Annotated in this window: 54 protein-coding genes (2 of these 54 cut by a window edge); 31 read left to right on the top strand and 23 right to left on the bottom strand. The window is 74.0% G+C overall.

Annotated features, from left to right (window positions below; genetic code table 11):
- Window positions 1-1,001, bottom strand: partial view of a pyridoxal phosphate-dependent aminotransferase gene (locus AB0E83_RS03160; protein WP_362105018.1) — the 5' portion only. It extends 211 nt beyond the left edge of the window; only the first 1,001 of its 1,212 coding nucleotides appear in the window; it begins with the start codon at window positions 999-1,001; the stop codon falls past the left edge of the window.
- Between the two features lie 99 nt (window positions 1,002-1,100).
- On the opposite strand from AB0E83_RS03160, the gene AB0E83_RS03155 reads away from it, so the two are divergent.
- Window positions 1,101-1,553, top strand: coding sequence for a hypothetical protein (locus AB0E83_RS03155; RefSeq protein ID WP_362105015.1), 453 nt, complete (start codon window positions 1,101-1,103; stop codon window positions 1,551-1,553).
- 104 nt (window positions 1,554-1,657) lie between these two features.
- The gene (mptB, locus tag AB0E83_RS03150) at window positions 1,658-3,067 is read left to right on the top strand and encodes a polyprenol phosphomannose-dependent alpha 1,6 mannosyltransferase MptB (protein ID WP_362105012.1); all 1,410 of its coding nucleotides are present in this window, start codon (window positions 1,658-1,660) and stop codon (window positions 3,065-3,067) included.
- Here the strand turns inward: mptB and AB0E83_RS03145 are convergent.
- Together AB0E83_RS03145 and AB0E83_RS03140 are read right to left on the bottom strand one after the other, a co-directional pair.
- On the bottom strand, window positions 3,064-4,671 hold the full coding sequence (locus AB0E83_RS03145; protein WP_362105009.1) for a D-aminoacylase: 1,608 nt from the start codon (window positions 4,669-4,671) through the stop codon (window positions 3,064-3,066). The genes mptB and AB0E83_RS03145 overlap by 4 nt on opposite strands.
- Window positions 4,672-4,684: 13 nt before the next feature.
- Window positions 4,685-5,965, bottom strand: coding sequence for an alanine racemase (locus AB0E83_RS03140; protein WP_362105006.1), 1,281 nt, complete (start codon window positions 5,963-5,965; stop codon window positions 4,685-4,687).
- A gap of 141 nt (window positions 5,966-6,106) precedes the next feature.
- Here AB0E83_RS03140 and AB0E83_RS03135 point away from each other — a divergent pair, with 141 nt between their 5' ends.
- The 4 genes from AB0E83_RS03135 to AB0E83_RS03120 are packed head-to-tail and all read left to right on the top strand — an operon-like array spanning window position 6,107 to window position 8,874.
- Entirely contained in the window at window positions 6,107-7,165 is a 1,059-nt protein-coding gene (locus tag AB0E83_RS03135) for a sugar kinase (RefSeq protein ID WP_362105003.1), read from the top strand.
- A complete protein-coding gene (locus tag AB0E83_RS03130; protein WP_362105000.1) occupies window positions 7,162-7,938 on the top strand; it encodes an IclR family transcriptional regulator in 777 nt (258 codons plus the stop codon). The genes AB0E83_RS03135 and AB0E83_RS03130 overlap by 4 nt, the downstream gene beginning before the upstream one ends.
- Window positions 7,931-8,341 carry a RidA family protein gene (locus tag AB0E83_RS03125; protein WP_362104997.1) on the top strand — a complete coding sequence of 137 codons (411 nt, stop codon included), beginning with the start codon at window positions 7,931-7,933 and terminating at the stop codon, window positions 8,339-8,341. The genes AB0E83_RS03130 and AB0E83_RS03125 overlap by 8 nt, the downstream gene beginning before the upstream one ends.
- 44 nt (window positions 8,342-8,385) lie before the next feature.
- Window positions 8,386-8,874 (top strand): hypothetical protein, encoded by a 489-nt coding sequence (locus AB0E83_RS03120; RefSeq protein WP_362104994.1) that lies wholly within the window; start codon window positions 8,386-8,388, stop codon window positions 8,872-8,874.
- Between the two features lie 7 nt (window positions 8,875-8,881).
- Here AB0E83_RS03120 and AB0E83_RS03115 read toward each other — a convergent pair whose 3' ends face one another.
- Both AB0E83_RS03115 and AB0E83_RS03110 read right to left on the bottom strand, forming a co-directional pair.
- Window positions 8,882-10,225: a M14 family metallopeptidase gene (locus AB0E83_RS03115; RefSeq protein WP_362104991.1), complete on the bottom strand. Its 1,344-nt coding sequence runs from the start codon at window positions 10,223-10,225 to the stop codon at window positions 8,882-8,884.
- Between the two features lie 197 nt (window positions 10,226-10,422).
- Entirely contained in the window at window positions 10,423-12,150 is a 1,728-nt protein-coding gene (locus AB0E83_RS03110; protein ID WP_362104988.1) for a glycosyl hydrolase family 18 protein, read from the bottom strand.
- 350 nt (window positions 12,151-12,500) lie between these two features.
- Between AB0E83_RS03110 and AB0E83_RS03105 the strand changes: the two genes are divergently transcribed.
- From AB0E83_RS03105 to AB0E83_RS03050, 12 genes are all read left to right on the top strand, one after another.
- Window positions 12,501-13,358, top strand: coding sequence for a hypothetical protein (locus AB0E83_RS03105; protein ID WP_362104985.1), 858 nt, complete (start codon window positions 12,501-12,503; stop codon window positions 13,356-13,358).
- Window positions 13,359-13,389: 31 nt separating this feature from the next.
- Window positions 13,390-14,103 (top strand): Flp pilus assembly protein CpaB, encoded by a 714-nt coding sequence (gene cpaB, locus AB0E83_RS03100; protein WP_362104982.1) that lies wholly within the window; start codon window positions 13,390-13,392, stop codon window positions 14,101-14,103.
- Between the two features lie 9 nt (window positions 14,104-14,112).
- Complete coding sequence (locus AB0E83_RS03095) at window positions 14,113-15,372, top strand: P-loop NTPase (protein WP_362104979.1); 1,260 nt, start codon at window positions 14,113-14,115, stop codon at window positions 15,370-15,372.
- Between the two features lie 3 nt (window positions 15,373-15,375).
- Window positions 15,376-15,744, top strand: a complete 369-nt coding sequence (locus tag AB0E83_RS03090; RefSeq protein WP_362104976.1) for a TadE/TadG family type IV pilus assembly protein — start codon at window positions 15,376-15,378, stop codon at window positions 15,742-15,744.
- Window positions 15,741-16,202: a TadE/TadG family type IV pilus assembly protein gene (locus tag AB0E83_RS03085; RefSeq protein ID WP_362104973.1), complete on the top strand. Its 462-nt coding sequence runs from the start codon at window positions 15,741-15,743 to the stop codon at window positions 16,200-16,202. Before AB0E83_RS03090 ends, AB0E83_RS03085 begins: the two co-directional genes overlap by 4 nt.
- On the top strand, window positions 16,199-17,554 hold the full coding sequence (locus AB0E83_RS03080; RefSeq protein WP_362104970.1) for a CpaF family protein: 1,356 nt from the start codon (window positions 16,199-16,201) through the stop codon (window positions 17,552-17,554). The genes AB0E83_RS03085 and AB0E83_RS03080 overlap by 4 nt, the downstream gene beginning before the upstream one ends.
- 86 nt (window positions 17,555-17,640) lie before the next feature.
- Window positions 17,641-18,582 carry a type II secretion system F family protein gene (locus AB0E83_RS03075; protein ID WP_362104966.1) on the top strand — a complete coding sequence of 314 codons (942 nt, stop codon included), beginning with the start codon at window positions 17,641-17,643 and terminating at the stop codon, window positions 18,580-18,582.
- Window positions 18,583-18,600: 18 nt separating this feature from the next.
- A complete protein-coding gene (locus AB0E83_RS03070; protein ID WP_362105105.1) occupies window positions 18,601-19,488 on the top strand; it encodes a DUF5936 domain-containing protein in 888 nt (295 codons plus the stop codon).
- Between the two features lie 303 nt (window positions 19,489-19,791).
- Entirely contained in the window at window positions 19,792-20,001 is a 210-nt protein-coding gene (locus AB0E83_RS03065; protein WP_362104963.1) for a Flp family type IVb pilin, read from the top strand.
- Between the two features lie 281 nt (window positions 20,002-20,282).
- Window positions 20,283-20,669: a hypothetical protein gene (locus AB0E83_RS03060; RefSeq protein WP_362104960.1), complete on the top strand. Its 387-nt coding sequence runs from the start codon at window positions 20,283-20,285 to the stop codon at window positions 20,667-20,669.
- A 14-nt stretch (window positions 20,670-20,683) separates the two neighbouring features.
- Window positions 20,684-21,256, top strand: coding sequence for a hypothetical protein (locus AB0E83_RS03055; protein WP_362104957.1), 573 nt, complete (start codon window positions 20,684-20,686; stop codon window positions 21,254-21,256).
- Between the two features lie 9 nt (window positions 21,257-21,265).
- Window positions 21,266-21,904 (top strand): OmpA family protein, encoded by a 639-nt coding sequence (locus tag AB0E83_RS03050; protein ID WP_362104955.1) that lies wholly within the window; start codon window positions 21,266-21,268, stop codon window positions 21,902-21,904.
- A 112-nt stretch (window positions 21,905-22,016) separates the two neighbouring features.
- Here the strand turns inward: AB0E83_RS03050 and AB0E83_RS03045 are convergent, their stop codons facing one another.
- The 5 genes from AB0E83_RS03045 to AB0E83_RS03025 form a co-directional block, all read right to left on the bottom strand.
- A complete protein-coding gene (locus AB0E83_RS03045) occupies window positions 22,017-22,838 on the bottom strand; it encodes a hypothetical protein (protein ID WP_362104952.1) in 822 nt (273 codons plus the stop codon).
- 230 nt (window positions 22,839-23,068) lie between these two features.
- Entirely contained in the window at window positions 23,069-25,492 is a 2,424-nt protein-coding gene (locus tag AB0E83_RS03040; RefSeq protein WP_362104949.1) for a tetratricopeptide repeat protein, read from the bottom strand.
- 4 nt (window positions 25,493-25,496) lie between these two features.
- Window positions 25,497-25,976: a hypothetical protein gene (locus AB0E83_RS03035; RefSeq protein WP_362104947.1), complete on the bottom strand. Its 480-nt coding sequence runs from the start codon at window positions 25,974-25,976 to the stop codon at window positions 25,497-25,499.
- Window positions 25,977-26,110: 134 nt separating this feature from the next.
- The gene (locus tag AB0E83_RS03030; RefSeq protein WP_362104944.1) at window positions 26,111-26,929 is read right to left on the bottom strand and encodes an isocitrate lyase/phosphoenolpyruvate mutase family protein; all 819 of its coding nucleotides are present in this window, start codon (window positions 26,927-26,929) and stop codon (window positions 26,111-26,113) included.
- 100 nt (window positions 26,930-27,029) lie between these two features.
- Window positions 27,030-27,278 carry a GntR family transcriptional regulator gene (locus AB0E83_RS03025; RefSeq protein WP_362104941.1) on the bottom strand — a complete coding sequence of 83 codons (249 nt, stop codon included), beginning with the start codon at window positions 27,276-27,278 and terminating at the stop codon, window positions 27,030-27,032.
- Window positions 27,279-27,424: 146 nt separating this feature from the next.
- Between AB0E83_RS03025 and AB0E83_RS03020 the strand changes: the two genes are divergently transcribed.
- Entirely contained in the window at window positions 27,425-27,643 is a 219-nt protein-coding gene (locus tag AB0E83_RS03020; protein WP_362104938.1) for a hypothetical protein, read from the top strand.
- 51 nt (window positions 27,644-27,694) lie between these two features.
- Window positions 27,695-28,291, top strand: coding sequence for a hypothetical protein (locus tag AB0E83_RS03015; protein WP_362104935.1), 597 nt, complete (start codon window positions 27,695-27,697; stop codon window positions 28,289-28,291).
- 9 nt (window positions 28,292-28,300) lie between these two features.
- Here the strand turns inward: AB0E83_RS03015 and AB0E83_RS03010 are convergent, their stop codons facing one another.
- From AB0E83_RS03010 to AB0E83_RS02995, 4 genes are all read right to left on the bottom strand, one after another.
- Window positions 28,301-30,565, bottom strand: a complete 2,265-nt coding sequence (locus AB0E83_RS03010; protein ID WP_362104932.1) for an AAA family ATPase — start codon at window positions 30,563-30,565, stop codon at window positions 28,301-28,303.
- 4 nt (window positions 30,566-30,569) lie between these two features.
- Window positions 30,570-30,968 carry a hypothetical protein gene (locus AB0E83_RS03005; RefSeq protein ID WP_362104929.1) on the bottom strand — a complete coding sequence of 133 codons (399 nt, stop codon included), beginning with the start codon at window positions 30,966-30,968 and terminating at the stop codon, window positions 30,570-30,572.
- Window positions 30,969-31,017: 49 nt separating this feature from the next.
- Window positions 31,018-31,749, bottom strand: a complete 732-nt coding sequence (locus tag AB0E83_RS03000) for a hypothetical protein (RefSeq protein WP_362104926.1) — start codon at window positions 31,747-31,749, stop codon at window positions 31,018-31,020.
- A 526-nt stretch (window positions 31,750-32,275) separates the two neighbouring features.
- Window positions 32,276-33,145, bottom strand: coding sequence for a hypothetical protein (locus AB0E83_RS02995; RefSeq protein WP_362104923.1), 870 nt, complete (start codon window positions 33,143-33,145; stop codon window positions 32,276-32,278).
- Between the two features lie 226 nt (window positions 33,146-33,371).
- On the opposite strand from AB0E83_RS02995, the gene AB0E83_RS02990 reads away from it, so the two are divergent.
- From AB0E83_RS02990 to AB0E83_RS02980, 3 genes are all read left to right on the top strand, one after another.
- Window positions 33,372-33,785 carry a hypothetical protein gene (locus AB0E83_RS02990; protein WP_362104920.1) on the top strand — a complete coding sequence of 138 codons (414 nt, stop codon included), beginning with the start codon at window positions 33,372-33,374 and terminating at the stop codon, window positions 33,783-33,785.
- Between the two features lie 166 nt (window positions 33,786-33,951).
- Window positions 33,952-35,034 carry a hypothetical protein gene (locus AB0E83_RS02985; protein ID WP_362104917.1) on the top strand — a complete coding sequence of 361 codons (1,083 nt, stop codon included), beginning with the start codon at window positions 33,952-33,954 and terminating at the stop codon, window positions 35,032-35,034.
- 50 nt (window positions 35,035-35,084) lie between these two features.
- A complete protein-coding gene (locus AB0E83_RS02980) occupies window positions 35,085-36,320 on the top strand; it encodes a hypothetical protein (protein WP_362104914.1) in 1,236 nt (411 codons plus the stop codon).
- On the opposite strand, the gene AB0E83_RS02975 is transcribed toward AB0E83_RS02980, so the two are convergent.
- A complete protein-coding gene (locus AB0E83_RS02975) occupies window positions 36,292-36,687 on the bottom strand; it encodes a DUF192 domain-containing protein (RefSeq protein ID WP_362104911.1) in 396 nt (131 codons plus the stop codon). The two genes, AB0E83_RS02980 and AB0E83_RS02975, sit on opposite strands and share 29 nt — an antisense overlap.
- Before the next feature lie 29 nt (window positions 36,688-36,716).
- Between AB0E83_RS02975 and AB0E83_RS02970 the strand changes: the two genes are divergently transcribed.
- Window positions 36,717-37,454, top strand: a complete 738-nt coding sequence (locus AB0E83_RS02970) for an A24 family peptidase (RefSeq protein ID WP_362104909.1) — start codon at window positions 36,717-36,719, stop codon at window positions 37,452-37,454.
- A 407-nt stretch (window positions 37,455-37,861) separates the two neighbouring features.
- Here AB0E83_RS02970 and mgrA read toward each other — a convergent pair whose 3' ends face one another.
- Window positions 37,862-38,899, bottom strand: a complete 1,038-nt coding sequence (gene mgrA / locus AB0E83_RS02965; protein ID WP_362104906.1) for an L-glyceraldehyde 3-phosphate reductase — start codon at window positions 38,897-38,899, stop codon at window positions 37,862-37,864.
- Window positions 38,900-39,028: 129 nt separating this feature from the next.
- Here mgrA and AB0E83_RS02960 point away from each other — a divergent pair, with 129 nt between their 5' ends.
- The 5 genes from AB0E83_RS02960 (at window position 39,029) to AB0E83_RS02940 (ending at window position 44,715) form a co-directional block, all read left to right on the top strand.
- On the top strand, window positions 39,029-39,790 hold the full coding sequence (locus AB0E83_RS02960) for an isoprenyl transferase (protein WP_362104903.1): 762 nt from the start codon (window positions 39,029-39,031) through the stop codon (window positions 39,788-39,790).
- 308 nt (window positions 39,791-40,098) lie between these two features.
- Entirely contained in the window at window positions 40,099-41,424 is a 1,326-nt protein-coding gene (locus AB0E83_RS02955; RefSeq protein ID WP_362104900.1) for a PhoH family protein, read from the top strand.
- 393 nt (window positions 41,425-41,817) lie between these two features.
- Window positions 41,818-42,546, top strand: a complete 729-nt coding sequence (locus AB0E83_RS02950; protein ID WP_362104897.1) for a transglycosylase SLT domain-containing protein — start codon at window positions 41,818-41,820, stop codon at window positions 42,544-42,546.
- A 100-nt stretch (window positions 42,547-42,646) separates the two neighbouring features.
- Window positions 42,647-44,047, top strand: a complete 1,401-nt coding sequence (locus tag AB0E83_RS02945; protein ID WP_362104894.1) for an AI-2E family transporter — start codon at window positions 42,647-42,649, stop codon at window positions 44,045-44,047.
- On the top strand, window positions 44,044-44,715 hold the full coding sequence (locus AB0E83_RS02940; RefSeq protein WP_362104891.1) for a hypothetical protein: 672 nt from the start codon (window positions 44,044-44,046) through the stop codon (window positions 44,713-44,715). The genes AB0E83_RS02945 and AB0E83_RS02940 overlap by 4 nt, the downstream gene beginning before the upstream one ends.
- 65 nt (window positions 44,716-44,780) lie before the next feature.
- On the opposite strand, the gene AB0E83_RS02935 is transcribed toward AB0E83_RS02940, so the two are convergent.
- Window positions 44,781-45,314 carry an alkyl hydroperoxide reductase gene (locus AB0E83_RS02935; RefSeq protein WP_030498144.1) on the bottom strand — a complete coding sequence of 178 codons (534 nt, stop codon included), beginning with the start codon at window positions 45,312-45,314 and terminating at the stop codon, window positions 44,781-44,783.
- 2 nt (window positions 45,315-45,316) lie between these two features.
- Window positions 45,317-45,871, bottom strand: coding sequence for a peroxiredoxin (locus AB0E83_RS02930; RefSeq protein ID WP_362104887.1), 555 nt, complete (start codon window positions 45,869-45,871; stop codon window positions 45,317-45,319).
- Between the two features lie 132 nt (window positions 45,872-46,003).
- Between AB0E83_RS02930 and AB0E83_RS02925 the strand changes: the two genes are divergently transcribed.
- Complete coding sequence (locus AB0E83_RS02925) at window positions 46,004-46,978, top strand: LysR substrate-binding domain-containing protein (protein ID WP_362104884.1); 975 nt, start codon at window positions 46,004-46,006, stop codon at window positions 46,976-46,978.
- Window positions 46,979-47,065: 87 nt separating this feature from the next.
- Here AB0E83_RS02925 and AB0E83_RS02920 read toward each other — a convergent pair whose 3' ends face one another.
- The 3 genes from AB0E83_RS02920 to AB0E83_RS02910 are packed head-to-tail and all read right to left on the bottom strand — an operon-like array spanning window position 47,066 to window position 50,636.
- Complete coding sequence (locus AB0E83_RS02920; RefSeq protein ID WP_362104881.1) at window positions 47,066-49,438, bottom strand: FtsX-like permease family protein; 2,373 nt, start codon at window positions 49,436-49,438, stop codon at window positions 47,066-47,068.
- Complete coding sequence (locus AB0E83_RS02915; RefSeq protein WP_362104878.1) at window positions 49,435-50,115, bottom strand: ABC transporter ATP-binding protein; 681 nt, start codon at window positions 50,113-50,115, stop codon at window positions 49,435-49,437. The genes AB0E83_RS02920 and AB0E83_RS02915 overlap by 4 nt, the downstream gene beginning before the upstream one ends.
- Window positions 50,112-50,636: a PadR family transcriptional regulator gene (locus tag AB0E83_RS02910; protein WP_362104875.1), complete on the bottom strand. Its 525-nt coding sequence runs from the start codon at window positions 50,634-50,636 to the stop codon at window positions 50,112-50,114. Before AB0E83_RS02910 ends, AB0E83_RS02915 begins: the two co-directional genes overlap by 4 nt.
- 272 nt (window positions 50,637-50,908) lie before the next feature.
- On the opposite strand from AB0E83_RS02910, the gene AB0E83_RS02905 reads away from it, so the two are divergent.
- Window positions 50,909-53,161 (top strand): transglycosylase domain-containing protein, encoded by a 2,253-nt coding sequence (locus AB0E83_RS02905; RefSeq protein ID WP_362104872.1) that lies wholly within the window; start codon window positions 50,909-50,911, stop codon window positions 53,159-53,161.
- An 85-nt stretch (window positions 53,162-53,246) separates the two neighbouring features.
- Here AB0E83_RS02905 and AB0E83_RS02900 read toward each other — a convergent pair whose 3' ends face one another.
- Both AB0E83_RS02900 and AB0E83_RS02895 read right to left on the bottom strand, forming a co-directional pair.
- On the bottom strand, window positions 53,247-55,202 hold the full coding sequence (locus AB0E83_RS02900; protein WP_362104869.1) for a SpoIIE family protein phosphatase: 1,956 nt from the start codon (window positions 55,200-55,202) through the stop codon (window positions 53,247-53,249).
- Between the two features lie 318 nt (window positions 55,203-55,520).
- Window positions 55,521-55,752 carry the final stretch of a DUF402 domain-containing protein gene (locus AB0E83_RS02895; RefSeq protein ID WP_362104866.1) on the bottom strand. It continues 443 nt past the right edge of the window, so 232 of the gene's 675 nt are visible here — the last part of the coding sequence; its start codon lies off the right edge, out of view; its stop codon occupies window positions 55,521-55,523.

The raw sequence follows: 55,752 nt of genomic DNA, 5'->3' as shown, positions 1-55,752 counted from the left end.
GGGAACAGGTACAGCGCGCCCTTCGGCTTCACGCAGCTCACGCCCGGGATCGAGGTCAGCAGCTCGTACGCCGTGTTCCGCTGCTCCAGGAGCCGCCCGCCCGGCAGCACCAGCTCCTCGATCGACTGCCGCCCCTGGAGCGCGGCGGCCACCGCGTGCTGGGCCGGCATGTTCGCGCACAGGCGCATGTTGGCGAGGATGGTGAGGCCCTCGATGTACGAGGACGCGTGGTGCTTCGGGCCGCAGACCGCGAGCCACCCCGAGCGGAAGCCGGCCACCCGGTAGTTCTTGCTCATCCCGTTGAAGGTGAGGACGAGGAGGTCGGGGGCGATCGCGGCGGTCGGGGTGTGCGTGGCGCCGTCGTACAGGATCTTGTCGTAGATCTCGTCCGAGCAGACCACCAGGCCGTGCCGGCGGGCGATCTCCGTCAGCGAGCGCAGCGTCTCGTCGTCGTAGACGGCGCCGGTCGGGTTGTTCGGGTTGATGATCACGATCGCCTTGGTGCGGTCGGTGATCTTCCGCTCGATGTCGGCCAGGTCCGGCATCCAGTCCGCCTGCTCGTCGCAGCGGTAGTGCACCGCCGTACCGCCCGCGAGGGAGACCGAGGCCGTCCACAGCGGGTAGTCGGGGGCCGGGACGAGGACCTCGTCGCCGTCGTCGAGCAGCGCCTGCATCGACATCTGGATCAGCTCGGAGACGCCGTTGCCGAGGTAGATGTCCTCGACGGAGAGGGGGATGCCCTTGGTCTCGTAGTGGCTCATCACCGCCCGGCGGGCCGAGAGCAGCCCCTTCGCGTCGCCGTAGCCGTGCGCCTCGGAGAGGTTCCGGAGGACGTCCTCCAGGATCGCGGGCGGGCACTCGAAGCCGAAGGCGGCCGGGTTGCCGGTGTTGAGCTTGAGGATGCGATGACCCGCGGCTTCGAGCCGCATCGCCTCTTCGAGCACCGGGCCCCGGATTTCGTAACAGACGTTGGCGAGCTTCGTGGACTGGATCACCTGCATGACGAGAGCTTACGGCGGGCGGGGGCGCGATGCCTCGTGTTCTCGGCCACGCCGGGCATCGGGTCGGGGCCCGTGACGTGATCCCTACAATGCGGGGCCATGAGCTTCGAGGACCCCGACAGACGTTCGCGCCGCCGCCGCCACGCCTCCGCACGGCGGGGCCGCGGAGCCGTGTGGCTGGTCGCCACCGGAGGGGTCGCGGTCCTGGGGCTCGGCGCGGTGGCGCTCTTCGGCGGGGGCGGCGGGGCCCGGGGCCCGGTCGAGCGGGAGCGCGACGGCGGCGGCCTGCCCTCGCTGATCCAGGCGGACCCGGCGGAGAGCGGCGCGACCCCCGGGGCGTCCCCGGCCACCGGCCGCCCGGCCCCGGCCACCGGCACGGGCTCCCCGGCCGCCGGGACGACGGCGCCCACCGCGCCGCCGGCGGCCACGACCGCCCCGGCGCCCTCCTCGGCGGAGCCCGCCGCCGCCCCCGAGCCCACCGCCACCGGCTCCGAGGCCACCCGCACCGCCAAGCCCGGCCGCGGCCGGGGCAACGGCAAGGGCCCCCACTGACCCCACCGGGACCACCGGCCCCGCCCGGGAAGCCGGGGTCCCCGGCGGCGACCGGGGGCGTACGGCCGTCGGGGAGCGGAACGCGGCCGGGTAGGTTGGCCGCCATGTGGGTCGTGAACGGGTCCGGGTGCCGGTGGCTGGGTGCGGGCGGAGCGCTCGCCGTGGTCGTCGGCGGGTACGCCGCCGGGGCGCTGCCCGTCCTCGGCGGCGCGCCCCTGTGGCAGCCCCGGGCCTCCGCCGCCGAGACCCTCGGGGCGGTCCTCGCCGCCCTCGGGCTCACCGTCCTCGTCGCCGCCTGGTGGCGGTACGGCGTGCTGCTGGCGCGCGGGGCCGCCGGGGGCGTCCTCGGGACGCTCGCCGCGTGGGCCGCGCCGCTGCTGGCCGCCCCGCCGCTGCACAGCGCCGACGTGTACAGCTACGTCGCGCAGGGCGCGATGGTCCTGGAGGGCCACGACGTGTACGGCGCCGGGCCCTCGGTGCTCGGGCCCGGGGACCTCGGCGCGGACGCGGCGGCGAGCGTCGGCGGGAACTGGACCGACACCCCGGCACCGTACGGACCGGCCTTCCTGCTGCTCGCCGAGGCGGTCGTGAAGCTGACCGGCGGGGCCGTCGTCCCGGCCGTCCTGCTGCTGCGGCTGGTCGCGGTCGGCTCGCTGGCGCTCCTGGTGTGGGCGGTGCGCGGCTTCGGGAAGGGCGAAGGGGCCCTGTGGCTCGCCGCGCTCAACCCCCTGCTCCTGGTCCACGTCGTCGGCGGCGTGCACAACGACGGCCTGATGGCCGCGCTGATGCTCGCCGGCGTGCTGCTCGCCGTGCGCGGACGGTGGGTCCTGGGCAGCGTCCTCGTCGGGTGCGCCGTGATGGTGAAGTCGCCGGCCGCCGTCGCGCTCCTCTTCATCGGGGTGATCGCCGCCCGCCGGAGCGGGCTCCTGAAGGGGCTGCTCCTTCCGCCGGCCGTCGCCGGGGCGGTGGCCGCCGGGGCGAGCCTGCTCGCCGGGACCGGCTTCGGCTGGCTGCGGACCCAGTCCGTCGCCGGGGCCATCCACACCCCGCTGTCGCTCACCAGCGACCTCGGGCTCGCGCTCGGGAAGCTGCTCGCCGACGACCCCGAGCCGGTCAAGGCCGTCGTGCAGAAGCTGGGCCTGCTCGCCGCCGTCGCGGTCATCGCCGCCCTGGCGTGGCGGGCCCACCGCGGCCGGATCGACCCCGTCCTCGGGCTCGGGTACTCCCTCCTCGCGCTGGTCGCGCTCTCCCCGATGGTGCAGCCCTGGTACGCGCTCTGGGGCACGGTCGTCGTCGCGGCCGTCGCCTGGCACAGCCGCGCCGGGCAGGTGCTCGCCGTCCTCTCCGCGGCGCTCGCGTACGAGACCCAGCCGAGCGGCCGCACCCCCTGGTACGGCTTCGTCGCCGCCGGCCTCGTCCTCGCCCTCGGCGCGGCGTGGCTCCGGCGCGACCGGTGGCCCTCGGCGGCCGGCCGCGCCCCCGCGCCCGCCGACGACGCCCGGACGATCGCCTAGACCGGGGTCCGGCGGAGGGCGCGGCCCGCGAGGACGTCCGTGCGGCGGCCGTCCTCGATCACGAAGCGGCCGTCGACCAGGACGTGCGGGATGCCGGTGGGAAGGGTGCGGGGGGCGTCGTACGTGGCTCCCGCCGCGACCGTCGCCGGATCGAAGAGCACCAGGTCCGCCACGTACCCCTCCCGCACCAGGCCCCGGTCGGGCAGCCGCAGCCGGGCCGCCGGGCGGGAGGTCAGGTGGGCCACGCACTCCTCCAGGGAGAGGACGCCCTCCTCGCGGACGTAGCGGCCCAGGTACTCGGGGAAGGTGCCGTAGGCGCGCGGGTGCGGCTTGGCGCCCTGGAGGATGCCGTCGGAGCCGCCGGTGTGGACCCGGTGCCGCATGATCGCCCGGACGTTCTCCTCGTGGCCGACGTGCTGGAGGATCGTCGTCCCCAGCCGGTCGGCCAGCAGGAGCGCGCGGGCCTCCTCCCAGGAGGCGAGGCGCCGGCCCACCCGGTCCGCGAGCGACGGCTCCGCGACCCCCGACACCTCGATCGTCGACCAGTCGACCGGCACCCCGTGGCAGCCGTCCGACCCCGTCACCTCCAGGCCGTGCCGGATCCGCTCCGCCGCCGCCCCGTCCGCGAGCCGCGCGAGGACCGCCTCCGGGCCGCCCTCCTGCGCCCACGACGGCAGCAGGGCGAGGAGCGTGGTGCAGCCGGGGGTGTACGGGTAGGTGTCCAGGCTGATGTCCGCGCCCGCGTCGAGCGCCCGGTCGAGCAGCGCGAGCAGCTCCGGCGCCCGGCCCTCGTTCTCGCCGAAGTTCAGCGTGGCGTGCGCCAGGTGCAGCGGGCAGCCCGCCTCCCGGGTCAGCGCGATCATCTCCTCGTACGCGCGCAGCGCCCCCGCCCCGTAACTGCGGTGGTGCGGGCAGTAGTAGCCGCCGTACTCCGCCACCACCCGGCACAGCGCGGTGAGCTCGGCGTCGGGGGCGTACATGCCGGGGGTGTAGGTGAGGCCCGACGACATGCCGACCGCGCCCTGCTCCAGGCCCTCGGCGACCAGCCGGCGCATCCGGTCCAGCTCGGCCGGGGTCGCCGGACGGTTCTCCCAGCCCACCGCGTACATCCGGACCGTGCCCTGCGGGACGAGGTAGGCGGCGTTCACCGCGATGCCCTCGCCGCCGTGCGCGGAGTCGAGCCGGTCCAGGTACTCGCCGACCGTCCGCCAGTCCAGGTCCAGGGACGTGTCGCCGGGGCCGCCGCCGTTCCAGCCGGCGATCGCCCGCCGCACCTCCTCCCGGGTGCGGTCGTCCACCGGCGCGTACGACAGGCCGTCCTGGCCCAGCACCTCCAGGGTCACGCCCTGCGCGGCCTTCGCGGAGTGGTCCGGGTCGCGGAGCAGCGCGAGGTCGCTGTGGGCGTGCATGTCGACGAAGCCGGGGGAGAGGGCCAGGCCCTCCGCGTCGATCACCCGGGTGGCCGTCGGCCGCTGGCAGCCCGCCGCCGCGGCCTCCCGCACGATCGAGACGATCCGGCCGTCGTCGACCGCCACGTCGGCCCGGTACGAAGGGCCGCCGGAGCCGTCCACGACCTCGGCGTCCCGGAAGACGAGATCCCACATACCCGGCCCCCGCTCAGAAGAAGGTGCGGACGTAGTCGACGACCGTGCCGTCCGCCTCGACCAGCGGGATCAGCTGCCACTTGTCGAAGGACGTGCACGGGTGGGAGAGGCCCATCCCCACCCAGTCCCCGACCTCCAGCTCCGCGCCGTCGCCGGTGCGCAGCCAGGCGTGCTGGTCGGACAGGGCGGTCACGGCGATCCCGTCGGCCGGGCGGAGCTCGCCGGTCCGGGCGGAGCGCACCACCTGCGCCTCCGGCAGGTGGAGGTCGTACGCGGCGTCCCGCTTGCCCGCGTTGGTGAACGCCTGACCGGCGGACGGCCGGGACACCACCTGCGACCAGAGCCGGAACGACGGCTGGAGGGAACCCTCGCCGGGGACCCGGTTGAAGGGGGTCCTCTCCCGGTACTGGCCGTCGTCGTGCGAGACGTACGCGCCCGAGCGCAGCAGCTTCAGGACGGGCAGGGAGAGCGCGGGGACCTCCGCGAAGACGTCGGCGACCGCGTCGAACCACGCGCTGCCGCCCGCGCTCACCACGATCTCGCCCGCCGCCGGGTCGAAGCGGCCCTCCTTGTCGAAGGCGGCGGCGAGCCCGGTCAGCCGGCGCAGCCAGGCGCGGACCGACTCCCCGTCCGCGCCCGGCACCTCGGCCTCGTAGCCGGCGACGCCGACGAGCCGGAGCGTGGTCGTCGCGGCGACGGCGTCGGCGACGGCCGCGCACGCGGCCTCCGTGCGCGCGCCGGTACGGGCCCCCTCGCCGGCGCCCAGCTCCACGACGACGTCCAGCGGACGCCGGGCCCCGGCCGCGCGCAGCGCCCCGTCCATCAGCTCGACCCCGCGCACCGAGTCGACGTAGCAGACCAGCCGGAACTCCGGGTGCGCGTCCAGCTCGGCGGAGAGCCAGCGCAGCGCCACCGGGTCGACGACCTCGTTGGCGAGGAAGATCCGGTCGATCCCGTGGGCCCGGTAGACCCGCACCTGGTGGGGGACGGCGGCCGTGATGCCCCAGGCGCCGTGCTCGATCTGGCGGCGGAAGAGGACCGGGGCCATCGAGGTCTTGCCGTGCGGGGCGAAGGCGAGGCCGTGCCGCTCGGCGTACTCCTCCAGGGCGCGGAGGTTGTGCTCGACGGACTCGGCGGAGAGGGCGAGGACGGGGGTGGTGAACCCGCCGGTGAAGAGGGAGCGGCGCTGGGCGGCCAGCTCGCCGACGGTCAGGCCCTCCGCGTCCGGCGGCAGGCCCTTGAAGCGGTGGTCGACGCGCTCGTTCGCCAGCTCGTCCGTCAGCTCGTCCGGCATGGATCCCTCCTCCAGGTGTTGCGGCATGCGCAACGCCCATTGCGTATATCGCTCGTCGCTGTCTAACATCCGGGCCGAGGCCGGGTCAACGGACCCGGCACACCGGCCCCCGGTGAACCGCAGACCCGCAGGAGCGTGACCGTGCCCGGACCGTCGTGCGACGTCGTCTGCGTGGGCGAGTCCATGGTGACCTTCCTGCCCTCCCGGCCGGGCCGCCTCGCCGACGTCCCCGCCTTCACCCGCGCCATCGGCGGCGCCGAGTCCAACGTCGCCTGCGCCCTCGCCGCCGCCGGGCACCGCGCCCGCTGGGTCGGCCGGGTCGGCGCCGACGGCTTCGGCGACCACCTGCTCGCGGCCATCGCCGCGCACGGGGTCGACACCGGCGCCGTCCGCCGCGACCCGCACCGGCCCACCGGCGTCTACTTCCGCACCGACGCCGACCGGGCCGGCGACGCCCACGAGGTCGCCTACTACCGGGCCGGCTCCGCCGCCTCCGCGATGTCCCCGGCGACCGTCCCGTACGAGACCGTCGCCGACGCGCGGATCCTGCACCTCACCGGCATCACCGCCGCGCTCTCCGACGACTGCCGGGCCCTGCTGTACGACCTCACCGAGCCCCGCCCCGGGCGCCCCCTCGTCTCCTTCGACGTCAACCACCGGCCCGGCCTCTGGCGCGACGGCGACGCGCCCGAGGTGCTGCGGGAGCTCGCGAACCGCGCCGACCTCGTCTTCGTCGGGGCCGACGAGGCGAAGGCCCTGTGGGGCACGAGGAGCACCCGGGCCGTCTCCGACCTCGTCGACCGGCCCGAGACGCTCGTCGTCAAACTCGGCAAGGGCGGCGCCTGCGTCACCGACCGCCGCCCCGAGTCCTTCGCGGACATCGAGGACGCCGACGGCGTCGGGTACCTGGAGCGCCCGCCCCGCGTCGACGTCGTCTCCACCGTCGGCGCCGGCGACGCCTTCGCCGCCGGCTTCCTCTCCGCCACCCTCCGCGGCCTCGACCTGCCCGCCCGGCTCCGCCACGGCCACCTCATGGCCGCCGCCGCCCTCACCTCCCCCGGCGACCTCGCCGTCCCGCCCCCGCGCGACCGCGCCGACCGCCTCGCCGCGCTCGACGCCGACGCGTGGGGGAGACTGCACCTCGGCCCCGGCTGGACGACCGCCGGCGCGGAGGCCGACGAGGAGGTACGTACCCGATGAGCCAGACCGTCGACCGGGCGCTCAGCATCCTGCCGCTGCTCGCGCGGGGCCCCGCCGACCTGGGCCAGGTCGCCGACCGCCTCGGCGTCCACAAGTCGACCGCCCTGCGGCTGCTGCGCACCCTCCACGAGCACGGCCTCGTCTACCGGCAGCAGGACCAGCGCTACCGCCTCGGCGCCCGGCTCTTCGCCCTCGCCCAGGAGGCCGTCGAGAACCTCGACGTCCGCGAGATCGCCCACCCCCACCTCGCCGCCCTCAACGAGCGCACCGGCCACACCGTCCACCTCGCCGTCCACGAGGACGGGGAGGTGCTGTACATCGACAAGGTCGAGAGCCGCTACCCGGTCCGCATGTACTCGCGGATCGGCAAGCCCGTCGCGATCACCGTCGCCGCCGTCGCCAAGCTGCTCCTCGCCGACCTGCCCGAGCCCGAGCGGCGGGCGCTGGCCGCCAAGCTCGACTACCCCCGCTACACGCCCCGTTCGACCCCCGACGCCGCCGCCTTCCTCCAGGAGCTGGCGACCGTCCGCGAGCAGGGCTGGGCCACCGACCTCGGCGGCCACGAGGAGTCCATCAACTGCGTCGCCGCCCCGATCCGCGGCGCCGACGGCCGGGTCGTCGCCGCCATGTCGGTCTCCGCGCCCAACGTCGTCGTCACCGCCGGGGAACTGCTCGCCCTGCTGCCGCTGGTGCGCCGCACGGCGGAGGCGATCAGCCACGACTACTCCGGCACCACCCCACCGAAGGAAGCAGAGGCATCCGCCGATGACTGAGAAGACCGCGCTCACCCCCGCCACCCACACCACCCCGCCCGCGAAGTTCTCGCACGGCGTGCGCAAGGGCAACATCCTCCAGGTCGCCGGCCAGGTCGGCTTCCTCCCGGCCGTCGAGGGGCAGCCGCCGACGCCGGCCGGCCCGACCCTGCGCGAGCAGACCCTCCAGACCTTCGCCAACGTCAAGGCGATCCTGGAGGAGGGCGGCGCGAGCTGGGACGACGTGATGATGATGCGCGTCTACCTCACGGACGTGGACCACTTCGCGGAGATGAACGAGATCTACAACGCCTACTTCGAGGAGCAGGACCTCAAGGCCCCGCCGGCCGCCCGCACCACCGTCTACGTCGGCCTCCCCCCGGGTCTCCTCATCGAGATCGACGCGCTCGCCGTCCTGGACTGAACCCGGTGGGGACGCTTCACAGCCGCGTCGGCCATACTGCCGCCGTGGAGCAGAGCAACGGACCCATACAGCAGCCCCTGTCCGCCGCTTCGGCCGACCCGGGCTTCGTCCCGGGCCTCACGGGAACCGTGGCCCCGCCCGAGGACGCCGTGGCGGAGGACGCGGCCGAGCCGGACCTCGTCACGGAGGACGTCACGGAGGACGTCACCGCGACCGACGGTGAGGCCGTGTCCCGGAACGAGCCGGCCGACGGCCCCGTGTTCGAGGCCGCCGACCGGCGGGGGCGGATCGTCGCCGACGCCGAGGGCGTGCGGCTGAGCTACGACGAGGAGGCGTGCGAGTTCCGCTGGGACGAGCTCGCCGCCGTCGAGAGCGCGAAGGGCCGGTTCGGGAAGAAGTTCACCGTCACCGTGCACACCCCTGACCGGCGCTGGTACCCGATCGAGATCGTCGCGCCGGACAGGGGCCGCATCGCGCAGTGGGAGACGGAGCTGGACGCGGTCCTCGACGCCTACTTCGACGACGCCTCCTGACGTCCGCTCAGGTGGTGCAGTACTGCGCCTGCTTGCCGATCGAGCGGTACATGCAGTCGGCGTTCTCCAGCAGCTGGAGCACGGCGTCCCGGTTGCGGCTGGTCTCCCGCTCGATGACCTCGTCGGGCGGGTAGAAGCCGCCGTTCCAGGACGACGTCGGGTACATCTCGAAGGTGTACCCGAAGATCCGGTGGGTGCCCCACAGGTAGTCGTCGATCGACCCGTCGGTGACGTAGAGGTCGCTCGACTGCTCCGGCGTGTAGCCGTTGCTCGCCGCCATCTTGCCGCCGACCGCGGCGAAGGCGTCCCGGTCGTCCTGGGTCATGCCGGGCGCCGTGTCCGCGGTCGTCCAGCCGAACGGCCAGAGCACCAGCTCGCTGTAGGTGTGGAAGTCGATGGCGGCCTTGATCTGCTGCTTGCCGCCCACCACGCGGGAGCGGACGAAGTCGGCGACGACCTTCACCTCGGGCGCCGACTCGGGGGCGGCGCCCCGGTAGGTCTCGGAGCTCTTGGAGCCGGAGGAGCCGCCGCAGCAGCCCCACTTGTAGTCCCAGTTCCGGTTCATGTCGGTGCCGACGTACGAGGAGCCGGCGTTGGGCTGCCGGTTCTTGCGCCAGCTGCGGTAGGAGCCGGAGGCGATGTCGTACTCGCCGCCGTCCGGGTTGAGGTCGGGGACGATCCAGATCTCGCGACCGTTCACCATGTTCGTGACGCGGGAGTCGGTGCCGTACCCCGCGCCGAGTTCGCGCAGCAGGTAGAGCGCCATCTCGACGGTGAGGTGTTCGCGGGCGTGCTGGTGGTGGGTGAAGAGGACCTCCGGCTCGTTCTCGTCCACGGCCACGTTGTCGCTGATCTTGATGGCGACGATGTCGCGGCCCTGGTAGCTCTTGCCGATGACCCGCTTGCTCATGATCGACGGGTACGCGGCCAGCCGCTGGTCGATCTCCGCCGTCATCTCGGCGAAGTTGTGGTACTTGGCGTCGGCGGAGGGGAAGTCGAGCGGGCCGAGCGCGGACCGGGCGGCCTCGCCCCGGTCCGGCGGGGCCGGCAGGGCGGTGACCCGATGGCCGAGGGCCTTGAGGCGCTCCAGTTGCCTGCCGTCGGCGCTGACCACGACCGAACGGGCGTCGACCTCGTCGATCGAGACGCCGGTGGCGGCGAGCGCGGTGCGGGCGGCGGGGGTGGCGGGTCCGGCGACCTCGTACTGCCGGATCACCTCCTCGCCGCCCCTGGTGGCGGTCGGCGCGTCGGCGCCGGCGGATGGGGCGAGGGCGGAGAGGGGCGCCGCGAGGGCGAGCGCCACGAGGGCCGCGAGGGTGGCGGACCTTCTGCCGCGTCGGGGACGTCGCATGTTGTCTCCTGGGTGGGGAGTGTGGGGGAGTGCGACAAACAGGTGCGGGTGTCCGGGGCACATGGTGGGGCCATGTCATGGACGGGTCAAGGTAGGGGGTTCGGCCATGATCGGCCCACGGTAGGCGACGCCGCCCGCACGCGCGGCGAGGCGCCGCCGGAGCACCGGCGACGCCTCGGGGGAAGGGTCCGGACGGGTTACGGCAGGCCGTGGACGTGCGGGCCGACCGCGTTCGACCAGGCGTTGCCGGCCGTCGCGTCCCAGTTGGTCGACCAGGTCATGGCGCCCCGCAGGGTCGGCCACGCCTGGGCGGGCTTGAAGGTGCCGCACCCCGTGAGCTTGGTGAGGCAGTCGAGCGCGCTGTTCACGACCGACGGGGCGACGTAGCCGCTGCCCGCGCCCCGGGTGGAGGCGGGGACGCCCAGGCCGACCTGGGACGGGTCGAGACCGCCCTGGATCTGGATGCAGGCGAGCGCGGTGAGGAAGTCCACCGACCCCTGGCTGTACACCTTGCCGTCGCAGCCCAGCATCGAACCGCTGTTGTAGTACTGGGTGTTGACCACCGTGAGGATGTCCTTCACGGCCAGCGCGGTCTTGAAGTACTCGGTGCCGGTGTTCTGCATGTCGATGGTCTGCGGGGCCATCGTCAGGACCATCGACGGGCCCGCCTTGGCGGACAGCTGGCGCAGCGCCTTGATCAGGTAGGTGGAGTTGATGCCGTGTTCGAGGTCGATGTCGATCCCGTTGAAGCCGTACTCCTGGAAGAGCGCGTAGGCGCTGTTCGCGAAGGCGGTGGCGCTGGCGTCGCTGTTGATCGTGACGTTGCCCTTCTCGCCGCCGACCGAGATGATCACCGACTTGCCGGCCGCCTTCTTGGCCGCGATGTCGGCCTTGAAGTCGGCGACCGAGGCGTAGCCGACGGCCGGGTCGAGGTTGAAGACGATCTGGCCGGGCGTGGCCGTCGAGTCCGCGAAGGAGACCGCGATGATGTCGTACGCGTCCTGGACGTCGCGGAGCTTCTGCTTGGCGGCGCCGTTGTCGAAGTTCTGCCAGTAGCCGGTGACCGCGTGCTTCGGGACGGCCGGGTTGTCGCCGCCGCCACCGCCGGTCTTGGCCGTACGGGCGCTCACGGCGGCCGACTTGGCGGACTCGCCCGCCGCGTTGGCGGCCGCGACCTGGAAGGAGTACGCGGTGTCGGCGGTGAGGCCGGTGACCGTGGTGGAGGTGCCGGACACGGTCGCGGCGAGAGCACCGTCCTTGTAGACCTTGTAGCTCGTCGCGCCGGAGACCGCGTTCCAGCTCAGCGGGACCGCGCTGGTGGTGGGCGTGCCGGCGGCGAGGCCGGCCGGGGTGGCGGGCACGACCGGGTCGGGGTCCGGGGTGCCGCCGCCGTCGGGGCCGTAGACGCTCACGTCGTCCACGAAGTAGGCGGCGGTGCCGTACCACCCGTGGGTGAAGACCTCGACCGAGGTGGTCGAGGCGCCGGTGGTGAAGGTGGTGGTCAGCTGCTTCCAGGACGGGGAGTCCGGCGTCCAGGTGGAGACCGTGCCGGTCCCGGTCCCGGTGCCGCTCGCGCCGAGGTAGGCGTACCCGCCCTGGACCCAGGCGCTCAGCGTGTACGTCGCGTTGGGCTTCACGGCGACGGTCTGCACGCACTTGGCGTTGTCGAGACCGGCGGGGAGGGCCTTCAGGGCGCCGGTGCCGCCGTGCGTCGGGGAGGCGACGGCGGTGCCGCTCCCGGCCGAACAGGACCAGTTGGCGAGGCCGTTCTCGAAACCGGCGTTCCGGGCGTTGTTGACGTCGGCGGCCAGGGCGGTGCCGGCGCCGCCGACCAGGGCGAGGCCGGAGCCCACGGCGAGCGCGAGCGCGCCGCCGAGCAGACGGCGGCCCACGGGCCGGGCGGTGGTGGTGCGGTCCACGTGCATCCTCCGGTGGGGGAGTCGGGAGCTGGAGGTGCCGTACGTCGTCGTACGGGGGAACTGCGGGCAGGGATGGGGATTCGGGAGGTGGCCACCGCCGTCGTCGCACCAAGTTGGTCCAGACCAATTGCGTTGTCAAGACCTCTGGCACGGACCCGCGACAGGCGGAGGCACCGGATCCGCCGACGGGACCGGTGACGGAAAAGAGGGGAGGAGTTGACGGATTGCAGGTTCACCACCCCCGTCCGCGTGGATAAGGTGCAGAACAGTCGTGAGGTGCGGCCCCCGGGGCTCCCGAGGCCCGCAGGGGCCGACGGAGGCCCGGGACGCCGGAGGGGGACGGGAGGCGGGCTGACGTGCCGACAGCGATCGCGGTCACCGGCGCCGACCTGGTGCTGCCGCCCACCGACCCCGGGACCCCCAACGCCGCCGTGCTCGGCGACCCCGCGGCCCGTACCCTCGACGACTCCGTCACCGAACTCCGGCGGCTCGTCGACCGGTTCGGACACGTCCTCGTCGTCTGCCCCGCCTCCGCGCCCCCCGCCGTCGCCCACCGGCTCCACACCGTCCGCGGCCTCCTGGAGAGCGACCGGATCGCCCTGGTCAGGACCGACCTCCCACCGCTCGGCACCGCCGTCCTCGTCCGCCAGCTCCGCCAGCTCTCCGCCTGCGACTTCAGCCCCGGCGTCCTCGCCTCCGCCGCCCGCCTCCTCGCGCACTACATTTACGCGGGCGCCGTCCTCGGCTCCGTCTCCCGCCTCGACCGCGTCCCCGTCACCCTCGGCTCCCACCTCAAGAGCTGGCTCCCCGGCGCCCACTTCGCCGTCCTCGCCGGACCCGTCCCCCGGATCGTCCGCGTCGGCACCGACGAGTCCTCCTTCACCGGCCCCGAGTTCACCACCCGCCTGCTGACCGCCCGCGGCCAGCTCGCCACCGACTGGCCCGCCACCGCCCTCGCCCCCCGCTGGGCCGTCGCCGGCCCCGTCGAGGAGACCGCCCTGCCCGCCTCCTCGCCCGCCTGGTGGGGCACCCCCAAACTCGTCGAGTTCGCCGCGTACCTCCCCGACCTGCCCGTCCTCCACCGACTCGTCGCCTCGGTCCGCCGCGAGACCTGCCACTGGTGCGGCATGGAACTCATCGGCGACCGCTGCGGCTTCTGCGCCGCCCCCCTGGCGCGCCCCGTCCTCCCCGCCCAGGCCGGTCCGACCCGATGAACCCGCCCCCGCCCCTGATCGAGGAAACCCGATGAACTCCCGCCAGCGCCGCGGCGTCATCCTGCTGCTGCTCTCCGTCCTCTGCGCCCTCGGCGCCTTCGCCGGCGTCCTCGCGGTCATCAGCGACGTGAACGCCAAGGTCGGGCCGGAGACCACCGCGTACCGGGTCAAGAAGGACATCGACCCCTACGCGCGGCTGAGCGCGGGCCAGTTCGAGAAGATCTCCATGCCCGAGCGCTGGCTCTCGAAGACCGCCGTCACCGACCTCGCCCAGATCGAGGGCAAGACCGCCGTCACCCGCCTCAAGGCCGGCTCGCTCCTCCAGAAGGACATGATCGTCCCCCGCCCGGAACTCCAGCCCGGCGAGCAGGAGATCGCCATCATGATCGACGCCGCCACCGGCGTCGCCGGCAAGATCACCCCCGGCGCCACCGTCAACATCTACGCCACCTTCGCCGGCGACAAGAAGGGCGAACCGAGCCAGTCCCGGCTCCTCGTCGCCGCCGCCCGCGTCATCGACGTCGGCACCCTCACCCCGATCGGCCGGCAGAAGTCCGGCTCCCGCACCGCCACCGAGGCCGTCCCCATCACCTTCGCCCTCTCCGCCCAGGACACCCAGCGCGTCGCCTACGCCGAGTCCTTCGCGGAGCACGTACGCCTCGCCCTCGTCGCCCCCTCCGCCGCCGGCGCCCCGCCGGCCCCCGCCCCCGGCGACCGCACCTACACGCTCGACAAGGACAAGTGAGGCCCGGCCATGCCCACCAGGATCCTGCCGGCCGTCGGCGACCCCGACGCGGCCCGGGCCGTCACCACCCTCCTCGGCCAGCTCCCCGACACCGAGCCCGCCCCGCCCGTCCCCGACTCCACCCAGCTCGTCGACACCCTCGCCCGGCTCGCCGCCGACTCCCTCGACGCCCTCCCCGAGGTCGTCCTCGTCCACGAGCGGATCGGCCCCGTGCCCGCCCTCGACCTCGTCCGCGAGGTCGCCCTCCGCTTCCCCGCCGTCGGCGTCGTCCTCATCACCGCCGACGCCGGCCCCGGCCTGCTCTCCGCCGCCATGGACTCCGGCGCCCGCGGCCTCGTCTCCCTCCCCCTCGGCTACGAGGAACTCGCCGTCCGCGTCCAGGCCGCCGCCCAGTGGGCCGCCGGCTTCCGCCGCCACCTCGGCGGCGCCGCCGAGCTCACCGCCGGCCCCGGCGGCACCGTCGTCACCGTCAGCGGCGCCAAGGGCGGCGTCGGCACCACCCTCACCGCCGTCCAGCTCGCCCTCGCCGCCCGCGCCGCCGGCCGCACCGTCGCCCTCGTCGACCTCGACCTCCAGAGCGGCGACATCGCCTCCTACCTCGACGTCCAGTTCCGCCGCTCCGCCGCCGACCTCGCCGCCATCACCGACCTCTCGCCCCGCGTCCTCCAGGACGCCGTCTACGTCCACGAGACCGGCCTCTCCCTCCTCCTCGCCCCCGCCGACGGCGAACGCGGCGAGGAGGTCACCGACCGCGCCGCCCGCCAGATCGTCAGCGCCCTGCGCGGCCGGCACGAGGTCGTCGTCGTCGACTGCGGCTCCCGCCTCGACAGCGCCAACGCCGCCGCCGTCGAGATGGCCGACACCGCCCTCCTCGTCACCACCCCCGACGTCATCGCCGTCCGCGCCGCCAAGCGGACGGTCCGGATGTGGGAACGCCTCCAGGTCCGCAAGGCCGAGGCGAGCATTGCACTGGTGAACCGCCACTCCCGCACCAGCGAGATCCAGCCACCCCTCGTCCAGAAGATCACCGGCACCCGCGTCGCCGGCGTCACCGTCCCCGCCGCCTACAAGGAGCTCCAGGCCGTCGTCGACGCCGGCCGCCTCCACGAACTCGACGCCCGCTCCACCGTCAAGCAGGCCCTGTGGTCCCTCGCCGGCGAGCTCGGCCTCACCGGCACCCCGGCCGGCGCCCCCGCCCCCGGCAAGGCCCTCGCCCGCGCCGGCGACCGGGGCTCGCTGGGGCTGCGGCGGCGCGGGGGAGGGCGCTGAGCCATGCGACGGCCGTGGGGGAAGGGCGACAGGGGCCAGGTGGCGCTGGAGTTCACCGGCATGGTCCCGCTCATCCTGCTCACCCTCGCCCTGCTCTGGCAGGTCGTCCTCGTCGGGTACGCGCACACCCTCGCGGCCAACGCGGCGGACGAGGCGGTCCGCGCCTGCGCGGTCGGCGGCGACGGCTCGGCGGCGGGCGCGCGGCACCTGGACGGGGCGTGGCACGGCTCGGCCACGTGCGGCGGGCCGGCCGGCGGGATGGTCACGGCCGTCGCCACGGTCGAGATCCCCGTCCTCTTCCCCGGCACGGCGGGCTTCGCGGACGCGACGGCGACGGCGGGCGCGGTGTACGAGGAGGTGGAGACGCCATGAGGCACACGAGGGTGGGGAAGGGCGCTGCCCGGCCGGGCGGTACGGGCCCGCGGGGCGACGCCCCTCGGAGCCGTACAAGATTTTCTTCCGCGCGTCGGGACCGGGGCCAGGTCGCCCTCGAATACCTCGGCTTCCTGCCCGTCCTGCTGCTCGTCGGCCTCGCCGGGCTCCAGCTCGGCCTCGCCGCGTACGCCGCGCAGCAGGCGGGGACGGCGGCGCGGGCGGCGGCGCGGGCCGCGACCAGCGACGAGGAGGACGCGCCGGACGCCCCCGCCGCCGCGCGGGCGGCCGTCAGCGGCTGGCTCGACGTGAGCGGAGGGGAACCGGCCGTGGGGGACGGGGAAGTGACCGTCACCGTCTCCGTCGACATCCCCCGGGTCGTCCCCTTCTGGAACTTCGCCCCCGTCACCGAGTCCGCCACCATGCCCCTGCCCGCACCGCCCGAGGAGGGGCCATGAGCCTGCGCGCCCGCATCCACCACGCCGGCGACGACCCGCGCGCCCTCGGGGCCGGCGGGGGCCGGGAGGACGGCCACCTGGTCGCGTCCTTCCGCGCGAAGCTCCTGGAGGAGATCGACCTCACGGAGATGTCCGCGCTCGCGGCGGCCGAACGCCGGGCCCGCCTCGAACGCGTCCTCGGCCACATCATCAGCCGCGAGGGCCCCGTCCTCTCCACCGCCGAACGCGCCCAACTGATCCGCCGCGTCGTCGACGAGGCCCTCGGCCTCGGCGTCCTCGAACCGCTCCTCGAAGACGCCTCCATCACCGAGATCATGGTCAACGGGCCCGACCAGATCTACATCGAGCGCGGCGGCCGGGTGGAACTCCTCCCGCTCCGCTTCGCCTCCCACGAGCAGCTGATGCAGACCATCGAGCGGATCGTCTCCACCGTCAACCGCCGCGTGGACGAGTCGAACCCGATGGTCGACGCCCGCCTCCCCTCCGGCGAACGCGTCAACGTGATCATCCCGCCGCTCTCCCTCACCGGCGCCACGCTCACCATCCGCCGCTTCCCCCGCGCCTACACCCTCCACGAGATGATCGGCCTCGGCTCGCTCGACGAGCAGATGCTGCTGCTCCTCTCCGGCCTGGTCCAGGCGAAGTTCAACATCATCGTGTCCGGCGCCACCGGCACCGGCAAGACGACCCTCCTCAACGCCCTCTCCGGACTGGTCCCGGAGGGCGAGCGGATCATCACCATCGAGGACTCGGCCGAGCTCCAGCTCCAGCAGTCCCACGTCATCCGCCTCGAAGCCCGCCCGCCGAACATCGAGGGCCGCGGCCAGGTCACCATCCGCGACCTCGTCCGCAACTCGCTCCGCATGCGCCCCGACCGGATCATCGTCGGCGAGGTCCGCGGCGGCGAGACCCTCGACATGCTCCAGGCCATGTCCACCGGCCACGACGGCTCCCTCGCCACCGTCCACGCCAACTCGGCCGAGGACGCCCTGATGCGCCTCCAGACCCTCGCCTCCATGTCGGAGGTGAAGGTCCCCTTCGAGGCGCTGCGCGACCAGATCAACAGCGCCGTCGACGTCCTCGTCCAGCTCACCCGCCACCCCGACGGCACCCGCCGCGTCACCGAGATCGCGGTCCTCGCCTCGCACGGCCGGGAGCGCTTCCTGCTCGCCACGATCTGCCGCTTCCAGGCCGAGCCGCTCGCCGCCGACGGCCGGGTCCACGGCCGCTTCATCCACCACCCGCTCCCGCGCCGCCTCGCCGAACGCCTCTACATGGCCGGCCAGCCCGTGCCGCCGGCCTTCGGCGTGGCCGCCGACGACACCCACCTCGCCACCCGAGAAGCGACGTAGGAGGGCCTTGATGGACCTCGACGGCCCTGGAAGGGCCTCGATGACGAACTCGGGAGGGTCTCGATGACGAACGTGGGAGGGTTCCGATGACCGACCCCTTCTGGCTGACGGCCGGCGTGGCGCTGCTCGCCTGCATCCTCGGCGTCACCGGCGTCCAGGTGTACGCGAGCGGGGCGCGGCGCCACGCCGCGCTCGTCGCCCGCCTCGACGACACCGCGCCGCCCGAGGCGACCGGCCGCCGCCGGCGCCGCTTCCCCGCCCTCGACCGGCGGGTCCGCGCCACGGCCCTCGGCCGCAACCTGGAACGCCGGATCGCCGCGACCGGACTCGACGTCACGCCGGGCGAGTTCACGGTCGGCCTGGCGGTGACGGTGGCCGTCCTCTGGGTGGTCGGCCAGGCGGCCCTCTCCCCGTTCTTCGGCCCGATCTGCGGCCTGCTGGGCGTGTGGGTGGCGCTCGGTCACCTCAACTGGCAGCGGCAGAAGCGGATCGAGAAGTTCATCAACCAACTCCCCGAACTCTCCCGCATCCTGGCCAACGCCACCCAGGCGGGCCTCGCCCTGCGCATGGCGATCAGCCTGGCGGCGGACGAGATGGAGTCCCCGGCCGGGGACGAACTGGAGAAGGTGGCCCAGCAGTTGGCGGTCGGCACCCCGCTCGACGACGCCCTCGCCGAACTGGCCGAACGCCTCCCCTCGCGGGAACTCGTCGTCCTTGTCACGACCCTGGTCCTGGCGAACCGCGCCGGCGGCACGGTCGTCTCCTCCCTCCGCAACCTCACCGAGACGCTGGAGCAGCGCAAGGAGACCCGGCGCGAGGTCCGCACCCAGCTCTCCCAGGTGAGCATGACGGCGTACGCGGTCCCGGTCATCGGCTTCGGCTCGCTCCTGCTGATCGACAACATGCAGCCGGGCGCCCTGGACCGCATGACAAGTGCGCCGCTCGGCCAGGGCGCGGTGATCGTGGCCTGCGCGCTGTACGTGCTGGGCTTCGCGGCCATCCGCCGCTTCTCGAAGATCGACGTGTAGGGGCCGAAGACGCAGATGCTGGAACTCGCCCTCGCCCTCCTGGCCGGCCTCTCGGTGGTCGGCTTCGCGTACGGCCTGCGCCTGTACCGCGCCGACGCCCGCCTCCCCGACGACCTCCGCCTCGCCCTGGAGGTCGGCGCGACCCGCACCGGCGCGGTCGACTCGGCCGTGGACCGCCTCGGCATGCGCTGGTCGCCCGCGGTCCTGCGCTGGATGGGCCCGAAGCGCGTCGGCGCGGTCCGCCGCCGCATCGACCTGGCCGGCAACCCCGGCGGCCTGACCATCGACCGGTACGGCGCCCGGCGGGCCGTCTACGGCTTCCTCGGCGGCCTCGGCGGCCTCCTGATGCTGACCCGCGGCTCGTACGTCACCGCCGCCCTCCTCTTCGCCTTCGGCGCCTTCTGGACGGAGGTCGGCATCTGGTCGGCCGTCCGCATCCGCAAGGACCAGATCGAACGCACCCTCCCCGACTTCCTCGACGTCCTGGCGGTCGTGGTCTCGGCGGGCCTCGGCTTCCGCCAGGCCCTGGAACGCGTGGCGGAGAAGTACGAGGGCCCCTGGTCCGACGAACTCCGCATCACCCTCCGCCAGATGGACATGGGCGTGACCCGCCGCCAGGCCTTCGACGAACTCCGCCGCCGCAACGACTCGGAGCAGGTGGCCCAGTTCGTGACGGCCCTCCAGCAGGGCGAGGAACTGGGCGCCCCCATCGTCGACACCCTCATCCAGATCGCCGAGGACATGCGCCGCACGGACGCCCAGAACGCCCGCCGCAAGGCCGCGAAGGCCGTCCCGAAGGCGACCATGGTCATCACGACCCTGATGGTCCCCGCCACCATGATCCTCCTGGGCGCGGGCCTGTTCCTGGGCACGGGGACGGACCTGGGCTCGATCGCGGGGGAGTGACCGAAGTGCGACTGCAACGACTCTCGGCCCCTGAACCCGGCTTCGTATCCCCCCTCTTGCCGAATCTGCTTCACGCATGCAACCTTCTAGGGAGAGGGGGACCCGATGCGACCACACGCACTCGAACCGGACGTCTTCACCGAACTCCCCGCCACGCCCCCTCTCCAGGCCATAGCCTTCCTGAGCACGAGGTCCGGCCCCCCATGACCCGATCTGACGAATGGGCCGAGGGCCCCTGTGCACCACAGGGATCACGGGCGTACCGTGCGTGTGCGCAAGCGTCTGACCGCGGAGGGGACCACGATGAACGACGCGATGCTGAAGGCCCTGACCAAGGCCCGCCTCGCCTTGACGGCCCGGGGGGACCGGGGGCAGACGGCGGTGGAGTATTTGGGGATCATTGTGGTGGTGGTGGCGATTGTGGTCGCGATCACGGGCACGGATCTGGGGCAGTCGATCAAGAACGCTATTGCCCAGAAGATCACCGAGCTTACCGGCGGCGGTGGCGAGTAAGGCACGCGCTGACGGACGGGGGCCAGGCATTTCCCGCCTACGTGGCAGTAGTTGCGGGGGTACTGTTCCTAGCCTTCGTCTACTTCGCTGTTGGGCAGGCCGCAGTCCTGCGCAACGGGGCCCAGACTGCTGCCGACGCGGCGGCTCTCGGGGCCGCCCAGGATGCACGTGACCAACTCCGTGAGGGATGGCTGGACGTGATCGGCGATCCGACTCGGTGGCCAGGACTCCTCCAGGGTGACGGGTACGAAGTGGAACGGGCCTGTCAAAGGGCCACTGCTTTGGCCTCGCTCAACGAGGCCGAGCTCGTGGACCAGGGTTGTGAGCCGCTGGAGCTCGGCTTCACCGTGACTGTGCAGACTGAAGAGACGGTCGGTGAGACGATCGTTCCAGGCACCAGTGAGCGGCGCGCCACGGCCACCGCCTCCGCAGTGATCGAGCCCCTGTGCTCGTTCGTTCCGCCTGAGCCGAGCCCCGACCCTCCCTCTGAACCGCCCACTGAACCGGATCCGTCCGCTACGCCGTCTGAGGACCCTGAGGAAGAGGATCCCGCCCTGATCTCGGGCCTCTCCTGCGACGGTGAGGTTTGGGATATCGACCCGGAGGACCCTGTGCTTCCCCGTGTCGAGGAACTCTTTCGTGTTCGACTGACCGGCGACGACGAGTAAAGGAAGCGCTCTTCATGAACGTCTCATATGTGAGAGGGGGGTTCATCGCCTTTGCGGTGGCGGCCTCTTTGACCGTTGTCGGCTGTGGAGCCGATGCCGAACCCAAGGTGACTAACAAGCCGGCAACTGTGACACAGCAACCTCAGCAGTCGGCCACCACCCAGGAGGAACAGCCTACCGAGGAGCCGGCAGAGGCGATCGCGCGTGTCAAAGGGCCAAAAGGACTTGAGCTGGAGGTCAACTCGGCAGACCGTGATGCTGGCGGTTTCTTGACCATTAAAGGGCGGCTCAAGAACGCATCGGACAAAGCAAGCGTCATCCCGGCTCAGCTGAGCGGTGACGAGACCGAAGTCGTTAAACACGGTAATTCCCTCGGCGGAGCCACGCTCGTCGATGCGATCGGCAAGAAGCGCTACTACGTCCTGCGTGACACCGACGGTCGACCGCTCACCACCTCGGCTCTCGACAGCCTCGGGCCCGGCAAGTCCACCGCCGTCTTCATGCAGTTCCCCGCACCCCCCGCCTCCACCACCGAGGTCTCGTTCCAGCTCCCCACCTTCGAACCCGCCACCCTCAAGCTCTCCTGAGGCGCTGTCATGACAACGACGACAGGACGACGACGCAGACTGGCCGCGCTCGCGACCGTGGCGGTCATCACGGTCTGGCCTCTCGGGGGAGGCGGCGGCACCGCTCACGCCGACGATCCGCCGGGCAGCACCAGTTCCTCCCCGCCGCCCGCCATCGACGCCAACTCCCCGAACCTGATGCTCCCGGACGGGGCGCAGCTCGCGCCCGCGAAGGTGCTGGACATCAAGCAGATCGTCGAGGAGGAGGGCGGCGAGCAGCGGCGGGAGGACACGAACGTCGACGTGACGTTCGCGCTCCAGGCCGAGGTGCTGTTCGCGAAGAACAGCGCCAAGCTCGGCCCCGCCGCCACCGCGCGGATCAAGGCCATCGCGGCGGAGGTGCGGACACAGGGGTCCGGGCGGGTGCGGGTCTTCGGGTTCACCGACAACCTGGGGACGTACGAGCACGGCCTCAAGCTCTCCAAGGAGCGGGCCGTCGCCGTGCAGCAGGTGCTCGCGCGCGAGCTGGACCCGGGCACCGCGTACGACATCCGCGGCTACAGCGAGGACTACCCCATCGCCGACAACCGCACCGAGGAAGGCCGGAAGAAGAATCGTCGCGTGGAGATCTCCTTCCCGCGCACCGCACCGCCTCCTGCCGCCCCCTGACCCCGGACCGGACCGGGCTGGACCGGAACTGACCTGACCGGAACTGACCTGACCGGGCCGGGGCGGACCGGACCGGGGCAGGCCGGGTCGACCGTCCCGCCCGTCCCGCCCCTCAGACGCGCGCCCCGTCCATCCGCCCGCGGATCGCGGCCGCCCGCGCGTGGACCTGGGCGGCCGAGAGCGCGCGGGGCGCGGGGCGGGGCGCGGGGCGCTCGCCCCGGCAGGGGCCGCAGTCGCCGCCGTGGAGGGCGTCCGCGTACCCGGGCGCGCCGCAGGTGCCGCATTCGAGGATGCGGGGCGGCGCGGGGGTGCGGGAGACGGGCGGCGGCGGCAGCTTGTCGGTGAGGCGGCGGCGGACGAGGCCGGCGGGGTGGTGGACGGTCGGCGGCAGCCCGGTGGTGAGGGCGTGCAGCACGCCCTTCTCGTCGGCGTCCCGCTCGAACCACGCCTCCACCAGCGGAACCAGCGCCCTGCACTCGACGTGCGACAGCGACAGCGCGGAGTTCGTACGCCCGAGCGCGGCGAGCAGGACGTACGCCCGCGACCGCCTCGGCCCCGCCGACTCCCGGGGCACGTCCCCCTGTTGGAAGGCGGCCCACCACCCGCTGTCACGCGGCGTCCGCGAGAACCACGTACGAGTGACCCACTTCCCGCCGAGACACTCCCGGCCCCGCCGCAGGTGCCCCGCCCGCTGGATGCGGTTGAGCGCGGTCCGCAGGGCGCACTGCCCGTACGGCAACCGCTTGGCCAGCGTCTTCACGGAGATGTCGCTGCCGTCGGGCAGCCGGTCGATGTAGGCGGCGACGGCGGCCTCCCGGGCCGGGAGGTGGGCGAAGTCCTGGGGGCCGCGAGGTTCCTGCCGCGGCGCGGACCGTTTGCCGTATCCCGGACTGGCCAGGGGGTGGCGGGCGTCATTAAACTCGGTGTCATCCATGAGGATCGGTACTTTCGAATTGGGCGATCTTGATGGTCAGACCCCCGCAGGTGTTGCTTTCACCTGGTGGGGGTCGCCTTTTTTCACAAGCCTGCGGCCACGCTAGAGCCAGATGACGCTCCGTGGCAAGTTCGCGACTCTCCGCACTTGTCGAGCTCAACTCGCCGGGTGGGAGGGAGGGTTGATACAGCCCACTCCCCATCCTCGGAACACGGCTCGAACCCCGGACCTTAAGCTTCGGCCCGACCGGCCCTCCCCCTGCCGAACGGCCACCGGCGCCGCTTCCCGGCGGTGGCCCGGGCCCCGCGCACGGCTCGTGCGAGGTTTTCCCGGGTCAGGTGCGCGGAGTGCTGGTCGTCCATCTCCTGGAAGACGGCGATGGCCCGGGTGTGGGCCGCGACGGCTTCGTCGTGGCGGCGTACGGCCTGGAGCGCGAGGCCGAGGTTGCCGAGTGCCTGGGCTTCGCTGTGACGGTCGCCGAGTTCGCGATAGGCGGCGACGGCTTCGGTGTGGGCGGCGATGGCTTCGTCGAAGCGGCCCAGCCCCCGGAGCGTGAGGCCGAGGTTGTTGAGCGCGGGCGCTTCGCCGTCCCGGTCGCCGAGCGCGCGATAGGTGGCGAGGACCTCGCGGTGGATGGCGAGGGCTTCGTCGTGGCGGTGGGCCGCTCGGAGCGCGAGGCCGAGGTTGCTGAGCGCCTGGGCTTCGCTGTACCGGTCGTCGTGTTCGCGGTGGAAGGCGGCGGCGCGGGTGTGGGCGGTGATGGCCTCGGCGTGGCGGTGTACCGCTTGGAGGGCGAGGCCGAGGTTGTTGAGGGCTTGGGCTTCCCCCTGCCGGTCGCCGAGGTCGCGGCAGATGGCGAGGTCTTCGTCGTGGGCGGCGATGGCCTCGTCGTGGCGGCGTACCGCTTGGAGGGCGAGGCCGAGGTTGTTGAGCGCGCGGGCCTCGCCCCGCCGGTCGCCGAGGTCGCGGCAGATGGCGAGGTCTTCGTCGTGGGCGGCGATGGCCTCGTCGTGGCGGCGTACGGCCTGGAGGGCGAGGCCGAGGTTGTTGAGCGCGCGGGCCTCGCCCTGCCGGTTGCCGAATTCCCGGTACACGTCAGCGGCTTGGGTGTGGTGGGCGATGGCCTCGTCGAAGCGGCGTACTTTGCGGAGCGCGAGGCCGAGGTTGTTGAGGGCGCGGGCCTCGCCCTGCCGGTCGCCGAGTTCGCGGGCCGCGGTGACGGCGGAGGCGCCGATGGCCAGGGCGTCGTGGAAGCGGCGGCGCTGATGGACGTAGACGTTCAAGGCGCTGGTCAGGAACAGGACCGCTCGGGGGGCGCCCGTGGCCAGGCGGGGGACCGCCGCGATGAGGTTGGAGCGTTCCGCGTCCAGCCAGGTCAGGGCGGCCGTGCGATCGGCGAAGAGGGCGGACACCGGTTGGCCGGGGAGGGCGCGCAGATGGTCGTCGGCGGCTTCGCAGGTGGTGCTGTAGTGCTCCAGGAGCCGTTCCAGGGCCTCGGCGTCCTCCCGCTCCGGCGGGAGCTCGGCGGCGTACAGGCGGATCAGGTCGTGCATGCGCCAGCGGGCGGAGCCGAGGGGGTGTTCCGCGATCAGGCCGGCGCGGGCCAGGGCCGCCAGGGACGTGCGGGTTTCCCGGGGCGGGCGGCCGGCGAGGGCGGCGGCGGCCTCCGTGGAGAGGTCGGGGCCCGGGTTGAGGGGGAGCAGGCGGAAGAGGCGGGCGTCCGGAGGCCGCAGGCGGTGGTACGAGAGGTCGAAGGCGGCTCGGACGGCCAGGGAGCGGCCGGTGCCGTTCTCGTGGCGGAGGGTTTCCAGACGGGTGCGGGCGTCGGCCAGGTCTTCGGCCAGGGCGGCGACAGGGAGGCCGGGGTCGTCGGCGAGGAGGGCCGCGGCGATCGTCAGGGCCAGGGGGAGGCGGCCGCAGTGGGCGACCACCCGGGCGAGGGCCTCGGGTTCGGCCGCCGGGCGGGGGTCTTCGGGGCGGGGCTGGGTCAGGGCCTCGGCGATCAGCCGTGCCGCCGAGGCGGTGTCGAGTTCGTCCAGGGGGAGGAGCCGGGGTCGGAAGTCGGGGTCTGTGAGGGCGTGGCGGGAGGTGGCGAGGAGGCGGTGGGCGGGGTGGGCGGGGGTGAGGGGGGCGAGTTGGGTGGTGGTCGAGGCGTCGTCGGCGACGATCAGGACCGGGCCGTGTCGGTCGGCTCGGCGGGCCAGTTCCGACCGGTACAGGGCGGCTTGTTCCTCCGGTGTCGGTGGCAGGTCGTCGTCGCGCACGCCCAGTGCTCGGAGGAGCGCCTCCAGGGCCTGCTCGGGGGCCACCGCGCCGGCCGGGTCGTAGCCGCGGAGGTGGAGGAAGAGCGTTCCGCCGGGGAAGTGGCCGAGGGCCACGGCCCGGTGGGCGGCGTGCAGGGCCAGTGCGGTCTTGCCGACGCCCGGGAGGCCCGTCACCACCGTCACCGGCGGCCCCTCCGGGCCCAGGGCTTTCAGGAGCGCGGCGGTCGGGCCATCCCGGCCGGTCAGGTGCGGGGCGGGCGGGAGGGCGGCCAGGGCCTGCGGGGCGGGGCTTCCCTCCGTGACGTAGATGTTCTGGCCGGCCTGGTAGGTGCGGCCGTTGCCGGAGGACCGGGCGTGCTGCCGAATGCCGTCGGGCGCGCGGTCGTTCAACGCCTCAGACCCCTGGGGCGGGCCGGTCGCCGCCGGACTGCTCGACGCGGCCGTTCCCCGTCGCCTTTCCGCGCTGCTCGATCCGCTCCGGGACGGCGCCCCCGCCCCGTCCGCCGGACTGGACGACGCTTCCCCGCTCCGACGCCTCCGCGTGCTGCTCGATGCGTGACGCTTCGCCGCCTCCGCCGGTCTGTTCGATCCGTCCGTCGTCGGAGGCGGTGGCCGTCTGGACCAGCGTTCGGGCGGGCTCGGGTGCCGGGGCTGGGGCTGGGGCGGGCTGGGGCTGTTCGCGGCCGGCCCACCAGCCGAGGCCGGCCAGTACCGCCGTGCCCGCGATGGCGCCGAAGGCGAGGGCGGTGTCGAGCCGGGCGCCGTCCTCCTGCGGGAGCCATCCCCACGGCAGCGCCCGTACGACCGCGACCCCTACTCCGAACGTGACGACCGCCGCCACCCCGGCCACCACCCACCGCACCGCACGAGACATCCGCCGCCCCCTCCTCCGACTCCCGGCCCGGACACCTCACGAGCCACCGCACCCATGGTGCCGAAGGGGCGTCGCCGCCGTCACGCCGTCCACCACATTCCGTGGCGCCTCCGGCGGGACGGCGGCGCGCGCGGTCAACGCGGGTCGGTGAAGAGGGCGTCGAGCTCGGGGAAGGGGACGGCGCCGGCGAGCGGGGCGTAGTCGCCGGTGGCGTACAGCCGCTGGGCGACGGCGCGGGCGGCGGTGTACGCGGCCTGGGCCGCGCCCGGGCCGAGGCTGACCCTCGCCACGCCCAGGGCACCCAGCTCGGGGACGGTCGGGGCGCCCGGCCCGGCCATGACGTTCAGGGGGACGGGGATGCCCGCGGCCAGCTCCCCGACGGTGGCGGGGTCGGTGACGCCGGGGACGAAGACCCCGTCGGCGCCGGCGTCCGCGTAGGCGCGCGCCCGCTCCAGGGTGTCCTTCAGACGGGTGGCGGGGTCGCCGAGGCCGCGCAGGTAGGTGTCGGTGCGGGCGTTGAGGAAGAGGGGGACGCCCGCCCGTTCCGCCGCCGACCGGGCGGCCCTCAGACGCGCCACGAGGTCGGCCGGAGGGCGGGTGCCGTCCTCGATGTTGACGCCGACCGCGCCCGCGCGCAGGACCCGCGCGACGGTCTCGGCGACCTCGGTCCCGTTCCGGCCGTAGCCGCCCTCGATGTCGGCGGTGACCGGTACGTCGACGGCCGCGGCGATACGGGCGACCAGGTCCGTCACCTGGCCGGCGGAGACGGCCTCCCCGTCCGGGAGCCCCAGCGACCAGGCCGCTCCCGCGCTGGTGGTGGCGATGGCGGGCGCCCCCGCGGCCTCGACGACGCGGGCGCTCGCCACGTCCCAGGCGTTGGCGAGGGCGAGGGGCCGGGCGGAGGAATGGAGGGAGCGGAAGAGGCGGGCCCTGTCCGCCTGGGTGCTGGTCATGGGACCAGCCAACCAGCGGACCGGGCGACGCGTCCGGCAGGAATCCGACACCGACGTCGCCGTTCGCCCGGGGCAGGGAGCCGGCCTTGCGGCTGCCTCGTCAGCCCGTGGACGACCTGGCGGGGTCGGTGACGAACGAGCCGAGCCCCGGCTCCGTGTAGATCAGGCCCTCGTCACGCAGGGCGCGGTGCACCTTCTGGCCGGTCGCCGTCGCGATGCCGAACTCGCCCTGGAGCTGGAGCACCGACGGGACCCGCGAGCGGGGCGGGTACGTGCCGTCGGCGATCCGCTGTCGCATCACCTCGGCGACCTGGCGCCAGCGCGGCTGATCAGGGGCGAAGTCCATCATCCCCTCACGCTGACCGCCCCTAGGACGCCAAGCAAGATATGCCATACCTAGCACGCCATAGCATGCTGCCTGTATCCTGCGGAAACGGCAGCCCCGAGGTCGCGTACGCGGCCCGGGGGACGCGGCGACACCCAGGAGGCCTCGTCATGCACACCCCCACTCCCACTCCCGCCCCCTCGCCCGCCCCGCTGTGCGACTACTGCGGCCGCCGCATCGACGGCGAGGTCCTCGCGATCGTCCCCCTCTCCGACTCCGGCGCCCGGCCCACCGTGTACTGGCACCGCGACCACGCCGAGTGCGCCCGGCCCCGGCCGATCAGCGTCGAGGACACCGTCCTCCAGCGCCGGCTCCGCCGCCGCCCCTGACCGCCCCCGGACCCGCGACCCCGGCCCCCGGGTCGGCCATACTGACCGGCCATGAACACCCCTTACTCCGCCACCCCGTTCACCCTCCACCGCACCGGCCCGGCCGAGGGCGTCCGGGGGGTCTTCCGCGCGCCCTCCTGGGCCGGGGACGTCCCCGGGCTCGGTGGCGTGGAGCTGCGGTACGGGGCCGCGACCGGGCGGGGGGACGCCTTCGCGCAGTTCTCCGTCCACGGCGAGCACCTGCCGCACGGGGTCTTCAGCGGGATCCGGTACGGGCACGCGCCGCTGCCCTCCCGGGCGCGCCTCCAGGTCGGGCCGCACGCCGGGACCCTGAGCCGGCGCCGCAGCGGGCTCTCCCGGGACGGGCGCGCGCTGCGCGTGGGGCTCGGCGAGCGGGCGTACCGGTACCGGCAGGGGAGGAGCAAGCGCGTCCACGAACTCCTGCGGCCGGGCGTCCTCGTACGGGTCACCCGGGACGACTGGTACCGGCCGCAGCGCCTCGACGTCCACGTCGAGGGGGCGGCCGACGGCCTCGACCTCTCCCTCGCCCTGCTGCTCCAGGGCGTCTACACCCGGCACCTCTCCCAGGGCGGCCGCTGGTTCTCCCTCCCCTCCCGCTTCCTCAACCGCATGCCCGACATCTCCTGAGGCCGCCCGCTACTCCTCTCGCTCCAGCGCGCGCCGGGCCCGGTCGAGGTTCCGGCGCGCCGCCGCCTCGTCGGCGCGGCTGCCCCCCGCCCGGAAGCGGTCGGCGGCCTGCTCGTGGGCGACGGCCGCCTCGGCGAAGCGGCCCGCTTCCCCGAGGGCGAGGCCCAGGTGGTCGAGGGACCGGGCTTCGCCGTCGAGGCTGTGCGCCCTGCGGTAGGCGCCGAGCGCCCGGGCGTGGGCGGCGGCCGCCTCGGTGAAGCGCCGGGCCTCGTGCAGGACGAGGCCGAGGGCGTCGAGCGCGCTGCCCTCCTCGTGGAGGCTGCCGACCGCCCGGTAGATGTCGGCCGCCTCCGTGAAGGCCGCGGCGGCCTCGTCGTGACGTCCCCCCACCCACCGCTCGGCACCGCGCTGCTCCAGCTCCCGTGCCGGGGCGAGTTCCCGCAGGCGCGCGATCTCGCGGGAATCGAGCGCGCGGTGGTCGAGCGCGTGCGGTACCCCTCGTCCCCACCCGGAGTCCGCCCGGTCGACGACCACCGGGCCGCCGCCCCGGAGCGCGGCGGCCACGACGTACTCGTCGGCCGCGTGCGTGTCGTGGAGGTGGCGGGTCCGGCGCAGGTAGGCGGAGATCGCCGTGGCCAGGCGCAGGGCCGTGAGGGGGGCCTCGGTGGTGGCGAGGGCGATCGCCTGTACGAGGTTGGGGCGTTCGGCCTCCAGCCACGCCAGGGCCGCGGCGCGGCCGGGGCCGTCGTCTTCCGCGCGCAGCCGCCTGTCGGCCTCCTCGCAGGACTTCAGGTAGTACGTCAGCAGCCGGTCCCGGGCCGCCTCGTGGTCCTGGACCCGGCCCGGACCCTCGCGGAGCTCGGCGTCCGCGCGGCGCTCTGCGGCGTACAGGCGGAGCAGGTCGTGCATGCGCCAGCGGCCGGAACCGACCGGCTGCTCGCCGAGGAGGCAGGCCCGGGCGAGCGCGGCGAGGCTGCCGCGGGTCTCCCGCGCCGGCCGGTCGGTCAGGGCGGTGGCCGCCTCGGTCGACAGGTCGGGGCCCGGGTTGAGGGACAGCAGCCGGAACAGCCGGGCCTCCGGCTCCCGCAGCCGCCGGTACGAGAGGCCGAAGGCGGTGCGGACCGCGAAGGAGCGGCCGTCGCCGTCCTCGTACCGCAACTCCCTCAACCGGGTCCGCGCGTCCGAGAGTTCGTGCGCCAGCGCGCCGACCCGCAGGCCGGGGTCGTAGGTGAGGAGGGCGGCCGCGATCGTCAGGGCGAGGGGCAGCCGGCCGCAGCGGACGGCCACCTCCTCCAGCGCCCGGGGCTCCTCCCCGACGCGCGGGTCGGCGGGGTCGACCTGGGCGAGGGCGGTGGCGAGCAGGGCGGTGGCCGAGGCGGTGTCGAGCTCGTCCAGGGGGAGGAGCCGGGGTCGGAAGTCGGGGTCCGTGAGGGCGTGGCGGGAGGTGGCGAGGAGGCGGTGGGCGGGGTGGGCGGGGGTGAGGGGGGCGAGTTGGGCGGTGGTCGAGGCGTCGTCGGCGACGATCAGGACCGGGCCGTGTCGGTCGGCTCGGCGGGCCAGTTCCGACCGGTACAGGGCGGCTTGTTCCTCCGGTGTCGGTGGCAGGTCGTCGTCGCGTACGCCCAGTGCTCGGAGGAGCGCCTCCAGGGCCTGCTCGGGGGCCACCGCGCCGGCCGGGTCGTAGCCGCGCAGCCGTACGAAGAGCGTTCCGCCGGGGAAGTGGCCGAGGGCCACGGCCCGGTGGGCGGCGTGCAGGGCCAGTGCGGTCTTGCCGACGCCCGGGAGGCCCGTCACCACCGTCACCGCCGGCCCCTCCGGGCCCAGGGACCTCAGGAGCGCGGCGGTCGGGCCCTCCCGGCCGGTCAGGGCCGGGGCCGGCGGGAGGGCGGCCAGGGCGCGGGGGGCGGGGCCGCCGCCCGGGGCCCAGACGTGCTGGGTCTCGATGACGTTCTGGGTCTCGATCCGCGAGAAGTGCTGGTCGTGGCCGGCCTGGTAGGTCCGGCCGTCCCCGGACGCCTGCGCCCACTGCCGGACGGGCCCGGGGGAGGGCGGGGCGGCGGGTGGAGCGACGGGCGGGGCGGACGACGGGGCGGCGGACGGGCGGGCCGATGGGATGGCGGACGGGCGGGCCGATGGGCCGGATGCCGGGGCGGGTGTCGGTGCGGAGGCAGGGCCGGGGGCCGGGGCGCGGTCGTGCCGCTCCTCCGCCGCGTCGCGGCCGTGCCGCCCTTCCGCCGCCCCCGCGTCCGGGCCGTACGGCTCGTCGTCCTCCACCGGCTCAGTCCCCGTCGATGTGCTGGTCGCCCCCGGCCTGGACGATCCGCCCCCGGCCGGACGCCTCCGCGCGCTGCTCGATGCGTGACGCTTCGCCGCCTCCGCCGGTCTGTTCGATCTGTCCGTCGTCGGAGGCGGTGGCCGTCTGGATCAGCGTTCGGGCGGGCTCGGGTGCCGGGGCCGGGGTTGGGGTGGGTTGGGGCTGTTCGCGGCCGGCCCACCAGCCGAGGCCGGCCAGTACCGCCGTGCCCGCGACGGCCCCGAAGGCGAGGGCGGTGTCGAGCCGGGCGCCGTCCTCCTGCGGGAGCCAGTCCCACGGCAGCGCCCGTACGACCGCGACCCCTATTCCGAACGTGACGACCGCCGCCACCCCGGCCACCACCCACCGCACCGCACGAGACATCCGCCGCCCCTCCTTCGACTCCTGGCCTCCCGGCCTCAGTTGTACGGACTCAGGCGCTCGGCTTCCAGAGCGTGACGCGCAGGGAGATCTGGGTCGGCGGGTCGGGTAGGCCGCCCTTCTTGCCGCCGATGAAGCCGGTGATCGTGACCCGGGCGACGTTGCCCTGGTCCGTGAGGACGCAGAGCACCGTCCCCGAGGGCAGCGTCCAGTCCTCCATCTCCGCCTCCGTGAAGCCGCCGACCTGCGCCGACCTCGCGCAGTCCGCGGCGTTGTCCGACGGGTCGGTGGGCTGGAGCTGGGCCGCGTTGCGGCCGTTGCGCAGGGACAGGAAGCCCCGCTCCTGGCTCTGGTAGGTCAGGTCGGCCAGGACGGGCACGCCGGTCTGCTCGGCCTTCTCCTTCTCCGCGTTCCACTCCTCGTAGGAGAAGCGGCGGGTGGCCGGCACGTCGAAGTCGATCGAGCCGACGTCGTCCCCGGGCGGGAGGCCCAGCGACATCGCCTGGTCCTCGTAGAAGACCTTGTACGACCGGGAGGCCGGCGGCGCGGAGGCGGCGGCCCCGCCGTCGGTCGCCGTCGGCGTCCCGGAGGGCGTGGTGCCGGACGGGTCCGGCTGCTCCGTGGACGCCTGCGACGGTTCCTGAGTCCGCGTCGGCTCCTGGGTCGGCTCCTGGGTCGGGTCCTGCGTCCCGGTCTGGGACTGGGCCGGCGGCTTCGCGTTCCCCGTCCCCTTCCCGTCGTCGGACAGCAGGGAGGGAAGGACGGCGGCGGCCAGCGTGGACACGCCGACGATCACCGCGCCGATGACCGTGACCTTCCCGCCCTCGCTCAGGCTTCCGAACCATCCCCGCCGAGGCGGCTGCGGGGGCGGCCCTCCCGCCGGGGAACTCGGGTACGCGTGGGGAGGGTTGTTCGGTGGCGTGGGTGCCGTGGACACCGATGCTCCTTGCTTCTCAGGGGCTTCTCAGGGGCTGCTCAGAACGGCGATCGCGGGTGGCCCACGGACTTTACCGCGCGTCGCCCGGAACCTCCGTCCGGTTACCGCCGACGCGGACAGCCGCCCCGAGCTGGGGAGTTCACCCGACGAGCGCGACCAGGAGACCCCGGCCGGCGGCCGCGCCCGCCCCGCCCGCCGACCTGTCCACCACCGCACCCGCCGACCCGCCCACCGCTCCGCCCGCCGACCCCTCCCTTCACCGTCCCGCCCACTGCTCCGCTCACCGCCCCGCCCACCGGTGCGTGCGCCCCCCTCTCGGCCCGCCCCCTCAGCCGCCCGCTTCCGCCGGTCTCGCCGACCCCGCCCATCCCGCTCATCCCGTCAGCCCCGTCAGCGCCGCGCGGATCTCCGTGGTCATCCGGTCCGGGCGGGTGAAGACCTCCCGGGCGGTGAAGCGCAGCACCCGGCGGATCTCCGGGCAGGACTGGAGCGCGTTGAAACGCGCGACGTCCCGTTCGTGCGCCCGGCGCGTGCCGTGGTACGCGTACCCCTCCACCTCCACCGCCAGGCCCTCCGCCCGGAAGAGGAAGTCCGGGCGGAGGGGACGGCCCCCGGGCGTCCGCAGCGGCGGCTGGCACTCGGGGAAGAGGGCCGCGTCGGCCATCCGCAGCCGGGCCACCGTCTCCGCCGGCGAGCCCGCCGCCGGGTTCGTCAGCGGCAGCCAGGCCCGGGCGCGCGGCGCCCCCGGCCGCCGTACCGCCAACTGCGCGGCCAGCTCCTCGTACCGGACCAGCGGTCCCCTCCGTACGCCCTCCACCACCCGGTCGGACAGCGCCGAGTCCGCCGCCACCACCGCCTCCTCCCGGTTCCCGCACGCCCGTATCAGGTCCGCGACCGTCCGCGCGGCCGTCGTCACCCGCAGGCCCCGGCGCAGACAGACGTCCTCCGGCGGGAGCGAGGCCCGGGAAGCGGACGGCACGCGCGTCCCCGCCAGGAGCTCGATCCGGTGCAGCCGCGCGGCCGTCCCGTGACCGCACACCCGCCCGGGGCGCAGCAGTTGGAGCGCGGTCTCCCGGACCCGCCAGTCCGTCTCCTTCCCCGGCACCGCCCACGCGCCCCGGCAGATCCGCTGCCAGCCGTCCCGCCGCAGCCGCGCGGCGAGCCGGCCCGGCGGCCAGCCCGCCGCCAACGCCCAGACCGTCAGAAGGACCCCGCCCCGGGCGAGGATCGCCAACTCGTACATACGCCCAACGATCCACGGAAGAGCGACACTTCGCACCCCCTGTGGAAAACCCGGCGAAAGTTGTCCCCAGGAAAAAGCAAAAGTGTCGGGACGGGGCCTCGGGGGAGGAGCATTCTGGACCGAAACACCACAACGCTCCGGGGCAGGGCCGTCGATGCAGCACACCAGACCACCGACCAGCAGTTCGCCGACCAGCGGCCCTCAAGCCGCCGACACACCGACGGGCGTGCAGCTCGTCCATGACCTCCTCGTCCACGTCCCCGCCTTCCGGGGCGCCTACGAGAACCACGTCTTCCGGCAGGGCGGAGTCCTGCCGAACGTCTTCTTCTGGGACGTCGTCCAGGGAACCGTCCGCTCCTTCCTGACGGATCTGGCGAACCTGGCGGAGCTGACGGGCAGGGCGGAGCTGACGGGCAGGGCGGAGCCGACGGACCCGGCGGTGGGCGGGGAGCCGGACTGGCGCCGCACCCTCGACTTCCTGGAGGAGCGGAGCAGCCGTGGCGACGCCGCCGTCGACGAGGTGATCGTGACCTCCTTCCTCGGCGACCTGCCCTCCCCGGGCGAGCCCGGCCACGGGATCGTCCGGCAGCTCGGCCCGGTGATGGCCGCGAGGTTCGACCGCATAAGGCCCCGCGGCTGACAGGCCCCGCGGCTGACAGGGCCCACAGCCGGCCGGGCCCGGCGTCGGCCGGGCCCGGTGCCGACCGGGCCCGGTGCCGACCGGCTCCGGAGCTGAACGAGGCTTCGATCACAGGTCAGTTGGGTAGCTTCCCGGGGATCGTCCGAGGTGCCCGGGAGGCGGAAGAGTGCTGAGCGACGACGACGTGCTGGCGGCGGTGCGTCACCGCCTCGGGGAGGGCGGCGCGGCCTTCCCGGCCGAGGGCGTCCGCATCACCCGGCACCTCCTCGTCGACGGGAGGATCGTCCGCTGCGTGGAGACCAGGACGGAGCGCCCCGGCTTCCACAAGGGGCCCGTCGACCTCTCCGGGCGGCCCGAGTACGACGGCGACCTGCGCCGCCACCCCGTACCGGCGCCCGAGGACACCACCGCCCGCACCACCCTGGAACTGGTGCGGCACGGCACGGTGGACGACCGGGCCTGCGACTGCGGCAACGGCAAGGCGCACTGCCGGCGCTGCGAGGGCACCGGCGAGCTGGCCTGCCGGCCGTACGTGCCCTGCGGCACGTGCAAGGGGATCGACCCCTGCCTGCGCTGCGACGGCACCGGCCGCCGCACCCGCGGGCCCGTCGAACCGCCGGAGGAGGAGAAGGACGGGCGCGTCGCCTGCCGGAAGTGCGGCGCCCCGGACGCGGCCTGCGCCACGTGCAAGGGGCGCGGCCGGGTCCAGTGCCCCAAGTGCGACGGCTCCGCTTCCGTCCCCTGCCCCGACTGCGGGCGGGCGGGCACCGTGCGCCACGACTACTGCGGCGGCACCGGCCGGGTCGTGAGCTGGACCGAGGGGATCGTCGACCGGAGGCCGGTCGAGGACCCGATCGAGGAGTACGCCTCCCTGCCCCGCCGGGTACGCCGGCGGGCCCGCGGCCGCGGCGACTGGGCGCACCTCCGCGTCGACGCGGCGGAGGCCGCCCCGCCGGACGGCACCGCGAAGGAGCTCGTCGCCTTCCTGGAACCCCGGCTCCAGCGGCGCGAGGACGAGATCGCCCGGCGGATCGACCTGCGGCACCTCACCCTCGCCCGCGTCACGCACCCCGCCCACCCCCACCGCGTGTACTTCGTCCTCCCCGAAGCCGGCGCGTCCGGCCCGTCCGGCGCTCCCGGCGCGCTCGGCGTCGTCACCACCGCCTCCCCGCGGCGGAACCGGCAGTACGCGGGCGCCGCGCTGCTGGCGCTCGCGCTCCTCGCCGCGCTCTCCTGGCTCCTCGCGTAACCCGTCGGCCGGGGCCGGGGCGGCCGGAACATCTCGGGATGATCGACCGCATGCCCCCGCCGACCCCCCGCTCCTCCCCGCTGCCCACCCCCACCGCGTCCACAACCGCCGCGTCCACCCCCACCGCGTCCACGCCCGCCGCGCCCGGTCCCGCCTCGTCCACGCCCACCGCGTCCACCCCCGGCGGGGGCGGCCCGTCCCCCCGCTCCCCGCTCCTCCTCGCCCTCGGCGGCTACGCCGTCACCCGGCTCCTCGGGCTCGCCGCCCTCGCCGTCGCCGCCGCCGCGACCGGCGAGGACGGCTTCCACCGGCTGAGCGGGCGCTGGGACGCGGTCTGGTACGCGCGGATCGCCGAGCACGGGTACGGGTACCAGGTCACGCTGCCGAACGGGGACGTCCACTCCGACCTGGCGTTCTTCCCGCTCCTGCCGGCCCTGGAGCGGGCCCTGTCGGCCGTCCTGCCGCTCGACGCGGCCGGCGCCGGGCTGCTGGTCTCCTGGACCGCCTCCCTCGCCGCCGCCTGGGGGATCTTCCGGTGCGGCGAGCACGTCGTCTCGGCGCGCGCCGGGATTCTTCTCGCGGTGCTGTGGGGGGCGTACCCGACCGCGTTCGTGCAGTCGATGGCGTACACGGAGACCCTGTTCACCGCGCTCGCCGCCTGGTCGCTGTACGCGGTGCTGCGCGGCCGCCCGCTCCTCGCCGGCCTCCTCTGCGCCCTCGCCGGACTCACCCGGCCGACCGCCGCCGCGCTGATCGCCGCCCTCGTGATCAGCGCGGCGGCGGCCCTGGTCCGGGACCGGCGGCTGCCGTGGCGGACCGTCGCCGGGGTGCTGATCGCGCCGCTCGGCCGGCTCGGGTACGTCGTGTACGTCGGCGTCCGCGAGTCGAGCGCCACCGCCTACTTCGACGTCCAGGCCGCGTGGGGCAACTCCATCGACGGCGGGGTCGCCCTCGCCCGCTTCATCGCCTCCCTGCCGTGGCCGGCGGCGCTCGGCCTGTGCGCGGCCCTCGCGCTCCTGGCGTGGCTGGTCGCGCTGGGCTTCCGGCAGCGGCAGCCGCTGCCGCTGCTCGTGTACACGGTCGGCGTCGTCGTGGTGTCGCTGGTCGGGGCCGCGTACTTCGGCTCCCGGCCGCGCCTGATGATGCCCGCCTTCGGGCTGCTGCTGCCGCCCGCCGCCGCGCTCGCCCGGCTGCGCACCCGCACCGCCGTGCCCGTCCTGTCCGCCCTCGCCCTGGCCTCCGCCGTCCACGGAGCCCTCACCCTCCTGGGCCCGGGCCCGCCGTGACCGCGCCGGCCGGGCCCGCCGTGACCGTCACCCGGACCCCCGGCCGCACCCCCCACCCCGTCAGCGCGCCCGCCTCCGCCTCCAGGACGTGCCGGGCGCGGAGGCGGGGCGGTCCGAACCGGCCGGGGCGCATGGTGACCACGGCGAGCACCCGCAGGCGCCGGTCCAGATAGGCCACGTCGAGGGGGAAGCGCATCCCGAAGGTGTGGACGCTGTTCGCCGGGGTGAGGAGCATCGCTCCCGCGATCCCGTCCCGGCCGAGCAGCCCGCGCCGCCGCGCCCGGTACGAGGCCGCGATCTCCAGCGGGACCGCCGCGCCCCCCGGCACCGCCAGCGTCCCCGTCCCGTCCCGCCAACTCCGCCCCATGGCCCCGACCTTAGCCCTAGGGTCGGCCCGTGTACGCCTCGCTGATCGTCCTCGCCGCCCTCTGGGGAGCCGCCGCCGGGCTGCTCGTCCCGCGCGCCGCGTACCGGCTCTCCGTGGAACCCGAGGAGCCGTGGCGGGAGCGCTGTCCGGCCGGGCACCCGCTCGCCGGGCCGGGGCGCGGCTGGCTCGGCGGGCCCGGCCGGGACGCGTGCGCGACGACCCCGGTGCCGCTGGCCGCGCCGCTGCTGACCGCGCTGGTCTGCGCGCTGCTGGCCGCCGCCACCGGCGGGCCCCGCCCGGAGCTCGCGGTGTGGCTGCTGGCCGCGCCCTTCGGGGTGCTGCTCGCCTGCGTCGACGTCCGCGTGCAGCGGCTGCCGGACGGGCTGACCCTGCCGCTCGCGCTCGCCGTCCCGCTGCTCCTGGGGGCCGCCGAGCTCCTCCCGTACGACGCCGGCTCCTGGGCCCACGCCCTGCTCGGGGCCCTCGCGCTCGGCGGCGGCTACCTCGTGCTGCACCTGATCAGCCCGCAGGGCCTGGGCTTCGGCGACGTGAAGCTGGCCCTGCCGCTGGGCGCCGCGCTCGGCTGGTACGGCTGGGGCGTGCTCTTCGCCGGCGCCTTCCTGGGCTTCCTGCTCGGCGCGGGGTACGGCTTCGGGCGCGTCCTGCTCGGGCGGGCGGCCCGCACCTCCGCGATCCCCTTCGGTCCCTTCATGCTGGCCGGCGCCCTCCTGGGCCTCGCCCTCGGCGCCTTCACCGCCGTCCCCTGAACCGGCCCGGCGCCCCGGCCCGCCGCCGGCCCGGCGCCTCCGCAGCGCCACCGGCCCGTAGCGGAGCGCCACCGCACCCCCGCCGACCTGCCGCTCGTCAATGCCGCGCCGGTGCCGGGCGGTCCCCCGTGGGAGGGACGGAAGACCGCCGCCACGCCGGGGCGCAAACCCGCCACGGAGGCTCGGATCCCTTGTGGCGCTTGGGATCCGGGGAAATCCGGGCCCTTCGTTCGGCGCACGTGGCGCGCCGCACGACCGTCGAAGGGTTATGGTGGAACCCCCCCCTCGGGCCGGTCCGTATCCCCCCCACGGACCGGCCCGTTTTCTTTTCCCGGAGCCGGCGGCCCCGCGAAGCCGGCGGCCCCCCGGAGCCGCCCGCCCTCGGGGCCACCGCCCCCGCGCCGGGGTCAGCCCCGGCCGGCCCAGATGTTGGTGCCCGCCGTGTCGACGGCGAAGGAGTCGATCTCCTTCAGCTCCTCGTCGGTCAGCGGGGCGGCGGCCAGCGCCGCCACGTTCTCCTCCAGCTGGGCCACGCTCGACGCGCCGATCAGGGCCGAGGTCATCCGCGGGTCCCGCAGCACCCACGTCAGCGCCAGCTGGGCCAGCGACTGGCCGCGCCGCTCCGCGATGTCCGCGAGGCCGCGCAGCCGGCGCAGCACCTCGTCGGAGAGCAGGTTCGGGTCGAGGGACTTGCCCTGGGTGGCCCGGGAGCCCTCCGGGATGCCCTTCAGGTACTTGTTGGTGAGCAGGCCCTGGGCCAGCGGCACGAAGGAGATGCAGCCCATGCCGGCCGTCTCCAGGGTGTCGAGCAGGCCGTCGTCCTCGATCCAGCGGTTGATCATCGAGTACGAGGGCTGGTGGATGAGGGCCGGGACGCCCATCTCCTTCAGCAGCCGCGCGGCCTCGGCGGTCTGCTCCGCGTTGTACGAGGAGACGCCGACGTACAGCGCCTTGCCCTGCCGGACCGCGGAGGCGAGCGCCCCCATGGTCTCCTCCAGCGGGGTCTCCGGGTCGAAGCGGTGCGAGTAGAAGATGTCGACGTAGTCGAGGCCCATCCGCTTCAGGGAGGCGTCGAGCGAGGACATCAGGTACTTCCGGGAGCCCCACTCGCCGTACGGGCCGGGGTGCATCAGATAGCCGGCCTTCGTCGAGACGATCAGCTCGTCCCGGTAGGGCGCGAAGTCCTGGGCGAAGATCTTCCCGAAGTTCAGCTCGGCCGAGCCGGGCGGCGGCCCGTAGTTGTTCGCCAGGTCGAAGTGGGTGACGCCGAGGTCGAAGGCGCGGCGCAGGATCGCCCGCTGCGAGTCGAGCGTGCGGTCGTCGCCGAAGTTGTGCCACAGGCCCAGGGAGACGGCGGGGAGCTTGAGCCCGCTGCGGCCCGAGCGGCGGTACTCCATGGAGTCGTAACGGTCCGCGGCGGCGCGGTAGAGGGGGGAATCAGTCACGTATCTCTGCTTATCACGGACTTGTGACAGTCCCGTAGGGAGTTGTGACACGCCCGGACTGGGACCCTTCATCCGTGCGCAGTAGTGTGGCGGCTTGCGAACCGCCCGCCCATGGAGGGGTAAAGAACAGTGAACCTGCGCGACCTGGTGTACGGGCTCTACGCACGCCGGGTGGAAGGCCGTCTCGACCACGATCAGGTGCCCAAGCACATCGGCGTCATCCTCGACGGCAACCGTCGCTGGGCCAAGGCGTCCGGCGGGACCCCCGAGCAGGGACACAAGGCCGGCGCGGACAAGATCCAGGAGCTGCTCGGCTGGTGCGCCGAGACCGACGTCGAGGTCGTCACGCTCTGGATGCTCTCCACGGACAACCTGAACCGCCCCGAGGAGCAGCTCGTCCCGCTGCTCGGCATCATCGAGAACGCGGTGACGGCGCTGGCCGCCGACGGCCGCTGGCGGGTGCACCACGTGGGCACCATGGACCTGCTGCCCTCCCGGACCCAGCGGGTCCTGAAGGAGGCCCAGGAGGCCACCCGCACCAACACCGGGATACTGGTCAACGTCGCCGTCGGTTACGGCGGCCGGCAGGAGATCGCGGACGCGGTCCGCTCGCTCCTCCTGGACCACGCCGAGCGCGGCACCAGCTTCGAGGAGCTGGCCGAGACCGTCTCCATCGACCTCATCTCGGAGCACCTGTACACGCGCGGGCAGCCCGACCCGGACCTGGTCATCCGCACCAGCGGCGAGCAGCGCCTCTCCGGCTTCATGCTGTGGCAGAGCGCCCACTCGGAGTACTACTTCTGCGAGGTCCACTGGCCGGCCTTCCGCAAGGTCGACTTCCTGCGGGCGCTGCGCGACTACGCCGCCCGGCACCGCCGCTACGGCACCTGAGGCCCGCGCCCCCTCCGCGCGGGAACGGGCCCCGGAGGAGTCACCGGACGTTCACGAACGCGCCGTCATATGCCGTGGCATGGCGAGGAGTGTTCAAGGGAATAAGCCTGGTGAAGTGAGCGGCACGGAGACCGCCACCCGGGAGGCCCCTTGCACCAGGACGACCGTGCGGGAGACGCGCGGGAGAAGCGGAGGGCCGGTGTTCGGCCCGTGCAGGGCGGTCCGATCCCGGTCCCATTCCGCCGCGACAACGGTTCTTCCGTCGCACCCCGGCCTTTTTCGGGTCTTCAGAGGGGGTCTGTCCTTCCGTGGTGACCAGCACGAAGCGCCGCCTTTCCGACCGGCGCACCTATGTTCTCGACACCAGCGTCCTGCTCGCCGACCCCAAGGCGGTGTCCCGCTTCGAGGAGCACGAGGTCGTGCTCCCCATCGTGGTGGTGACCGAGCTGGAGGCGAAGAGGCACCACCCCGAGCTCGGCTACTTCGCCCGCCAGGCGCTGCGCCTGCTGGACGACTTCCGGGTCCGGTACGGACGTCTGGACGCCCCCCTGCCCATCGGGGACCTCGGCGGCACGCTGCGGGTCGAGCTCAACCACTCCGACCCCGGTGTCCTGCCGGCCGGCTACCGGCTCGGCGACAACGACTCCCGGATCCTCGCGGTCGCGCGCAACCTCCAGGCGGAGGGGTACGACGTCACGGTGGTCTCCAAGGACCTGCCGCTGCGCATCAAGGCGTCCTCGGTGGGCCTGCTCGCCGAGGAGTACCGCGCGGAACTCGCCATCACGGACGCCAACGGCTGGACCGGCATGTCCGAGCTGAGCCTCTCCGCGGAGCAGATCGACCTGCTCTACGACGAGGAGCGGCTGTACGTGCCCGAGGCGGCCGAGCTGCCCGTGCACACCGGTCTGGTGCTCCAGTCGGAGCGCGGCAAGGCGCTCGGCCGGGTCGGCGCCGACGGGAACGTGCGGCTTGTCCGCGGCGACCGGGAGGCCTTCGGGATCCGCGGTCGCAGCGCCGAGCAGCGGATCGCGCTCGACCTGCTCCTCGACCCGGACGTCGGGATCATCTCGATGGGCGGCCGGGCCGGCACCGGCAAGTCGGCGCTCGCGCTCTGCGCGGGCCTGGAGGCGGTCCTGGAGCGCCGTCAGCACCAGAAGGTGATGGTCTTCCGTCCGCTGTACGCGGTCGGCGGGCAGGACCTCGGCTACCTGCCGGGCAGCGAGTCGGAGAAGATGAGCCCCTGGGCGCAGGCGGTCTTCGACACCCTGTCGTCGGTCGCCGGGCGCGAGGTGATCGAGGAGGTGCTGTCCCGGGGGATGCTGGAGGTCCTCCCGCTCACCCACATCCGGGGCCGCTCGCTCCACGACGCCTTCGTCATCGTGGACGAGGCCCAGTCCCTGGAGCGGAACGTCCTGCTGACCGTTCTGTCCCGTATCGGGGCGAATTCGCGGGTGGTGCTCACCCATGACGTCGCCCAGCGGGACAACCTGCGGGTGGGGCGGTACGACGGAGTCGTCGCCGTGGTCGAGAAGCTGAAGGGGCATCCGCTCTTCGCCCACGTCACGCTGACCCGCTCCGAGCGGTCCCAGATCGCCGCCCTGGTCACCGAGATGCTGGAGGACGGGCACCTGTAAGCCCGATTCGTACCGTTTGGCTCCCGTACGGGAGTTGGCGCCGCCCGGCAAAGCGCAGGAGCTTAGCCGGGCGGCGTCCCCGTGTCCGCAACATCCGTCAAAACACCGGCGTCCGCCGGGGTGTGAGCTTTCACACGCAACACGGAATTGCCTTGCGGCGTCCGCGTCCGGCAAAGTCTTGCTTCCGTCAGGCCCCGCGTACGGCACCCGTGCACCCTCGAACGATTTCGACGGCGCACACCGCAGCACCGCACAACTCCACATACGCCGCCGTACGCCGCCCACAGCACCACGGGCCCGTGTCTTCTGTGACCCGGTACGACGAAGACCAGCGCCAGGGGCACGATTTCGCCCGCGTGGTCACCGATGCGGGCGATGCTGGAAGGAAACCGTGTGAGCCGGATCTCGGTCCGGGGATTCGCGGTGGCGTCTGCCACCGCGGTCACCACCGTCGGCGCCGTCGTCGGAGTTGCCACGGGCAACGCCGCCCAGGCCACCTCTGACGACAACTTCGAGGCCGCCGCGGCCGACAGCACGCTGCTCGCGGACATCCCCGCGGGCGCGCAGGCCCAGGTACAGGTCGCCTCCCTCGCGGAGCAGGCCGACGTCCAGGCCGCCGCCGCGGACGCCACCGCGCGCAAGACCGCCGAGGAGGCCGCCCGCCTCAAGGCCGCCCAGGACGCCGAGGCGAAGAAGAAGGCCGCCGACGAGAAGGCCGAGCAGGAGCGCAAGGAGCGCGAGGAGCGGGAGGCCCGCGAGAAGGCGGAGCAGGAGCGCGCCAGCCGCGACGCCGCCCGCGACGCGTCGAGCTTCGCCGCCCAGGGCTCGTACTCCATCTCCGAGGTCAAGGCGATCGCCCGCCAGATGATCCCGGCCTCGCAGTTCCAGTGCTTCAGCAACATCGTGGACCACGAGTCCGGCTGGAACTACCGGGCGGTCAACCCGTCCTCGGGCGCCTACGGCCTCGTCCAGGCGCTGCCCGGCTCCAAGATGTCCTCGGCCGGCGCCGACTGGCAGACCAACCCCGCCACCCAGATCAAGTGGGGCCTCAGCTACATGGACGGCCGCTACGGCAGCCCCTGCGGCGCCTGGTCGTTCTGGCAGGCCAACCGCTGGTACTAGACCGGCGCGCGCTCAACCCCGGCAAGCCCCGCACCGTCCTACGGTGCGGGGCTTCCTGCGTGTAGGTTGCCAGGGACCGGACGGGGGGAAGAGGAACGAGATGTCGAGACTGCCAGGATGGCTGCGCCGGCTGGGCGAGGCCGTCAGCCGCGTCGGCACGGAGCTGGGCGCCCGGCGCGCCGAGGCCGCGCGGGACGAGGAGCCCGGACCGCCGTACGGGCGGCCGCCGCTGACGCCGGCTCCGGAGGCCGCTCCGGCGGCGGCGGAACCGGCCGGCCCGTCCGACGCCGCCGGGGCCGGGAGCCGTACCATCCCCGCGCCCCCGGCGTACGCCCCCGACGTGCCCGCCCGGCCGGACCCGGTCTCCGCCGTCCCCTGGGGCCTGCGGGTCGCCGCCGAGGCCGGCTGGCGGTTCCTGGTGCTCGCCGGGACGGTCTGGGTGCTGATGCGGGTCATCAGCTCCGTCCAGCTCGTCGTCCTCGCCTTCGTCGCCGCGCTCCTGGTGACCGCCCTGCTCCAGCCGACCGTCGCCCGGCTGCGGACCATGGGCGTGCCGCGCGGGCTCGCCACCGCCATCACCGCCGTCTCCGGCTTCGTCGTGATGGGGCTGGTCGGCTGGTTCGTGGTCTGGCAGGTGATGGACAACATCGACAACCTCACCGACCGGGTCAGGGACGGCATCGAGGAGCTCAAGCGCTGGCTCCTCGACAGCCCCTTCCACGTGACCGAGCGACAGATCAACGAGATCGCCAAGAACCTCAGCGACACCATCGGCGCCAACGCCGAACAGATCACCTCCGCCGGCCTCCAGGGCGTGACCGTGATCGTCGAGACCATGACCGGCATCCTGCTCGCCATGTTCTCCACCCTCTTCCTGCTCTACGACGGGAAGAAGGTCTGGGAGTGGACGCTCAAGCTCGTCCCGGCGCAGGCCCGGCCGGGCGTCGCGGGCGCCGGGCCGCGCGCCTGGCGCACCCTCACCGCCTATGTGCGCGGCACCGTCCTCGTCGCCCTCATCGACGCCGTCTTCATCGGCCTCGGCCTCTACTTCCTCGACGTGCCGATGGCGGTCCCGCTCGCCGTCTTCATCTTCCTCTTCGCCTTCATCCCGCTCGTCGGCGCCGTCATCTCCGGCACCCTCGCCGTGCTGGTCGCCCTGGTCACCAACGGCCTGGGCACCGCGCTCGGCGTGCTCCTGGTGGTCCTCGCCGTCCAGCAGATCGAGGGCCACGTCCTCCAGCCGTTCATCCTCGGCCGGGCCGTCCGCGTCCATCCGCTGGCCGTGGTCCTCGCGGTCGCCGCCGGCGGACTGACCGCCGGCATCGGCGGAGCCGTCGTCGCCGTCCCGCTGGTCGCGGTCGCCAACACCGTCGTCGGCTACCTGCGGGCGTGGAGCCACGAACCGGCCCTGCTCAGCACCCCCGAGCCGCGCGGCGCGACCGCCTTCGGAGTGGCGCCGACACCCGCGCCCGGCTCGCCGGAGAGGAAGGGACAGGCGTGATATCGGAGCCCGAACTGGAGGGCGGCGCCCCCTTCGACACCGTCGAGGTGGTCACCGAGGAGCGCGGACCGCGCCCGCCGCGGGACCGCCGCCCCTGGCTGTGGGGGCTCGGCGGGGCGGTGCTCGCCTCGGCGGTGTGGGCCGGCGGGCTGTACGCGTACGGACAGCGGGCGGAACCGGGGCCGGACCTGGGCGGTCACGGAACGGTCGACGACCTGTGCGAGCGGGCCGAACTGGAGGGCCTGGGCGCGGTCCTCGGCGAGCGGGGCCAGGCCGGCGGCGGCCCGGACCTGGACCACCCGGCGCTGGAGCAGAGGTCCTGCTCGGTCAACTTCGGCGAGGGCGACCGCGAGCAGACCGTCACCATCACGTACATCCTGCACCGGAAGACCGACCCGGGGCCCGAGTTCGAGGCGATGGCGAAGTACTTCGAACTGACGGAGCCGATCGCCGGCGTCGGCGAGCAGGCGTTCTTCGGCGACCGGGGCGAGGACGGCGGGGTCCTGCGGGTCCTCGACGGCCAGGCGGTCCTGGAGCTGGAGGTCTACCGCACGTACTACGAGACCGAGGACGGCGAGGTCGTCGAGCGCGGCGCGCCCGACCTCTCCGGGATCGACGTCCCGCTGACCCAGGACGCCCGCGCGCTCCTCGCGGCGCTCAAGAAGTAGCGGCACGCGGAGAAGGGCCCCGGAGCACTCGGCTCCGGGGCCCTTCTCGCGTACGGCTCCGCCGGCTACTCGGCGAGGACGGCCTCCGCGTCCAGGGTGACGGCGACCGCCTGGATCACCGCGGCGATCTTGAACGCCTCCTGGATGGTCTCGCGGTCGACACCGGCCTTGCGCAGCACCTGCTCGTGCGAGTCGAGGCACTGCCCGCAGCCGTTGATCGCGGAGACGGCCAGCGACCAGAGCTCGAAGTCGACCTTCTCGACGCCCGGGTTGCCGATGACGTTCATCCGCAGACCGGCCCGCATCGTCCCGTACTCGGGGTCCGACAGCAGGTGCCGGGTCCGGTAGAAGACGTTGTTCATCGCCATGATGGCGGCGGCGGACTTGGCGGCCTGGTACGCCTCGGGCTTCAGGTTCGCCTGGGCCTCGGGCTCCAGCTCCTTCAGCACCTTCGGCGAGCGCGAGGCGATCGCGCAGGCCAGCACCGTGCCCCACAGCTGCTGCTGCGGGAGCTCGCTGTTGCCGATGACCGAGCCGAGGTTCAGCTTCAGGTCCTTGGCGAAGTCCGGTACGGCGGCCTTCAGCTCATCGAGGGCCATGCTCACTCACCGGCCAGGAGCTTGCCGGCGTCGAGGGTGTCCTCGCCCTTGTTCCAGTTGCAGGGGCACAGCTCGTCGGTCTGCAGGGCGTCGAGGACCCGCAGGACCTCCTTCGGGTTACGGCCGACGGAGCCCGCGGTCACCATGGTGAACTGGATCTCGTTGTTCGGGTCCACGATGAAGACGGCGCGCTGGGCGAAGCCGTCCGCGCCCTCGACGCCGCAGTCGCGCATGAGCTCGTGCTTCGAGTCGGCGAGCATCGGGAAGGGCAGGTCACGCAGGTCGGCGTGGTCCTTGCGCCAGGCGTGGTGGACGAACTCGGAGTCGCCGGAGACGCCGAGGATCTGGGCGTCGCGGTCGGCGAACTCGTCGTTCAGCTTGCCGAAGGCGGCGATCTCGGTCGGGCAGACGAAGGTGAAGTCCTTCGGCCAGAAGAACACCACGCGCCACTTGCCCTCGTAGGACTTGTGGTCGATCTGCTCGAACTCCTTGCCGCTCTCCAGCGACACGCAGGCGGTCAGGTCGTAGGTGGGGAACTGGTCACCGACAGTGAGCACGCGCTCTCCTTGCAAGTCGGAAGGGTCCCTTTTGGGGGCTTCCATGAGGGTTGGACGGCTCACAGCATGGCACGCAGTGCATTGATCAGTGAAATAGCTAGAGTGGACCGTGTTGATCGAAGGTGGTTATCAGTGGCATCCCCGTACGGCCCTCCGCACGCCCCCCAGCGCGCCAAGCAGCCCAGTCTTTCCCAGCTCAGGGCCTTCGTGGCGGTCGCCGAGCATCTGCACTTCCGGGACGCGGCGGCGGCCATCGGGATGAGCCAGCCCGCGCTTTCGGGCGCGGTTTCGGCACTCGAAGAGGCACTCGGTGTCCAGCTCCTGGAGCGGACCACCCGGAAGGTGCTGCTGTCGCCGGCGGGGGAGCGGCTCGCGGCGCGGGCGCGGGCGGTGCTCGACGCGGTCGCCGAGCTGATGGACGAGGCGGAGGGGGCGCGCGCCCCCTTCACCGGGGCGCTCCGGCTCGGCGTCATCCCGACCGTCGCGCCCTACCTGCTGCCGGCGGTGCTGCGCCTGGTCCACCGCCGCTACCCGGAGCTCGACCTCCAGGTCCACGAGGAGCAGACCTCCTCGCTCCTGGAGGGCCTCGCCGCCGGCCGCCTCGACCTGCTGCTCCTCGCCGTGCCGCTCGGAGTGCCCGGCGTCGCCGAACTCCCGCTCTTCGACGAGGACTTCGTGCTCGTCACCGCGCAGGGGCATCCGCTGGCCGGACGGGACGACATCCCGCGCGAGGCCCTCAAGGAGCTCCGGCTGCTGCTCCTCGACGAGGGGCACTGCCTGCGCGACCAGGCCCTCGACGTGTGCCGGGAGGCCGGGCGCGAGGACGGCGCCGAGGTCACCACCACCGCGGCCGGCCTGTCGACCCTGGTCCAGCTGGTCGCCGGCGGGCTCGGCGTGACGCTGCTGCCGCGCACCGCCGTCACCGTCGAGACCGCCCGCAACCCCGCCCTGTGCACGGGCTCCTTCGCCGCCCCGGCCCCCTCCCGCCGGGTCGCCCTCGCCACGCGGGCCGGCGCGGCCCGGCAGTCCGAGTTCGAGGAGCTGGCCGGGGCCCTGCGCGAGGAGCTGGAGACGCTTCCCGTCCGGGTGCTGGGCCCGGACGCCTGAGCGCGGGGCGCGGGTTCCCGGCACCCCCCGGTGCCGGGAACCCGCGCCCCGTCCCCGTGCCGCCGCCCCGTACATCCGGTCGGCGGGTTACTCGGTGCGCAGCCCGTCCGCGCGCATCAGCCGCCACAGCGGAGGCAGGCTCAGCAGCGTCACCGCGGCGATCAGCGCCAGGCCGATCCCGGTGACCGGCAGGAAGGCCCACCAGTCCCGGACCGCCTGGCCGGTCGTCCGCAGCAGGACGAGGCCGAGGGCGAGGCCGCCGGCCACCGACAGGGCGAGGCCGAGGAGGATCGGCACCGCCGTCTGCCACAGCACCGACCAGCCCAGGGTGGAGCGCCGGGTGCCGAAGGCGACGAGCGAGGAGAGCAGCCGCCGGCGCTCCCTGAGCTGTTCCAGGGTGGTCACCAGGAGGGAGGCCGCCACCAGCAGCATCGTCAGGGCGGAGCCGACCAGGATGCCGGTGCGGACGCTGGAGAACGCCGCGTCCCGCTCGACGTCCTTCAGGTCGCGGACCCAGGAGGCCGGGTCGATCGCCGCCGCCGCGTTCCGGACGTGCTCGGCGGCGTCGGGCACCGCCGGGTCGAGCCGGACCATGGTCTGGGTGTCCGGCTCGTCGAGCAGGCGCGTGTCGATCGCCCCCGGGGTGGCGAGGACGCCGTACCGGTACATGCCGGTCGGGTCCGGGCGGGAGTCCACGATCCGGGCGTCGGCGGGAACGCGCCACAGGGGCGGGGCGCCGGCCCCGGGGCGCTCCGGCGCGTCCGGGTGCGGGTGCGGGTCGCGCAGCGCGACCACGGCGCCGGGCCGGGCGGCCCGGGTGACGTAGGAGTCGTCCGGGTTGCCCTGGGCGCCGTGCGCGAGGAAGACGAAGACGTCGCCGTCCGCGCAGGAGGGCAGCGTCGCGTACTCCCGCAGGGAGGCGCAGTCGCCGACCCGGATCGAGGTCGCCGGGGCGAACTCCTCGCCGTCCTTCAGGGGGCCGGGCCGCCACAGGGTCGACTCGACGGTGCCGATCGCGCCGGCGACGCCCTCGGTCCCGGCGATCCGGGCGATCGTCGCGCGGGCCTCGCCGGCGTCGCGCGCGTCGATGCCGATCGCGATCCGCGCCCGGGAGGTGTCCTCGCCGGTGAGCCCCGTGAACTCGTGCTCCATCGCCTGGAAGAGCATCTGGAGCGCGATCGCCCCGGTCGCGGCGACCACGATCCCGCTGACCGCGCGGGCCGCCGTGCCGCTGCTCATCTGGAGCCTGCGGACGGCGAGCTGCCAGGCCACGGGGCCGCCGCGGAGCCGCCGCACGCACGCCTCCACCAGCCACGGCAGGAGGGTGACGAGGCCGGTCAGGGCGAGCGTGGTGCCGGCCGCGAGCCCCACGGTGTCGACCCCGGACTGCCGGATGTCGATCGCGCCGAGGGAGGGCGCGAGCAGGCCCGCTCCGGCCAGGAGGATCAGCAGCCGCCACCCCAGCCTGCGGCGGCGCGGCGCGGAGTCCCGGACGACGCCCAGCGGTTCGATGGTCACCCCGCGCAGCGCGACGAGGGTGACCACCACCGAGGCGACCGGGATCGTGACCAGGACCAGCCCGGCGAGCACGGGCAGCGGGGTCACGTCGGAGGGGTAGGCGTTGACGTCCCAGAGGGTGAAGGAGCCGGCGAGCCGCCGGGCGACCGCGAAGAGCCCGAGGCCGGTCAGGAGGCCGAGCAGGGCGCCCGCGAGGGACTCGCCGGCCGCGATTCGCCGGGTGGTGGCGGCGTCCGCGCCGACCAGCCGGAGCGCCGCGAGCCGCTGGTCGCGCTGGTCGCCGCCGAAGCGGACGGCCGTCGCGATGAAGACGAGGACCGGCAGCAGCAGGACCACGCAGGCGACGACGACGAGGAGGATCAGGAAGGCGTTCATCGGCTCCTCGGGCACCGACCAGCCGAAGCGCGTGCCGCGCCCGTCGAAGTTGCTCTCGGTGAGGAAGCCGACGTGGGCGACGTACCGCAGCTCGGCCGGTCCGATGAGCCCGGCCGGACCGATGGTCCCGGCCACCTCGTAGGGGAGCCGTTCCTTGAGCAGGGCCCCGTCGGGGGAGTCGAGCAGCTCGCGGAGGGCGGGGGAGACCAGCATCGTGCCGGCCTCGGGGAACGCGGTCGCGCCCGGTGGGACCGGCGGGGCGTCGCCCTCGGGCTGGAGCAGCAGCCCGGTGACCGTGTCGTCCCGGTAGACCGTGGAGCGCCCGAGGTGGAGGAAGGAGTCGGGGCGCGGGGAGGTGACCTGCTCGCTGCCGTCGACGGCGCGGACGGACTCCCGCACCTCCCGCTGGAAGAGCATCTCGGGCAGGGACGCGGCGAGCAGCAGCAGGGCCACGCCGAAGCCGACGCCGGTCGCCGTCAGCAGGGTGCGGAGCAGGCCGGGGCGGCCGCCGGCGATCGCGAACCGGGCGCCGAACGCCAGGTCGCGGAGCCAGACGCGGAGCCTCATGCCGCCCACTCCGCGTCCCGGACCGACCCGTCCCGCACGACGACCTCGCGGTCGGAGTACGCGGCGACGCGGGCCTCGTGGGTGACGAGGACGACGGCGGCGCCGGTGTCCCGGGAGGCGTCGGTGAGCAGCCGCATCACCCGCTCGCCGTTGAGGGAGTCGAGGGCGCCGGTCGGCTCGTCGGCGAAGATCACCCGCGGGGCGGTGACGAGGGCGCGGGCGACGGCGACCCGCTGGCCCTGGCCGCCGGATATCTCGCCGGGGCGCTTGCCCGCGGTGTCGTCGACCTCCAGCCGGGCCAGCCACTCGACGGCCCTGGCCTCGGCGGCCTTCCGCTTCTCGCCGTTCAGCCGGAGCGGCAGGGCCACGTTCTCCGCGCAGGTCAGCTCGGGGACGAGCCGGCCGAACTGGAAGACGAAGCCGAAGTCGGTGCGGCGCAGGGTGCTGCGCGCGCCGTCGGAGAGGCCGGTCAGCTCGCGGCCGTCGTAGACGATCGAGCCCGCGTCGGGGCGGACGATCCCGGCCAGGCAGTGCAGCAGGGTGGACTTGCCGGAGCCGGAGGGGCCCATGACGGCGACGACCTCCCCGGCGCGCAGGGCGAAGTCCGCGCCCGAGAGCGCGGCGGTGGGGCCGTACGCCTTGGTCAGGCCGGTGGCGCGGAGGAGCGCGGTGCTCATCGGCGGACCTCCGCGGCGAGCGCGTCGAGGCGGGCGGCGGTCAGCTCCAGCCAGCGCAGGTCGGCCTCCAGGTGGAAGAGGGCGTGGTCGCAGATGAGCTGGTCGGCGAGGTCGCCGTCCCGCTTGCGGCGGGTCAGCTCGCGCATCAGGCGCAGGTGTTCGGCGCGCTGGGTGTCGAGCAGCTCGGCGGCCCCGCGGCCGGTCAGCAGGGCGAGGACGACCTTGGTGTAGAGCGTGGACTGGAGGTACGGCTCCGGCTTCTCGGGGGTCGCGAGCCACTGGGAGACATCGGTGATGCCGGCCTCGGTGATCGCGTACCGCTTGCGCTCGGGGCCGCCGCCGGGCTCGATGCCGTCGACGACGACCAGCCCGTTCTTCAGGAGGCGGGACATCGTCGAGTAGACCTGGCCGTAGTGGAGCGGCCGGTCGTGGCCGAAGCGCTCGTCGAAGGCGCGCTTGAGGTCGTAGCCGTGGCGCGGGCCCGTTTCGAGGAGGCCGAGGAGGGTGTGACCGATGGACATGGGCGCCACTGTACATGGTGTGTATACGCACGATGTATAGCCGCACGGCGTCGGCCGCGGAGAGCGCGCACAGAAACGGAACCTGTCCTTCACGCAACCATCACGTGCACCCGGACGTCGGTTCCCCTGGGCGTGGGTGCTGATTCTCACGTCCGGAAAAGACGTGATCGGTTGCCCTATGTCCGCACTGTCGGTGTTAGCTTGCTGAGCTGATCCGGCGCCTCGCCGGACCGGGGACGACGGGACACACGACGAGCGGAGCGACGCGACACATGGGCCGACCGGACAAGAAGGCGAAGAAACGGGGCATACGCCGCCTCTTCACCTGGAAGAAGCTCCTGGGCACCTTCTTCGTGGTCTGCCTGCTCGGCATGGGCGGCCTCTACGCCGTCTACGTCATGGTCCCCGTGCCCACGGCCAACGCCGAGGCGACCATGCAGAGCAACATCTACAAGTACTCCAACGGCAAGATCCTCGCCCGCACCGGCGAGATCAACCGCGAGATCGTGGGCCTCGACAAGATCCCCCTCCCCGTCCAGCGGGCCTTCGTCGCCGCCGAGAACAAGACCTTCTACGAGGACCACGGCGTCGACGTCAAGGGCACCACCCGCGCCGCCTGGTCCACCCTCACCGGCAAGGGCAAGCAGGGCGGATCCACGATCACCCAGCAGTACGTCAAGAACTTCTACCTGAGCCAGGACCAGACGGCGACCCGCAAGCTCAAGGAAATGGTCATCGCCGTCAAGGTCGACCAGCAGATGTCCAAGGGCGACATCCTCGCCGGCTACATCAACACCAGCTACTACGGCCGCTCCGCCTACGGCATCCAGGCCGCCGCCCGCTCGTACTACGGCACCGACGCCTCGAAGCTCACCACCGCCCAGGGCGCCTACCTCGCCTCGCTGCTCCAGGCCCCCAACCAGTACGACTGGACCTCCGCCAACGCCACCGGACGCAAGCTCGTCGAGGAGCGCTGGAACTACGTCCTCGACAACATGGTCGAGATGGGCTGGCTCCCCGCCGCCGAGCGCGCCGGCCTGAAGTTCCCCGTCCCGCAGGCCCCCAAGCCGCTCCCCGGCATGGAGGGCCAGACCGGCTACATCGTCGAGGCCGCCAACCAGGAGCTGATGCGCCAGGGCGTCAGCGAGGAGGACATCAAGGCCGGCGGCTGGACCATCACGCTCAACATCGACGAGCGGAAGCAGAAGGACCTCGTCGCCGCCGTCGACGAGCAGCTGGAGGAGAAGCTCGACCGCGAGGGCGACGAGAAGGCCGCCACCGTCCAGGCCGGCGCCACCTCCGTCGACCCGAAGACCGGCGGGGTCGTCGCGATGTACGGCGGCGTCGGCGCCACCCAGCACTGGATGTCCAACGCCACCCGGCGCGACTACCAGCCCGCCTCCACCTTCAAGCCGATCGTCCTCGCCTCCGCCGTCGACAACATGGCGACCACCCAGGACGGCCGCGAGATCGGCCTGAACACGGTCTACGACGGCACCAGCAAGCGCCCGGTCGTCGGCAGCGACATCCCCTTCGCCCCGGAGAACGAGGGGAACCGCTCGTACGGCCCCGTCACCGTCCAGAAGGCCACCAACAGCTCGATCAACTCGGTCTACGCCCAGATGATCGTCGACGTCGGCCCCGCCAAGGTCAAGAAGACCGCGCTCGCCCTCGGCCTGAAGGACGGCCAGGACTTCGGCACCACCCCCGCCATGTCGCTCGGCACCATGGGCGCCTCCACCCTCGACATGGCCGGCGCCTACGCCACCCTCGCCAACCACGGCAAGGAGATCACCCCGGCCCTCGTCAAGGACGCCCAGCACCGCGACCGCCTGGCCGACACCGTCAAGCAGTCCGGCGAGCAGGTCATCAGCCGCAAGGCCGCCGACACCGCCACCCGGGCCATGATCGGCGTCGTCCAGAGCGGCTCCGGCTTCCGCGCCGCCGGCGACTACCAGGCCGCCGGCAAGACCGGCACCTCCGAGAACAACCGCTCCACCTGGTTCGTCGGCTACACCCCCGAACTGGTCACCGCCGTCGGCCTGTTCGGCGAGGACACCTCCGGCGAGATCGCCCGGCAGGTCACCCTCACCGACGCCATCGAGCCCGGCCGCGCCCAGGGCGGCAAGACCCCCGCCAGGATCTGGGGCGCCTACACCGAACGCGCCCTGAACGGCGGCTCCGACGCCCAGTTCGACCTGGAGACCGAGAGCGGCATCGGCGGCGGCACCGAGCCGACCGCGACCGGCAGCCCCACCGCGACCGAGGAGCCCACCGAGGAGCCGACCGAGGCGCCCACGACCCCGCCGGCCACCACCACCGCGCCGACGACGGCCCCGCCCACCTCGGCGACCACGGCCCCGCCGACGCCCACCCGGGCCCCCACCACCCCGCCGACGCCCACCCGCGAACAACCCACCGGGGAACCGACGAACACGGCGACGATCCAGCCGCCGGACATCGCACCGCCCGGTGGCGGCGAGGACGACACCACCCCCGACCGCACCACCCAGCAGCCCCGCTGACCCCCGCACGCACGCCGAAGGCCGGCCCCCTCACGCGAGGGGGCCGGCCTTCGGCACGTCCGGAGCCCAGGAGCGCGGGTGGCGCTCAGAGGCGCGTGGCCAGCTCGAACCAGACGACCTTGCCGCCCGACAGCCGGGTCGCGCCCCACCGCCGCGCCAACCGGTTCACCAGGAACAGGCCGCGCCCGCCCTCGTCCGTCTCGCGCGCCCGCCGCTGCCGGGGCAGCTGCGGGGAGTCGTCGCCGACCTCGCAGCGCAGCACGTCCGTCCGCAGCAGCCGCAGCGTCACCGGCCGCTCCGCGTACCGCACCGCGTTCGTCACCACCTCGCTGACCAGCAGCTCGACGGAGTCCGTCAGCTCCTCCAGGCCCCAGCGGACCAGCGCCCGCCGGGCCAGCCGGCGGGCCCGGCCCGGGGCCGCGTCCTCCGGCTCCAGGAACCAGTACGCCACGTCGCTCGGCGCGATCCCGTCGAACCGGGCGGCGAGCAGCGCGATGTCGTCGTCCCGGTCGCCCGGACCCAGCATGTCGAGCACGTCGTCGCAGAGCGCCTCCAGCGGCGGCGCGTGGTCGGGGCCGGTCAGCTGGGCCGCCGCCGCGAGCCGCTCCCGCAGCTGCTCGATCCCGGTCCACACGTCCCGCAGCCGGGACTCCACCAGGCCGTCCGTGTACAGCAGCAGCGTCGCGCCCGCCGGGGCGTCCAGCTCGACCGCCTCGAAGTCCACGCCGCCGACCCCGATCGGGGCGCCCGCGGGCACCCGCAGCACCTCGGCGCGCCCGTCCAGGTGGAGCAGTATCGGCGGCGGATGACCGGCGTTGGCGACCGTGATCCGGTGCGAGACCGGGTCGTAGACCGCGTACAGGCAGGTCGCCATCCGGTTCTCGCCGAGCCGCTGCGCCTGCTCGTCGAGGTGGTGCAGCACCTCCTGCGGCGGCAGGTCGAGCCCGGCCAGGGTCTGCGCGGTGGTGCGCAGCTGGCCCATGATCGCGGCCGAGGTCATGGAGTGGCCCATGACGTCGCCGACGACGAGGGCGACCCGGCTGCCGGGCAGCGGGATCGCGTCGTACCAGTCGCCGCCCACCCGGGCCGTCTCGGCCGCCGGCAGGTAGCGGGAGGCGAGCTTGACGCCGGTCGGCTGCGGCAGCGAGTCCGGCAGCATCGTGCGCTGCAGCTCGTCCGCGATGTACGCCTCCCGGCCGTACAGCACCGCCTTGTCGATGCCGAGCGCGGTGTGGGTGGCCAGCTGGGCGGCGACGAGCAGGTCGTCCGGGTCGAAGGCGGGCTGCTCGGCGCGGCGCAGGAGGACGGCGGCGCCGATGACCCGCCGCCGGCCGCGCAGCGGGGCCAGTATGGCCCGCGGCCCGCGCGGCAGCGGATGGTCGGCGCCGAGGAGTTCGCCGAGGGCGGTCCGGGCGGCGGCGGAGTCGGCGAAGACCGGCCGGACCCCGCGGAGCACCTCGGCGAGCGCGCTGCCGGAGCGCACCTCGCACAGCTCGGCGGCCGGGGTCGGGTCGGGATCGGGTACGAGGACGAGCTCGTCGCCCTCCACGTCGGGAGTTAACCGCAGCCGGTCGGTGCGCCGCAGCCGCAGCACGAACGGCGCCACCGGCCGCTCGTCGCCCACCGGCAGCGGGTCGCGCAGGTAGACCAGGATCTCGTCGGAGAAGGCCGGCACGGTGGCCCGGCACAGGCCGAGCACGATCTCGTCCAGGTCCAGGCCGCGCGCGATCCGCCGGGTCGCGGCGCCGACGAACCGCAGCCGGTCGCCCTCGCGCCGCCCGGCCCGGCCGGCCTCGCCGTCCCCGCCCGAGGGCTTCGGGGAGACGGCGACGGCGACCGCCGGAGCGCCCGCGCCGGGCGGGACCGGCGGCGCGGCCGGCCCCGGGGCCTCCGGCGCCTGCGCCGGCGCGGACGCCGAGGGCTGCGCGGGGATGTCGGAGGGCAGGCCGGCGGGCGCGGCCTCCTGGCGAGGGCGCGTCTGTTCCTGGGGCCGGTCGGCCAGCGGCTGCCGGCCTTCGTGGGAGGTGGGATGCTCCGTCACGCGTGGGATTCCGTCCGTCCGGGCCGGTGGTGCGATGCACTCGCTCTTCTCGCCGATGCCGCGCCCCGCGCGGGGATAAACCCCGGGGAGAGGCCGTACGCGGGGTGCGCGAGGCGCGCGGCCGGACGGCGGGCGGCGGCAGGGGCGGGGGGCGCACCGCCCGGGCACAGCTCAGGCACTGCTCTCCCCCTCATCGATGACGTGCGGTGACGTGTGGTCAGTTGCTGTGCTGCGTTCGGTCGGTGACGTTGTGCGCGCCCGGTGTCGGCCGTGCGGAGGACGATCCTACGTTTGGACCCCGGGGGCACATCAAGGGTCTCATGGCGCCGTGTGCGCCGGGGTGCGATCCCAGTCCGCCGGGAGGGCGGGGACGGTCCAGGCCGGGTCGGGCCGCCACTCCTCCCAGCCGTCCCGGAAGGGCGGCCCCCACTCCCTGACCAGGGCCACCGCGGCCTCGCCGGCGGCCCGCACCCGGGCGGCCCGGGCGGCGCTCATCAGGCCGGCCCGCTGGGCCTGGGCGAACTCGTCCTCGTCCCGCCAGAGCCAGCTG

Origin of the sequence: Streptomyces sp. NPDC035033, from assembly GCF_040636735.1 — a bacterium.
Classification (GTDB): Bacteria; Actinomycetota; Actinomycetes; order Streptomycetales; family Streptomycetaceae; genus Streptomyces.
Note: the sequence above shows the minus strand (reverse complement) of the source record. Positions and strands in the feature narration are given on the sequence as shown.

Excerpts from the sequence above, each read along its gene's own strand:
- AB0E83_RS02975 (WP_362104911.1), bottom strand. The coding sequence starts at position 36,687 with ATGGGGCGGAGTTGGCGGGACGGGACGGGGACGCTGGCGGTGCCGGGG.
- AB0E83_RS02905 (WP_362104872.1), top strand. The coding sequence starts at position 50,909 with ATGGGCCGACCGGACAAGAAGGCGAAGAAACGGGGCATACGCCGCCTC.
- AB0E83_RS03085 (WP_362104973.1), top strand. The coding sequence starts at position 15,741 with ATGAGGCACACGAGGGTGGGGAAGGGCGCTGCCCGGCCGGGCGGTACG.
- mptB (WP_362105012.1), top strand. The coding sequence starts at position 1,658 with ATGTGGGTCGTGAACGGGTCCGGGTGCCGGTGGCTGGGTGCGGGCGGA.
- AB0E83_RS02915 (WP_362104878.1), bottom strand. The coding sequence starts at position 50,115 with ATGAGCACCGCGCTCCTCCGCGCCACCGGCCTGACCAAGGCGTACGGC.
- AB0E83_RS02920 (WP_362104881.1), bottom strand. The coding sequence starts at position 49,438 with ATGAGGCTCCGCGTCTGGCTCCGCGACCTGGCGTTCGGCGCCCGGTTC.
- cpaB (WP_362104982.1), top strand. The coding sequence starts at position 13,390 with ATGAACTCCCGCCAGCGCCGCGGCGTCATCCTGCTGCTGCTCTCCGTC.
- AB0E83_RS03075 (WP_362104966.1), top strand. The coding sequence starts at position 17,641 with ATGACCGACCCCTTCTGGCTGACGGCCGGCGTGGCGCTGCTCGCCTGC.
- AB0E83_RS03080 (WP_362104970.1), top strand. The coding sequence starts at position 16,199 with ATGAGCCTGCGCGCCCGCATCCACCACGCCGGCGACGACCCGCGCGCC.
- AB0E83_RS03030 (WP_362104944.1), bottom strand. The coding sequence starts at position 26,929 with ATGACCAGCACCCAGGCGGACAGGGCCCGCCTCTTCCGCTCCCTCCAT.
- AB0E83_RS03155 (WP_362105015.1), top strand. The coding sequence starts at position 1,101 with ATGAGCTTCGAGGACCCCGACAGACGTTCGCGCCGCCGCCGCCACGCC.
- AB0E83_RS02910 (WP_362104875.1), bottom strand. The coding sequence starts at position 50,636 with ATGTCCATCGGTCACACCCTCCTCGGCCTCCTCGAAACGGGCCCGCGC.
- AB0E83_RS03115 (WP_362104991.1), bottom strand. The coding sequence starts at position 10,225 with ATGCGACGTCCCCGACGCGGCAGAAGGTCCGCCACCCTCGCGGCCCTC.
- AB0E83_RS03145 (WP_362105009.1), bottom strand. The coding sequence starts at position 4,671 with ATGTGGGATCTCGTCTTCCGGGACGCCGAGGTCGTGGACGGCTCCGGC.
- AB0E83_RS03110 (WP_362104988.1), bottom strand. The coding sequence starts at position 12,150 with ATGCACGTGGACCGCACCACCACCGCCCGGCCCGTGGGCCGCCGTCTG.
- AB0E83_RS03140 (WP_362105006.1), bottom strand. The coding sequence starts at position 5,965 with ATGCCGGACGAGCTGACGGACGAGCTGGCGAACGAGCGCGTCGACCAC.
- AB0E83_RS03055 (WP_362104957.1), top strand. The coding sequence starts at position 20,684 with ATGAACGTCTCATATGTGAGAGGGGGGTTCATCGCCTTTGCGGTGGCG.
- AB0E83_RS03020 (WP_362104938.1), top strand. The coding sequence starts at position 27,425 with ATGCACACCCCCACTCCCACTCCCGCCCCCTCGCCCGCCCCGCTGTGC.
- AB0E83_RS03035 (WP_362104947.1), bottom strand. The coding sequence starts at position 25,976 with ATGTCTCGTGCGGTGCGGTGGGTGGTGGCCGGGGTGGCGGCGGTCGTC.
- AB0E83_RS03090 (WP_362104976.1), top strand. The coding sequence starts at position 15,376 with ATGCGACGGCCGTGGGGGAAGGGCGACAGGGGCCAGGTGGCGCTGGAG.
- AB0E83_RS02980 (WP_362104914.1), top strand. The coding sequence starts at position 35,085 with ATGCCCCCGCCGACCCCCCGCTCCTCCCCGCTGCCCACCCCCACCGCG.
- AB0E83_RS02995 (WP_362104923.1), bottom strand. The coding sequence starts at position 33,145 with ATGTACGAGTTGGCGATCCTCGCCCGGGGCGGGGTCCTTCTGACGGTC.
- AB0E83_RS03015 (WP_362104935.1), top strand. The coding sequence starts at position 27,695 with ATGAACACCCCTTACTCCGCCACCCCGTTCACCCTCCACCGCACCGGC.
- AB0E83_RS03065 (WP_362104963.1), top strand. The coding sequence starts at position 19,792 with ATGAACGACGCGATGCTGAAGGCCCTGACCAAGGCCCGCCTCGCCTTG.
- AB0E83_RS03125 (WP_362104997.1), top strand. The coding sequence starts at position 7,931 with ATGACTGAGAAGACCGCGCTCACCCCCGCCACCCACACCACCCCGCCC.
- AB0E83_RS03095 (WP_362104979.1), top strand. The coding sequence starts at position 14,113 with ATGCCCACCAGGATCCTGCCGGCCGTCGGCGACCCCGACGCGGCCCGG.
- AB0E83_RS02935 (WP_030498144.1), bottom strand. The coding sequence starts at position 45,314 with ATGGCCCTCGATGAGCTGAAGGCCGCCGTACCGGACTTCGCCAAGGAC.
- AB0E83_RS03045 (WP_362104952.1), bottom strand. The coding sequence starts at position 22,838 with ATGGATGACACCGAGTTTAATGACGCCCGCCACCCCCTGGCCAGTCCG.
- AB0E83_RS03005 (WP_362104929.1), bottom strand. The coding sequence starts at position 30,968 with ATGTCTCGTGCGGTGCGGTGGGTGGTGGCCGGGGTGGCGGCGGTCGTC.
- AB0E83_RS03050 (WP_362104955.1), top strand. The coding sequence starts at position 21,266 with ATGACAACGACGACAGGACGACGACGCAGACTGGCCGCGCTCGCGACC.
- AB0E83_RS02945 (WP_362104894.1), top strand. The coding sequence starts at position 42,647 with ATGTCGAGACTGCCAGGATGGCTGCGCCGGCTGGGCGAGGCCGTCAGC.
- AB0E83_RS03025 (WP_362104941.1), bottom strand. The coding sequence starts at position 27,278 with ATGATGGACTTCGCCCCTGATCAGCCGCGCTGGCGCCAGGTCGCCGAG.
- AB0E83_RS03130 (WP_362105000.1), top strand. The coding sequence starts at position 7,162 with ATGAGCCAGACCGTCGACCGGGCGCTCAGCATCCTGCCGCTGCTCGCG.